This window comes from Rhodococcus tibetensis, assembly GCF_024438035.1.
Classification (GTDB): domain Bacteria; phylum Actinomycetota; class Actinomycetes; order Mycobacteriales; family Mycobacteriaceae; genus Rhodococcus_F; species Rhodococcus_F tibetensis.
Map to the genome: position 1 here is coordinate 1 of NZ_JANFQF010000023.1, position 54,751 is coordinate 54,751.

The following is a 54,751-nucleotide window of genomic DNA, read 5'->3' on the forward strand; positions in this document are numbered from 1 at the left end:
TCGGCGCCGCGTCCACTGAGCCCCTGAGACAGGGCACCGAGCGTGTTCGCCAGGTCCTGCGGCGGAATCGCCTGCAGCAGCGGCAACAGTCCGTCGAGAACCTCGCCGATCTCGACGGCGTTCCCGCTCTTGTCCTGTTCGAGGGTGTCGCCGGCCTGGATCGGCGGAGCCGTGTCTCCTTCGGGCACGATCAACGAGACATATCGTTCACCGAATAGGGTCTTGGGTAACAGTCGCGCCGTGGCGTTGGACGGAATGAGTTCGGCCTTGTCCGGTTGTATGGCCAGATCCAAGGTGACCTCACCCTCCTTGGTGGAAGCCGAGCGCACCTCACCGACGATCAGGCCACGCACCTTGACGTCCGCATTGGGCGGCAGCGCATTTCCGACCGTGTCGGTGACCAACCCGATCTTGACCACCTTGGTGAACGTCTTGTTGAACATGCCGATGGTGACGGCGAGGAACAGGGCTAGGACAAGGAAGAACACCAGCCCCAACACCCGTCGACCCGCAACAGATGATGTGTTGCTCATCCGGCCACCCTCACTGTGGTCGTCGTGCCCCAAATGGCGAGGCTCAGGAAGAAGTCGAGCACGGCGATCGTCACGATCGCGGTGCGAACCGCCCGGCCCACGGCCACACCGACGCCGGCAGGGCCGCCCGAGGCGTGATAGCCGTAGTAGCAGTGAATCAGAATCAGCACGAAAGCGAAGATCAAGACCTTTGCGAACGAGTAGAGAACGTCTTGCGGTGGCAAGAACAAGTTGAAGTAGTGATCGTACGAACCGGTCGATTGGCCATTGAACAGAGTGCTGATGAGCCGGGACGCAAGGTACGCCGCAAGAAGACCCACGATGTAGAGCGGAATGACGGCAACGAAACCGGCGACCATGCGCGTGGTCACGAGGAACGGAACACTCGGTACCGCCATGACTTCCAGTGCGTCGATCTCCTCGGAGATGCGCATTGCACCCAGCTGCGCTGTGAAACCACAACCGACCGTGGCAGACAGTGCGAGCGCGGCGACGATCGGCGCGATCTCACGGGTGTTGACGTAGGCGGACAAGAAACCGGTGAGCACCGAACTGCCCAGCTGCTCCAACGCTGCGAAACCCTGCAAGCCGACAACGACACCGGTGAAGCCGGACATCATCGCGATGACGCCGATGGTTCCACCGATGACTGCGAGCGCCCCACTGCCGAAGGTCACTTCGGCGAGCAACCGCAGAACTTCCTTGCGGTAGTGCACAAGCGTGTGCGGTGACCACGCGATCGCCCTGGCGTAGAACGACATCTGCTCGCCGGCCCGGTCGAGCACGTTGAGTGGCGCGCGCCCGACCCGGCGCGCAGCCAGGAGCGTCCGGTCACCGCGTCCCTTTGCGATTGTCATCGGGTCACGATCCCTTCGCCGGAACGATCTGGAGGTACACCATGGTCAAGATCAGGTTGGCAAAGAACAGCAGTAGGAACGTGATCACCACTGACTGGTTCACGGCGTCACCGACACCCTTGGGTCCGCCCTTCGGATGAAGTCCCTTGTACGCCGCGATGACACCGGCGATGACACCGAAGACCGCCGCTTTGAGCTCGCCCACCCAGATGTCGGGCAGCTGCGCGAAGGCCGAGAACGATGCCAGGTACGCACCGGGATTACCCCCTTGGAGAATCACATTGAAGAAGTAGCCGCCGGCGATACCGACCACGGACACCAATCCGTTGAGCAGGATGGCGACGAGCACCATCGCGAGGACCCTGGGCACGACGAGACGCTGCACAGGGTTGATGCCCAGAACCTCCATGGCATCGATCTCTTCGCGAATGGTTCGCGCACCGAGATCCGCCGTGACAGCCGAGCCCGCAGCCCCGGCCACCAGGAGTGCCGTCACCAGTGGAGATCCCTGCTGGATGACGGCGAGCACACTGGCCGCTCCCGTGAACGACTCGGCACCGAGTTGCTTGATCAGCGATCCCGTCTGCAGTGACACCACTGCACCGAACGGGATCGCCACCATGGCAGTGGGCAGAATCGTCACGCTCGCGATGAACCAGGCCTGTTCGATGAACTCACGGAACTGGAATGGTCGTTTGAACGTGTTTCGTGCGACGTCGACGAAAAGCTCGACGATGTTTCCGGCCTGCGTCAGCGCACCGTTGACCGGCCGCAAGACGGAGCTGCGGGTAACCCCCATCCGTTATGCCTACCCTTGCCCGTGAGTGGTGTTCTCGTATCCTTCACCCCGGTATGCCGGGAGGACCTGCGTATCTTCCTGGCTGTAGGCGTAGTCGTAGTCGCCGCCGTTGCTGGGTGTTTCGTCGAGGCTTTCCTGGATTGCGGCCTGCGCGTTGGGCGGCAGGGTGTGCATGATGTGGCGCACCCGCTCCTGCCGACGGGCCACGGCCTGCCGGAACGGCATACCCGGGGTGGCCTTCATCTGCGGCACGATCCCCTCGACGTCGTCGACACCACCGGCGTGGTGGCCGGCATCGACCATCGCTTGCTCTTGCGCCATCTGCGCCTCGTCCTTCTCCTCCGACATTCCGATCGGACCGATCATCGTGCCGTTGAGGAACTGCTTGACCACCGGCTCCTCGCTGGTGAGGAGCACCTCACGCGGACCGAACATCACCAGATGACGACGGAACAGCATGCCGATGTTGTCCGGCACCGTGCGCGCGAGGTTGATGTTGTGCGAGACGATGAGAATGGTCGCGTCGATCTCGGCGTTGATGTCGATCAACGTCTGGGAGATGTACGTGGTGCGCACCGGGTCCAGGCCCGAGTCGGGCTCGTCCACCAGGATAATCTGCGGGTCGAGCACCAACGCCCGGGCCAGGCCCGCACGCTTGCGCATACCGCCGGAAATCTCGCCCGGCAGCTTCTCCTCGGCCCCGAGGAGACCGACGAGTTCCATCTTCTCCATCACGATCTTGCGGATGTCGGACTCGGACTTCTTCGTGTGCTCGCGCAGCGGGAACGCCACGTTGTCGAAAAGGTTCATCGAGCCGAACAGTGCACCGTCCTGGAACAGCACTCCGAACAGCTTGCGGATCTCGTAGAGCTCCTTGCTCGAGCACTCCAAGATGTTGGTGCCGTCGATCACGATCGTGCCCTGCTCCGGGCGGAGAAGACCGATCAACGACTTGAGGAACACCGACTTACCCGTACCCGATGGGCCCAGCAAAGCGCTGACCTCACCTGCCGGAAGGGTCAACGTGACGTCCTGCCAGATCCTCTGCGAGCCGAAGGACTTGGTCAGTCCCTCGACGGATACCTCGACTCCCACCATTACCTCCGCGACCGTTCGATGCGTACACCCGTGTGGGTTGGGTCACTCTATCGCATCGAAGTGTTACCTGTGACAGAGTATGCTACTCACCGGTAAGAAGGCATGCCAACACCGGGTCCCACAATGCAAAACATACCCGCTGAGCTGCACTGACATGAGGGTTTCGAGCAGGTCGTACGTCCAGTTTCCTACCCGGTTCCCGACACACCGGGGACTCCCACGGACATGAACAAGGGCCACTCCCCACAGGTGGGAGTGGCCCTTGTTCGTCTGCTCACGTAGGAGCAGCGCGAAACCGTCTTACTTGACCGTGATCTTCGCGCCGGCAGCCTCGAGCTTCTCCTTCGCGGCGTCGGCCGCGTCCTTGGCAACCTTCTCCAGGATGGCCTTGGGAGCACCCTCGACGAGGTCCTTGGCTTCCTTCAGGCCGAGGCCGGAAACGACCTCACGAACGACCTTGATGACCTGGATCTTCTTGTCGCCGGCCGACTCGAGGACGACGTCGAACTCGTCCTGCTCCTCAGCAGCGTCGGCGCCGGCAGCAGCCGGGGCACCTGCAGCGGCAACGGCAACCGGAGCAGCCGCGGTGACCTCGAAGGTCTCCTCGAATGCCTTCACGAACTCCGACAGCTCGAGAAGGGTGAGCTCCTTGAACTGGTCCAACAACTCTTCGGTGCTGAGCTTCGCCATGATGGCGGTCCTTCCTGTAAGTCCCATGTCGCTGATCCGCGACCGGGCGGGGTTATAGCTGTGATGCGCGGGTGCGGATCAGCTTTCGGCCGGAGCCTCGGCCGGAGCTTCTGCTCCGCCCTCGGCGGCCTTCTTCTCCTGCAGCGCGGCAGCCAGACGAGCCACCTGCGAGGCAGGAGCATTGAACAGACCTGCGGCCTTTGCCAAGTTGCCCTTCATCGCGCCGGCCAGCTTGGCCAACAGGATCTCGCGGGACTCGAGGTCCGCAATCCGGTTGACCTGGTCCACGGACAGCGCAGCGCCGTCCATGTAGCCGCCCTTGATGACGAGCGCCTTGTTGTCCTTCGCGAAGTTCTTAATAGCCTTCGCTGCATCGACCGGCTCGCCCTTGATGAATGCAATGGCGGTCGGACCGACGAAAAGGTCGTCAAGGCCCTCGACGCCCGCTTCAGCAGCGGCACGCTTGACCAGGGTGTTCTTGGCGACGGAGTAGGTGGCACCTTCTCCGAGAGCGCGGCGCAGTGTCGTGATGTTGCCCACCGTCAAACCACGGTATTCCGTGATTACAGCAGCGGTCGAACCCTTGAACTGCTCGGTGATCTCCGCAACTGCGGAAACCTTCTCAGGCTTTGCCATACTTCGCCTCCTCTCATGACAGTCGTTATCCCACTTCGGAACCGCTGCGCATGTCCGGGAATCCGGACAGTGCACAATCCACGACATGCAAAACGCCCCGGTGCAGGGCACACGGGGCGGAAAAGGAGGCGATCAGCCGGGTACGAGACCGCAACCGAGACGCATCCCCCTACCTCGTCCTCCTGCGTGGGCCGCCGGACATTCCCGGACTTTCAATCGCACCCTCGCGGGGACGATCACCAACGGTCTTGGGTAGAACATGATTTGGGGTGGAGTTCGAATACTGCTTGAACTCCGCAGCACAGACTACGGCATCACGGGCCACGCCACCAAATCGGCGGCCATGCGACCAGCGTCGACACCACACAATGCAGTTCGGCCGGTACGGAGATATCCGTACCGGCCGAACTGTGCGAACGTGTCGAACCTACGCGTCGGCTTCCTCGAGAAGGTTGCGGGTGCGGTTCGGGTCCACCGGGATGCCCGGGCCGGTGGTGGTCGAAACGGTGACCTTCTTGACGTAACGGCCCTTCGCGGAGGACGGCTTCGCACGCAGGATCTCGTCCAGCGCGGCGCCGTAGTTCTCCACCAGCTTGGCGTCGTCGAAGGACGCCTTGCCGATCACGAAGTGCAGGTTGGCCTGCTTGTCGACGCGGAAGTTGATCTTTCCGCCCTTGATGTCCGCGACAGCCTTGGTGACATCTGCGGTCACGGTGCCCGTCTTCGGGTTCGGCATCAGGCCACGCGGTCCGAGGACGCGGGCGATGCGGCCGACCTTGGCCATCTGGTCAGGGGTCGCGATGGCGGCGTCGAAGTCGAGCCAGCCACCCTGGATCCGCTCGATGAGGTCTTCGGCACCGACGGCGTCGGCTCCAGCTGCCTCGGCCTCAGCGGCCTTCTCTCCGACTGCGAACACGATGACGCGGGCGGTTTTACCGGTGCCGTGCGGCAGGTTGACCGTTCCGCGGACCATCTGGTCCGCCTTGCGGGGGTCGACGCCCAGACGCACCGCAACCTCGACGGTCGCGTCCATCTTGCTCGACGACGTTTCCTTCGCCAGCTTCGCAGCCTGCAGCGGGCTGTACAGCTTGTCGAAGTCGATCTTCTCAGCGGCGGCGAGGTACGCCTTGCTGCGCTTTGCCATGTCTTCTGTCCTTACTTCTCACCACAGTGTGTGACCGACTGCAGTGGTGAATGGTTCAGTAGTGGTCGGGGCCTGGCCGGCCCTCCCACGCGTTCTCTCGACGGACGCGGCCGTCATACGGAAACGGCTCAGCCGTCGACCGTGATGCCCATCGACCGGGCGGTGCCGGCGATGATCTTCGCGGCCTGCTCGATGTCGTTGGCGTTGAGGTCTTCCTGCTTGGTCTTCGCGATCTCGCGCACCTGGTCCATGGTCACCGAGGCAACCTTGGTCTTGTGCGGCTCGCCGGAGCCCTTCTGGACGCCTGCAGCCTTGAGTAGCAGCTTGGCAGCCGGAGGGGTCTTCAGCTTGAAATCGAAGCTTCGGTCCTCGTAGACCGAGATTTCGACCGGCACGACATTGCCGCGCTGAGACTCAGTCGCCGCGTTGTAGGCCTTGCAGAACTCCATGATGTTCACGCCGTGCTGACCAAGCGCGGGACCCACGGGCGGTGCAGGGTTAGCCTGACCGGCCTGGATCTGAAGCTTGATGAGCCCTGCGAGCTTCTTCTTCTTGGGGGGCATCTCGATTTCCTATTTGTTGCTGGGTGTGTTTCTTGCTACTGCAGTGCAAGTGTGTGGCGCGCTAGATCTTCGCGACCTGAGTGAAGGACAGCTCGACGGGCGTCTCGCGACCGAAGATCGAGACGAGAACCTTGAGCTTCTGCTGCTCAGCGTTGACCTCGCTGATGCTGGCCGGAAGCGTCGCAAACGGGCCGTCCATCACGGTGACAGACTCGCCGACCTCGAAATCGACCTCGATGAGCGGCTTCGCGAAGCTCTCTCCCCCGGTGTCACCGGCGGACACTGCCGCGGCGGCAGCCTGCTTCTTCTGTTCCTGCTGCGGCAGCAGGAACTTGACGACCTCGTTGAGGGTCAGCGGAGACGGCCGCGAGGTGGCGCCGACGAATCCGGTGACACCGGGCGTATTGCGCACGGCTCCCCAGGACTCGTCGTTGAGCTCCATCCGGACGAGGATGTAACCGGGCAGAACCTTCCGGTTGACCTGCTTGCGCTGGCCGTTCTTGATTTCGGTGACCTCTTCGGTGGGGACCTCCACCTGGAAGATGTAGTCACCCACATCGAGGTTCTGGACACGGGTCTCGAGGTTGGCCTTCACCTTGTTCTCGTAGCCCGCGTAGGAGTGGATGACATACCAGTCACCGGGCGCACGGCGCAGCGCGGCCTTCAGCTCGGCGACCGGATCCTCGGGCTCCTCGGCGGCGACTGTATCGTCAGCGGGCGCCTCGTCGGCGACGACGTCGTCGGTCGAGGGCACGGTTACGTCGTCACCGACAGTGTCCGCAGCATCGGTGCCCTCGTCGGCAGCCTCGACATCCACTTCGGCTGCCGCCTCGGCAGAAACACGCTCTTCGGCCAAAGCCTCATTCGTGTCGTTCTCGGGGGTGCTCACTGGGGCACTCGCTTCCTCTCGTCACTCACATACTTGGGATCCACCGGGGCGGATTCCGTCAACCGAACAACCAGGTGACGCCTTTGATGACCGCCAGATCCAGCACACCGATGAACGCCACCATAAAGACCACGAACACGAGCACGACGCTGGTGTAGGTAATCATCTGCTTGCGATTAGGCCAGATGACCTTGCGGAGTTCCGCGATGACCTCACGCAGGAACCGGCGCAGCCGCTTGAAGATGTTCTCCTTGCGCGGCTTGTCGGCGCGATTCTGCGTGGCGGGCCGGACTTTGGTGACCGTCTCGGCTTTCACCCGTTCCGGCGACTTCACGGAACTGGCGGCGACGCCGGTGCCGGCTTGCGAACGACGGCTCTGACGTTTGCCACTCGGTCTTGCCGACGGAGTCTCGGAACGCGTGGTGGCGTCGGCCGCGGTCTCGTCGACACCGTCCGGGCGCGTCGACCCTGAAGTGTCGCCGTCGCGCTTGGCGCGCTCCTCGCTCACGTCGTTCCTCTCGTCGCTGGCAATCCGGGGGCAGGGGCGACAGGACTTGAACCTGCAACCTGCGGTTTTGGAGACCGCTGCTCTGCCAGTTGAGCTACGCCCCTTTGGTCGGGTGACCTGGCCCCGAGTTACCTCTGGACCAACTCCTGACCGACCTCTCTGTGATCACATGACACGCGCGCCACCCTGTGTCGGCCGAACAGCACCGTAGGGCAGCGCGCAGCGCTGAGTAATCCCAGAAATCTCAGTGTACTTCAAAGCCCCGGAACAAACCCAATCCACCCGGCTGTCAGGCCAGACGGACCGTTGCCGTGGCACGACCGAAGATCTTCTTTCCTTCGGAGCGCGCCACGATAGCGACTACTGCAGTCTTGCTTTCTTCATCCACCGACTTCACCTTGCCGGTGTACTCGACCTCGGCGGCCTCGTCCTCACGGACGTACACCGAGCTCGTGAAGCGAACATTGTACTCGGTGACCGCACCGGGGTCTCCGAGCCATGAAGTGACGAATCCACCACCGAGACCCATGGTGAGCATCCCGTGCGCGATCACATTGTCCAGACCCGCGAGCTTGACGACTTCGTCGCTCCAGTGGATCGGATTAGGATCGCCCGAGACGCCCGCATAGTTGACCAGGTCGCCACGCGTGAGCCGCACGATGCGCTCGGGGAGTTCCTCCCCCACCGAGACGTCCTCGAACTTACGAAGCGCCATGCATGATCACGTCCTTGACTGCGTGAGCGATGTTCTCGTCGACCTCGCCGCCAGTCCGCGCGACAAGCGTGGTCCAAGTGGTCTGCACGAGTTCGTCGTTCTGGTCGGTGACGATGTTCTTGGTGGTGATGATGTCGCTGCCACCCATCTGCCGGAAACTATCGAGATACACGTCGCAGACCAAGCGGTCACCGACCTTGATCGGCTTGTGGAACACGAGACGCTGATCCGTCTGCAGAATCTGGCTCGGATCGTAGCCGGTGACGATCTCCTTGAAGAGGCGGCCCTGAGCGATGATGCCGACGAGAGAGATGAACGTGAGCGGAGCGAGCAGGCCGTCGTAGCCAAGGCCGCGCGCAGCGTCCTCGTCGTGGTGGGCGGGGTGCCAGTCCTGAACAGCCCGCGCGTACTCGCGTACCTTCTCGCGACCGACCTCGTAGAAGTCGTCGACACGGTAGTGGTGCCCCACCATCGCCAGTGCGTGCGCGGCCGGATCCTCGGGAACGTCCGGAGCCGTACTCGTCTCGATCTCTGTCACTGTGTCAGTCACGCGAAAGAACCTCTTCTACCCTGGGCGTGGGAACGCGAGGGCAGCCTCGAAGCTTCCCTCGCGAACTCAAATCCCGGCCGGAACCGTGCTACTTCGACTCGCGATGCGACTGGTGGGTTCCGCAGTTGGGGCAGAACTTCTTGATCTCCAGGCGATCGGGATCGTTACGCCGGTTCTTCTTGGTGATGTAGTTACGGTGCTTGCATACCTCGCAGGCCAAAGTGATCTTGGGCCGAACGTCAGTCGAGGAGGCCACGGGATGCCTTCTTTCGGGTGTATCTGATTACGAACAATCAGGGTGGATCATGCATATTGTGTAGCGGTGACCGGACTTGAACCGGCGACGCAACGATTATGAGTCGTTTGCTCTACCAACTGAGCTACACCGCCTCGGTGTCGAGTGTCGCGCACGGAGCGCTCCACCACAATCCAGCGAGCCCCCTAACGGAATCGAACCGTTGACCTTTTCCTTACCATGGAAACGCTCTGCCGACTGAGCTAAGGGGGCGTGCTTCACACGCACATCTCTGCGCGCTGAAGCCTTGACGAGATTACACAGAGTTCGCGCCGAGAACCAAATTGCCTGGTCACGATCATTCGAAACTCCGCGCACCGGGCGTCGCGTCACCGCGGCAGCGCGCGCAGCAGATCCGGACGGTGGGCACCTGAACGGCAGAACCCCGGTGAGCTGACGCTCACCGGGGTTCTGTGTGTGGCAGATGTAGGATTCGAACCTACGTAGGCATAAGCCGACGGATTTACAGTCCGCTCCCATTGGCCGCTCGGGCAATCTGCCGGGTTGCACGAGGATCGCGGCATCTGTGCGATATCGCTCTCCACTGCGGAAAGAAGAATACAACGAACGGCCCCCCGTATTGCAAACCGGGTGGATACGGGCGGTTGCGAACCGATAGCGTCGAATCTGCTCACTAGCATTCAGGTGAGCGCCCGTCCGGATCGCGGCGGGGAAACAGACGGAAACCGGGAGTGTGAAGTGGCTGATTCGTCCTTCGATGTGGTGAGCAAGGTGGAGCGTCAAGAGGTGGACAACGCCCTGCATCAAGCCGGCAAGGAACTGTCGACCCGTTTCGACTTCCGCAACACGGGCGCGTCGATCGAGTGGTCCGGTGAGGAAACCATCACGCTGACGGCCGACACGGAGGAGCGACTACTCGCCGCCCTGGACGTCTTCAAGGAAAAGTTGATCCGCCGCGACATCTCGCTGAAGGCCTTCGACGCCGGCGAGCCGGCGCAGTCGGGAAAGATCTACAAACTAACCGGCACGCTCGTCCAGGGCATCACCTCGGAGAACGCCAAGAAGATCACCAAGAAGATTCGCGACGAGGGCCCCAAGGGCGTCAAGGCTCAGATCCAGGGCGAAGAACTGCGGGTGAGCAGCAAGAAGCGCGACGACCTGCAGGCCGTCATCTCGCTGCTCAAGGGCGAGGACTTCGGGATCGCGCTGCAGTTCGTGAACTACCGCTAGGCGCTTCGCGCTCGTGCGCGGTTGACGAGTCCCTGCACTCGTTAACCACGCACGGGCGGCGAAGCCGCCTACATCCCTGCCATGCGCTCGAGCCGCTCGATCCGGTCGGCCATCGGCGGGTGGGTGGAGAACATCCGGCTTATCTTCTCGCCGGTGCGGAACGGGTTGGCGATCATCAGGTGCGACTGCGCGGCGAGCTGGGGCTCCGGCGGCAGCGGCGCAGCCTGAGTGCCTCGCTCCAGCTTCCGCAGTGCGGACGCCAGCGCCAGGGGGTCGCCGGTGAGTTCTGCGCCCGACTGGTCGGCCTGGTACTCCCGGGACCGCGACACCGCGAGTTTGACGACCGTCGCGGCGATGGGCCCGAGCAGCGACACCAGGATCAGCGCGATCGGGTTGGCGCCCTGTCCCCCGCCGCGTCCGCCGAACATGTTGGCGAACATGGCGAAGTTCGCGAGTCCCGACACGACGGCGGCCATGGCGCCGGCGACGGAGGAAATCAGGATGTCGCGGTTGTAGACGTGCGACAGCTCGTGTCCGAGTACGGCCCGCAACTCTCGTTCGTTGAGGATCTGCAGAATGCCGCTCGTGACGCACACCGCCGCGTGGCGTGGACTGCGCCCGGTGGCGAACGCGTTGGGCGCGGACGTGGGGCTGATGTAGAGCCGCGGCATCGGCTGGTGCGCGGTGGTGGCCAGTTCCCGGACGATGCGGTAGATGACCGGCGCCTGCACCTCGGTGATCGGCTGGGCGTGCATGGCCTTGAGCGCCATCTTGTCGCTGTTGAAGTACACGTACGCGTTCATTCCCACCGCGAACACGATCGCGAGCAGCAAGATGGTGGGGTTGCGGAACAACGCGCCGATGAACACGATCAGCGCCGACATGCCGACCAGCAGAACCAGGGTCTTGGCCCCGTTTGCGTACCCGCGCACGGCTCGCCTTCCTTGTCGTTGTCACCCGATCACGATCGCCCGAATACCGGATCTTGATCATTCAACGAAGCAGGGCGGTGACACGGTTCCCGACGTATACGGCGAGGAATCGCGGCGTGCAATCCGGTTCTACGTTACGGCTCAGCCGACGCGTTCGATCGTGTAATCGACCAACCTGGCGAGCGCCTCGTTGGCGGGGCCCTGCGGGAGCCCGGCGAGCTGCGCGCGAGCCTCGACGGCGAACTCCTCGAGTTTCGCCTTGGCCTGCGCCATCCCGGGCGACCGCGCGAGCAGCTCGAGCGCCTCTGCCACTACGTCGTCGTCGGTGACGGGACCGTCGAGAAGCACCCGCAACCGGTCGGCCTCGGGCCCCTCGTCGCGCAGCGCGTACAGCACGGGAAGCGTGTGCACACCCTCACGCAGGTCGGTTCCGGGTGTCTTGCCGGACTGCGCCGACACGGAGGAGATGTCGATGATGTCGTCGGAGATCTGGAAGGCGGTGCCGACGGCGTCGCCGAGTCGTTCGAGCCGCTCCACGTCGGCGGCGTCCGCGCCGGAGAAGGTGCCGCCGAAACGTCCGCACGCGGCGATCAGTGACCCCGTCTTCTCCCACACCACCTTGAGATAGTGCTGGACCGGGTCTTGTTCGCCGCGGAGGCCGATCGTCTCGCGCATCTGCCCGGTCACGAGTTCGGCGAACGTCTCGGCGATGATCTGGACGGCGGAGGGGCCCAATGTAGACACGAGGCGAGAGGCGTGCGCGAACAAGTAGTCGCCCGCCAGGATCGCGACACTGTTGCCCCATCGCGAATTGGCACTGGGCGCACCTCGGCGCATCGACGCCTCGTCCATCACGTCGTCGTGGTAGAGCGTGGCCAGATGGACCAATTCGACGACGGTCGCGGCGGTGACCACCGCCGGATCGGACGCTTTGGGTCCCAGCTGGGCGGTGAGCACCGTGAACAACGGGCGGAAACGCTTGCCACCGGCCTTCGCGAGGTGCAGCGCCGCCTCGGTGAGGAAATCCTCGCCATCGGAGAGCTCGCTGACCAGCAGTTCCTCGACCTGCTTCAGCCTGTCGCGGACCGTGGCAGCGAGCTGGGGGTCGCCGAGATCGATCCCGGCGACCGTAGTGCCCTCTACAGCGTCGGCAGCGGTGTGTGCTGCGCCCTCGGTGCTCACGTTCTCAGTACCCATTCCTGTCGTCAGTGACGGCTCGGTTCCCGCGCCGTCGGTGACGGCTGGTACCCACGGTAGAGAACCTAGCGGTTGCAGCGTCCATCGGCCTCGCCGCGGTCCTCGAGCGCGGCCTGACAGGATATAGGTGTGGTCGCAACAGAACAGTCGCCCGCGGGGTCCCCGCTTCCCACCGCCACCGATGTCCTCGTCATCGGTGCTGGTCCCGCCGGTTCCTCTGCTGCCGCCTGGGTGGCGCGTTCCGGCCGCGACGTGGTGCTCGTCGACGCCGCCGTGTTCCCCCGGGACAAGACGTGTGGTGACGGCCTCACCCCGCGTGCCGTCGCCGAGCTCGATCACCTCGGCCTTGGTGACTGGGTGCGGTCGAAGGGCACGAACCGCGGACTCCGGTTGAGTGGATTCGGGCAGGAACTCGAACTCGAATGGCCCGGACGGTCGTTCCCCGCCGTCGGCAGTGCGGTGGCCAGGACTGAATTCGACGACAAGATTCGCGCGACCGCTGTCGAGGCCGGCGCCGTGATGGTGCAGGGCGCCAAGGCGGTCGGCGTCGAACGGACCGGCACCCGGGTGACCGCGGTGGCGGTGAACACCGCCGAGGGGACGCACACCATCGGATGCCGCACCCTGATCGTCGCCGACGGGGTCCGGTCGACGTTGGGCAAAAAGCTGGGCAGGCAATGGCATCGCGACACCGCGTACGGCGTCGCGGCGCGCGCCTACATCGCCACCGCCCGCAGTGACGATCCGTGGATCACCTCCCATCTGGAACTGCGCGACGGCGCGGGCACGTTGCAGTCGGGGTACGGGTGGGTGTTCCCCCTCGGCACCGGTGAGGTGAACATCGGAGTCGGCACGCTGGCCACCGCCAAGCGGCCGGCACCGGGCGCGCTGCGCCCCCTGCTCGACCTGTACACGGCGCAGCGGCGTGAGGAGTGGGCCTGGGACGGCGAGCTGCGTGCGGTGGCGTCAGCGTTGCTTCCGATGGGCGGCGCGGTGTCCCACATCGCCGGCCCGAACTGGGCGATCATCGGCGACGCCGCAGCCTGCGTGAACCCGCTCAACGGCGAGGGTATCGACTACGGGCTCGAGGGTGGACGCCTCGTGGCCGACGTCCTCGATGCGGACGACCTGACGGAGCTGTGGCCCAGCATCCTCCGAGAGCGCTACGGTCGAGCGTTCTCGGTGGCCCGTCGGCTCGCGGGACTGCTGACCGTCCCCCGGGTGCTCCCGGCGTCGGGTCCGGTGGCGATGCGCTCGCGTGCGCTCATGACCGTCGCCGTGCGCGTGATGGGCAACCTGGTCACCGAGGAGGACAACGACCTCACCGCCAGGGCGTGGAGGGCGTCCGGCTTGGTCTCGAAAAAGGTGGACTCACGGCCGCTGTTCGGCTGACGCCGGTCAGCGGGTGGCGCGGTGCAGGGCGACGACCCCACCGGTGAGGTTGCGCCACTGAACGTGTCGCCACCCTGCGGCCTCGATGCGCTGCGCGAGTTCGGACTGCGTCGGCCAGGCGCGAATGGACTCCGCGAGATACACGTAGGCGTCCGGGTTGCTGCTGACGGCGCGCGCGACCCGCGGGAGCGCCTTCATCAGGTACTCCATGTAGATCGTGCGGAACGGACCGAACACCGGTGTGGAGAACTCGCTGACGACGAGGCGACCGCCCGGTTTGGTGACGCGGGCGATCTCTTCGAGACCGGCGTCGAAGTCGGAGACGTTGCGCAGCCCGAAGGAGATGGTTGCGGCGTCGAACACGGCGTCGGCGTACGGCAGATGCATCGCGTCCCCGGCCACCATCGGAACCCGCCGCCCGATACCGGCCTGCAGCATCCCCTTGGAGAAGTCGGTGGCCACACACCAGGCACCCGACCGTCCGAGCTCGACGGTCGACACGCCGGTCCCCGCCGCGAGGTCGAGAACGCGCTCGCCGGGCTTCGGGTCGAGGGCCGAGCGCGTCGCCTTGCGCCAGCTGCGGTCCTGCCCGAACGACAGGATGGTGTTGGTGAGGTCGTAACGCTTCGCGACGCCGTCGAACATCGACGCGACTTCGTGCGGATCTTTTGCGAGCGACGCCCGCGAACCGTGTGTAGTTGCCACGACCGAAACGCTACCAACCTCACCGGGTGCCGGCCTCGGCGCTAGTCGACGACTCCCGCTGATTCCGATCGGCCACGCGTTCGCCACCCAGTGTCCAGCGCGGCGACGGCGAACAGGACCAGCAACACCCGTGTGGCGATCAGGCAGCCCGCGACGCGCGAAACCCGGAAGATCCGGTGACCTCTGCGTAGTGATTCAACAGCTCACTGCAGATGGCCGGCCAGGTGCGGTGCAGGACCGAGCGGCGGGCCGCCTCACCGAAGCGGGCCCGCATCCGCCGATCACTCAGCGCCTCGACGGCGCTGGGCAGCAGCTCGGCGAACCGCTCGACCGGCAGCAGATAGCCGTTGCGGCAGTGCGCGACGAGGTCGCGTGGCCCTCCGGCGTCCGGGCCGATCACCGGCACGCCACTGGCGAGCGCTTCCTGGACGGCCTGGCAGAAGGTCTCGTGCTCGCCCGGATGCACGAAGACATCGAGGCTCGCGTAAGCCTCGGCGAGTTCGGTGCCGCCGAGTTGGCCGGTGAAGACGGCATCGGGCATCAGCTTCTGCAAGCGGCCGCGCTCCGGCCCGTCACCGATCACCACGAGCTGGATCCCGGCGTGCTCGGACAGAGCAGCAAGTCGCTCGACATGCTTCTCCGGAGCTAGCCTGCCCACGAACCCCACGATCAGACGGTCCGGTTCCCCCGACCAGGATTCGCGCAGGTCCGTGCTGCGGCGGGATGGCGCGAATCGGCTGGTCTCGACGCCGCGAGCCCAGCGATGCACGCGGGGAATTCGCTGTTCGGCGAGGGCCTCGACCGCCGACGTCGACGGCGCCAGGGTGCGCGTGCAGCCCTTGTGGATGCGGCGGGTCCAGGCCCACGCCGCGCGGCTGGTGATTCCCAGACCGTAGCTTTCGGCGAAGCCCGCGACATCCGTCTGATAGATCGCCACCGTCGGCACGTCCAGTCGGTGCGCCGCGCCGAGCCCGCCCGCGCCGAGCAGGAACGGCGACGCCAGGTGGATCACGTCGGGCTCGAACGCGCGGAGTTCCGCCGTCAGTCCCGGTTGGGGCAGTCCCACGGGCAGTGAGCTGACCTTCGGAACCATCATCGCGGGCACCCGATAGATGGGCACACCGTCGTGTTCGGTAGGGGCAGGAGGCTGGGATCCGACCGTGTCCGGGGCGACGACCATCGCCTGGTGTCCGGCGCCCTGTAGATGCTCGAGAACCCGGAGCACCGAATTGGTCACACCATTCATGTTGGGCAGGAACGACTCCGCAACGATGGCTACTCTCACGACGCACAGCGTGGCAGTGCTCGTAGTCACAGCGGCGAGAACGATATGACCGACGCGCGAAGTTCCGGCGAACTCAGGATGACATTGCCGAAGAAACCGCCGAATCCTCTCGTCTCCGCAGATACCAGATCAGCGGTCCCGCGATCAGCCACGTGACGACGATGAGTGAACCCGCGGGGATCACGGCGACACTCGCATCGCGCCCGGACACACGGACGAGGTCCGGATCGGCCCGTGCGTACTCGACGTCGATCCGCTGTCCGGCCGTCAACCGGGTCGGGTACAGCACGCCCAGTTCCGGATTGTGCGTCACGCCGTCGGGTGTCACGAAACTGATCGCCGACCGCAGGGAGCCGGCCGATAGCACCTCGGCCGTCGTGACACCCATATCCGACTCGATGGTGCCGTCGTTTCGCCACGCGGCCACCACCAGCAGCACGGCGAGTATCGAGATGCCGGCGGCCGTCACGAGGATGCCTCGGCGCACCCGGCCGGTCACCCGTGGGTTCACAGCTGCGCCCGGACCGCTGCGTGCAGTTCGCGCAGGCCGGAACGCTCGGTGGTCACCTCGAGCACCCGGATTCCGCGTTCACCGGGAGTCCCGGGGTTACGCAGTTCGGCGGACAATTCGTCGAGTCCGACGAGGTGATGCTCCACACGGTAGGCGGCACACAATGCGGCGAGGTCCATGCCGTGCGGTGTGCCGAAGACGCGCTCGAATACGCCCGCGTACTGGGGGTCGCCCTGTTCGAGCAGTTCGAAGATGCCGCCGCCGTCGTCGTTGGCCACGACGATGGTGAGATCGTCCGGCCGCGGTTCCCCTGTGCCGATAAGCAGGCCGGAGGCGTCGTGCAGAAACGTCAGGTCCCCGAGCAGGGCCACGGTGCGGCCCTCCTCATAGGCGAGGGCCGCGCCCACGGCGGCCGACACCGTGCCGTCGATGCCCGCGACTCCCCGGTTGGACAGAACCCGGATCTGCGGCGAGGGGTAGCTGACGAGCGCGGCGTCTCGCACCGGATTGGATGCCCCGAGGAGCAGCTGGTCACCGTCGGACAGGGCGTCCATCACCGTGGCCGCGACGTGCAAGCCGGTTGCCTTCGGATGGGAGGCCAGCTGGGCGCGCACCGCCTTGTCCGTGTGCTCGGTGAGCGTGCGGCAACGAGCGATCCACGCGGGGTCGGGTTCACCCGACACCACGGCCCGGGTGCCAGTTGCGAGGACGTTGCCGGAGACGTCGGGCCACCGCGGGCCGGTGGTGAGCGCGTACACGGCCACCACCGGATCGGCGAGAAGTTTGGACACGGACCGGTGCAGGGTGGGACGTCCGGTGATGATCGCCTGCCGTGGTTTGAGCTGAGGCAGCGCCATCGGATGCATCGGTATGCCGTGGAGCGGCGCCGTCGGCTCCGCGACCGTCGGGAGTCCGGCGAGCTCGGGCCTGGGCGCCGAGCCGTGACCGGAAATCACGATGGTGTCAGGGGTGAGGTCGAGGTCGACCGGCACGTCCAGGGTCGCATGTCGAGTGGTGGTCCATGCCGCGCCGTTCGGCCGCCCCTGCGGCACCGGACCCTGGGCATGTACGTCCGGGACGAGCGGTTCGCGCAAGGGGATGTCGAAGTGGACGGGGCCGGCGTTGCCGGAGCGAGTACCGCGCGCGGCTGCCAGCACCCGGCACACCGCGGATCGCCACTGACTGTTCTGCCCGGCGTCGTCCTCGGCCAGACCCAGGCTGATGGTGGCGCGGACCTGACTGCCGAACAGACCGAGCTGCTCGATGGTCTGGTTGGCGCCGGTGCCGAGCATCTCGTACGGGCGGTTGGCGCTGAGCACCACGAGCGGCACGCGGGCGTAGTTGGCCTCGAGGACGGCCGGACCGAGGTTGGCCACGGCCGTACCCGAGGTCATGACGATAGGTACTGGCCGACGACCTGCGACGGCCAGACCCAGCGCGAGAAATCCGGCGGTGCGCTCGTCGATGCGCATGTGCATTCGCAGTCGGCCCTCGAGGTCGGCCGCCTGCAGCGCGAAGGCCAGCGGAGCGTTCCGCGAACCCGGGCAGAGCACAACTTCGCGCACTCCCCCGCGGACCAGTTCGTCGACGACCGCGGTGGCTTGTGCAGTGGACGGATTCACACCATCCAGAGTGTCAGATCCGCCCACCGGTTCCGTCGGCGACCTCGTACGGTGAGTTCGCGGCCACACCCGTCCGCTGACACGATGAACCCATGCGCACAGTCTTCGACCCTGCCGACCTCCCGCCTCGCCGCATGTACCAGGTGCTGACCGCCTCGGTGGTGCCGCGACCGATCGCTTGGGTGTCCACCCTCTCGGAGGACGGCGTAGCCAATTTGGCCCCCTACAGCTTCTTCTCGGTCTCGAGCACCAACCCGCCGGTGGTGCAGTTCACTTCCGTCACCCGCAAGGACAGCCTCCGCAATATCGAAGCCACCGGGGAGTTCGTGATCAACGTGGCGACCGAACCACTCATGAAGGTCGTGAACGCCAGCTCGGCCACCTACGACCACGACGTCGACGAATTCGCGGCCCTGGGGATCGACACCGAGCCGAGCGAGCATGTGCGTCCCGTGCGGGTAGCCGCATCGCCGGTGGCGATCGAATGCCGTCTCGCCCAGATCGTGCCGGTAGGTGATTCATTCGTGGTGATGGGCAACGTGCTGGCGGTCGCGGTGCGGAACGAGGCGGTCGCGCAGGACGGTCTGCCCGACTTCGCGTCCCTCGCACCGCTCAGTCGCCTGGGCCGTAACGAGTGGGGGTTGCCACCAGAAGTCGTGCTGCTGGACCGACCGCAGCGCCCCGAGTAACGGGGCGATTGGTTAGGCTTACCTGACAGTCGACACTCTCTCCGGGAAGTAACCATCCATGGCCCAACGCAGCAAATTCGTCAAACCCGAGACTCGCCGCATTGCGTCCGCCCGGGTGGTGGCGGGCAAGCAGATCAGCCCCAACTTCATCCGCGTCACCGTGGCGGGCCCCGAACTCGACTCCGTGACGCCGATGGGCTACGACCAGTGGTTCCGGATGTTCATCCCCCAGCCCGGCCAGGCCACTCTCCGGCTACCGACCAGCGCAAGCAACCTCTGGTACGCGCAGTACAAGCTGATGTCCAAGGACACACGGCCGATCGTGCGCAACTACACGATCCGCGATTACCGCGCCGCCGGAACCGGGCTGTTCGGCGATTGTGCGGAGATCGACATCGATTTCGCCTCCCACGGCGACCTGGGGCCGGCTTCGGCTTGGGCAGGTTCGGCCTCGACAGGCGACGAGATTGCCATCCTCGACGAGGGCCGGATCTACAACCCGGCTCCCGACGCCGAGTGGCAACTCCTGGTCGGTGACGAGAGCGCCTTACCGGCGATAGTCGGGATTCTGCGTTCGGCGCCGCGGGATCTGCAGGCCGAGGTGTTTATCGAGATCGCGGAAGCCGCAGACGCACAGGACATTTCGGTGGGCGACGGGGTGAAACTGCACTGGCTGGTCCGCACAGACCCTGATGCCCGCCCGGGGCTTCTGGCGCTGGAGACGGTACGGCAGGCGAATCTTCCGACCGGGCCGTCGTACACGTTCGTCGCCGGGGAAAGTGAACTGCCGACAGCTCTTCGACGCCACCTCGTGAACGATCGGCACGTTCCCAAGACGCACATTTCGTTCACCGGCTACTGGCGCCACGGCCACCCTGCCTACTGACCACAGGTGGGTGGCCAGGTGCGTATCGCGCGCACCTGGCCACCCACCGAGGCTTTGTCAGTGAGCGTGCTTCTGGACGAGCGCGCCCAGACGCGGAAGTGCTTCGATCACATTCTTCTTCGCGGACGGACGCAGCGAGTTGTACACCTTCTTGACCGCGCCGCGGTCACTGTTCTCGATGCGCTCGTCCGTGACACCGAGGAGCGAATCCGATACGTCGTCGCCGCGGGCGACGAGGTAGTCGGCGAACGAACCCTGGCCGCTGACGGTGAAATCCTGCCAGTACGGCTCGAGCTTGGTGACGAATTCGGGCAGCAAGCCCTCGATAGCATCCGGCACGATGGACGGTCCCACCTTCTTGACCGCGGCGTAACCACCCTTCAGTGCCAGTCCCGAGGCCCCCGACTTGTCCGAAACCTCTGCGTCGATCAGAGCCTGCACGTCGGCGATGACCGCCGGTACGCGTGCCTCGTCGAGCAGGGTTTCGTTCAGAGCTGCAACCACTTTCAATGCCTCCGTATTGACTGAGCGATCAGGTCCGGCCAGACACTATACGAAAATCTGCGGGTCGCGTTGTTCGAGCAGGCCATGACACCGGCGCACACGCTCCACCCACCAGCGGGATCGCTCGGCAGAGGCCGTGAGTTCGGCGACGCGGGCGGGGTCGGGCGTAACGGATGCGACGGCGAGCGCACCGTTCACGGGCTCTCTGGGCTGGGCCACATCCGCCTCGAAGAGGCCACCGGTTCCCAGCCCGCACGCGAAGTGCAGGTCGGGCAGCGCTGCCGCAGCCGCGACACCGGCGGCAATTCCCACGGCGGTGTCCAAGGCACTCGACACCACCACCGAAACGCCGTACGAGGACAACTCGTCCGCGAGCGAGAGGAGGCGGCGCATACCCCCGAGTGGGGCGACCTTCACGACGGCGACGTCGGCTCCGCCGGCGCGGACCACCCTCAGCGGATCCTCGGCGCGTCGAATGCTCTCGTCGGCGGCCACACGCACATCGGGCACACGTCGACGCACCTCCACCAGCTCGGCCACACTCGCGCACGGCTGTTCGGCGTACTCGAGGGGTCCTCCTGCCGTCAGTGCGTGCAGCGCCGTCACCGCCTCCTCGACCGACCATCCACCGTTCGCGTCGACGCGCACGCAGGGAATGTGTGCGCGGACGGCGTTCACCCGGGCGACGTCGTCGGCCAGGCTTTGACCGCGCTCGGCCACCTTCACTTTCGCGGTACGCGCTCCCGGGTACCGCGAAAGGAGGTCTGGCACCTGTGCGGCGTCGACCGCGGGAACGGTCGCGTTGACAGCTACCCGATCACGGAGCGCCGGGGGCGGACCGAGCCAGGCCGCCTCGATCGCCGACTGCAACCAGTAAGCGGCTTCGTCGTCCGCGTACTCCGGGAAGGGCGCGAACTCACCCCACCCCGCGGGGCCGCGCAGGAGCAAGGCTTCTCGCGTCGTGATGCCGCGGAACCGCACCCGCATGGGCAGACTCACCACGACCGCGTCGGCCAGGACCTCATCGAGGGTCGGCAGCGAGGTCACGAGCTCAGGGCTGTCCGGGCAGGAGCTCGAGCATGAGGGCCTCGCAGTCGGCGAGCAACGTGTCGCCGTGCTTCAGCTGCGCTGTGATGAACGTCTTGCGCCCCTCGACCCGGTCGACGCTGCCCTCGACGGTGAGCGGCGTGTCGAGCGGCGTGATCGCCCGATAGTTCACGTGCAAGTACGCCGTACGGCTGATGGGCCGCCCGTACGCGTGGACGATCATTCCCATCAGGTCGTCGAACAGCAACGGCAGCGTGCCGCCGTGCGCGGCACCGTTGCCACCGAGGTGGTAGCGACGGAACTGGCCCGCGCTACGCACCCCGTCAGGTCCGAACCTCTCAATGTGCCACGGCGGCATCAGCAGACTCCCCCGGCCCGGCAGCTCGATCGTTCGCCCGGCCGGCGACCGTCCCTCGGGAACCACGTGCGGTCCGAGCAGTGCGGCGAGCTTTTCCACCTGGTCGGCGGCCTGCGCGAGAACGTCGTCGGGGGCGTCCACCGACACCGCCAGGTCCTGCAACGCGCGCATTCCGTCCACGAATCGTGCCCAGTCCGGACCGGGGATGACCGCCTCATACTTGGGGAACCCGCCGTGGTGCTCGTAGTCGTCGTCGCGCTTCCCGTCGAGACGGGTGACGTCAGCAGCCTGTTCGCTCATACCTGCACGGTAAACCCGGCCCATCACCGCGCCGACGGCCGACCACCCCAAGGCGGCGCCTCCACCTGAACCAACACCCTCCGTGCGCCGCCGACGCGTACGCATATCCTCGACATCGTGACCTTCAACCCGCAGCACTGGCGCCCCGTACCCGGCTTCGAGAACCTCACGGACATCACCTATCACCGGCATGTCAGCGAGGGCATCGTCCGGGTGGCGTTCGACCGTCCCGAAGTGCGCAACGCCTTCCGTCCGCACACCGTCGACGAGCTGTACCAGGCGCTCGACCACGCCCGGATGACCTCCGACGTGGGGGCAGTCCTCCTCACCGGCAACGGGCCGAGCCCGAAGGATCAGGGCTGGGCGTTCTGCTCGGGCGGAGATCAGCGCATCCGCGGCCGCAGCGGATACCAGTACACCGAGCAGGATGCGACCACCGGCCGTGCCGGGGAAACCGCGGACACCGTCGACCGGGCCCGCGCCGGTCGCCTGCACATCCTCGAAGTTCAGCGTCTGATCCGGTTCATGCCGAAGGTGGTCATCTGTCTCGTCAACGGCTGGGCGGCGGGCGGCGGGCACAGCCTGCACGTGGTGTGCGATATGACGCTCGCGAGCCGCGAACACGCCCGCTTCAAGCAGACCGACGCCGACGTCGGCAGCTTCGACGGCGGCTACGGCAGCGCCTACCTCGCCAAGATGGTCGGACAGAAGTTCGCCCGCGAGATCTTCTTCCTCGGTGAGACGTACACCGCCGAGGAGATGCACCGAATGGGTGCCGTCAACAAGGTCGTCGACCACGCCGACCTCGAGGACGTCGCGATCGAATGGGGCACCAAGATCAACGGAAAGTCCCCGCAAGCGCAGCGCATGCTGAAGTACGCGTTCAACCTGCAGGACGACGGTCTCGTCGGTCAGCAGTTGTTCGCCGGCGAGGCCACCCGCATGGCCTACATGACGGATGAGGCCGTCGAGGGTCGCGACTCGTTCCTCGAGAAGCGCGAACCCGACTGGAATCCGTATCCCTGGTACTTCTGAGCTGCTCGGTCCTGGGCTTTGTGGAATCAGCAACGGCCGAGCGCGGATTCGCCGATTCCGGCACACTGACCACATGAGCACCGACCGTGAGCTCCCGGCCCCGGAACACTGCCGTCCGCCCGGAACCAGCGACGACACCGTCGCCGCGCTCGGGAAGCTGTCCGAGTCCTTCGAAACGGTCGAGCGGGCCCGCGGACTGCTGTACTCGTTCCACCAGCTGATCGGGCACGCCGACCTTCAGCTCGGCGAGGCCGTCGACGCCTTGCGGTCGGCGGGTCACGGCCTGATCGCGGACCGCGTGCAGACCGAGTTGATCGGCCTCAACGTCCTCGATGGACGATGGACCTTTCAGGTGGTGGAGGAGTTCGACGACGGCTACTGGGCCACCTTCCGCGACCTGGAGCGCGCCGCCCGCGAGGAACTCGTGGACGGTCGCCGCCACCTGTTCGAGGCGGAGATGAAGGAAGAGCGACGCACACACGGCCGGGCAGGTCACGAGGCCCGCCCGAGCAAAGGAGAGTGACGGGTGGAGATCCTCAGCAGCAGGACGATCCTGCGGCCACAGGACTACGCGAAGACGCTGAGTTTCTATCGCGACATCCTGGGACTCGCCACCGCCCGCGAATACCCCGGGGGCACCGTGTTCTTCGCAGGCCAGGGACTCATCGAGGTGGCAGCCCACGGCGGCACGGGCCCTGCGTCGACTTTCGACGGCGCGCTCTGGCTGCAGGTCCGCGACCTCACCGCCGCACAGACCGAACTGGTGCTCGCGGGGGTGAAGATCGACCGCGAAGCCCGGCAGGAACCATGGGGACTGCACGAGATGTGGATCGCGGACCCCGACGGAATCCCGATCGTGTTGGTGCAAATTCCGCAGGACCACCCCCTCCGGCGCGACACCCGGCCGGTCACCGACACGTGAGCTGGCGGCATACGCCGGGTTGATCGAGACGTCTGACCTCAGCTGTACTTTTCGGCCTCCGATCCGCACAATCTGGGTGTGACCGCAGAGCGACTTCACCAACGGCTTCCACGACTGATCGCGGGCGACACCGACCGCGAGGAGGGTTCCAGCGACCCGAAAGAAACACCCGACGCGGGCTAGCCATGAGCCTTCCACCGTTTCTCACCTCCATCATCGGGTGGCTGCGAGCCGGTTATCCCAACGGTGTGCCCGAGCAGGACTACATCCCGTTGTTCGCGCTGCTCACTCGCCGCTTGTCCGAAGACGAGGTGGACGCCGTCCAGTGAACGAACTGACGGTTCTGCCCGTCCCTCCCGGTGCCGCAGCCCTGAACGTCCTGCCGCAACTCGCGTCGATCCTGGACGGTGCCGCGCCGGCCGCGCTACCCGTGCCCGCCTTCGATCAGCGCGAGACCCGGCGGCTGACGGATGCCTTGCGCCCCGGCGATCCGATCGACGACGGCATCGCACTCGTCGTCGCGACTTCGGGTACGACGGGGGTACCCAAGGGGGCCATGCTCACGGCGGCCGCACTGCGCGCGAGCGGTGAGGCGACGCACGCGAGACTCGGCGGGCCCGGCTCCTGGCTCTTGGCCCTTCCCGCCCATCACATCGCCGGAATGCAGGTGCTTCTGCGCAGTGTTCTGGCGGGAACCGAACCGGTCGTGATCGATGTGACGGAAGGTTTCGATCCCGCGGCCCTGCCCTCCGCGGTCGAGGCCATGACCTCCCGTCGCCGATACACCTCGTTGGTTCCCACGCAGCTCGTCAAGGCCCTCGACCACCCCGGCGCGGTGGCGGCACTGGCCTGCCTCGACGGTGTCCTACTCGGCGGCGCCGCAACACCGGCCTCCGTGCTGCAGCGCGCCCAGGACTCCGGAATCACCGTCGTCCGCACATATGGAATGAGCGAAACCTGCGGCGGATGCGTGTACGACGGCGTGCCCCTCGACGGCGCCCGGGTGCGAATCGAGCGCGACGGCCGTGTCCTGCTCGGCGGCCCCATGCTGGCCTCCGGTTACCGCGGCATCCCCGACCACCTCGCGTTCGCCGAACCCGGCTGGTTCCGCACCGACGACGCGGGGTCGCTGACCGACGGGATCCTCAGCATCACCGGCCGGCTGGACGAGGCCATCTCCACCGGCGGCCTCACCGTCGTACCGCAAGTAGTCGAGGCCGCACTCAACGAGCACCCGGCCGTACGTGAGTGCGCCGTCTTCGGCCTCCCCGACGAGCGACTCGGCCGGCGCGTCACCGCCGCCGTCGTCGCAGAACCCGGAACCCTCCCGACACTCGACGAACTGCGGCAGTTCGTCGAACGCACTCTCGACGCCACCGCCGCACCTCGCGAACTGCACCTCGTCGACGCCCTCCCCCTCCGCGGTCCCGGCAAGGTCGACCACCGCGCGCTGGAGTCGAGGTTCGGGTAGGGCTCGCCTGTGTGCGCTGATATTGACCAGCCGCGGTCGCAATGGTCGCGCGTCTGACCAAAGTCTCCGCGGATCCAGTTGTCCACAGGCTGCCTTTTATCCACAGGGTCACTCTGAGTCTTGGTAAGAACGCCAGTCCTGTATGCGGGGTGCTGCACGATGTCGGCCATGACCGACGACCTGATCTTCCGACGCCGAGCATTGGCTGACGGCATCACCGACTCCGAGATCCGACGCGCGCGACGGTCCGGACATCTTGTGCGGATCGCCGCGGGCGCGTACGTCTCCGACGCGCACTTCGCCGGACTCGACGCGTGTGCACTGCACCGAATACGCATCGCTGCGGCCCTGCAGTCGCGGCCACCCGGTGTCGTGGTGAGCCACGTCTCCGCGGCGCTGCTGCACGATATAGACGTCGGTGACATCCCCCTCGAACGGGTACACCTGACACGAAGTCACACTTCCGGCGGCGGCCGAACCGCTGGAGTGCATGTCCACGCCGCACCACTCGACACGACCGATGTCGTCATCGTGGACGGGCTGCCGGTCACCTCCGCCGCGCGGACGGTGGTGGACACGGCGCGCATCTCGACGTTCGACCAGGCCGTCGTGGTCGGTGACTCGGCGCTGCACCGGCGGCTTGTCACTGTCGACCACATCGGGGAGGTGATCGATCGGACCGGGCCACGGAAAGGTATCGCGACGGCGCGACGAGCAGCGGCATTCCTCGACGGTCGCAGCGAAAGCCCGGGAGAATCGCTGAGCCGCATCCGGATACGTCGGCACGGACTACCCTCGCCTCAACTGCAAAGGCTTCTCCACGACGGCAGTGGTGGCTTCCTCGGCCGCGTCGACTTCTTCTGGGAAGCCCACGGCATAGTCGGAGAGTTCGATGGCATGGGGAAATACGGCGTCGACGGTGGGCAGCCGGCTACGGCCGTGCATCGGGAGAAACTGCGCGAGGACGCAATTCGTGACGCCGGGTTCGAAGTGATCCGGTGGACGTGGAAGGACCTTTTCGACTTCGCCGTCGTCAAGGCGCGGTACGACAGGGCCTGCGAACGTGCGCGACACCGAAGGTGAAGGACGCTTGCAGAGACATTGGCTACCTTCCGACGCAATTGCCTGCGCATCCGACCAATGTCTCTGCAACTGCAGGTGCCACCTCCCGCTCGGGAACCTACTTCTCCAGTTCGGGGGCGTCCGCCTGTAACTCCCCCACCTCGGTTTTGAGGATTCGCATGGAGCGGCCCAGGCCACGGGCGGCGTCCGGAAGCTTCTTCGACCCGAACAGCACCACGAGCACGACCGCGATGATCGCCCAGTGACTCGGGCTCAGCGCCCCCACTACTGGGGTCCCTCACTGTCGGGGTACACGGCATCCACCTCGACCTCGACGAGCCAGCCCGCGGCGGGCAGGCTCGCGACCTCGAGCGCGAACCGGCTGGGACGCGCGGAGTTTCGTTCCATCGGCGCGGCCGGTTCCGCGGTGCCGAGCGGGACCAGTTCGGTGTCGCCGGTGTCGAGGTTGGTGTTGGCGAAGAACTGCCGGTAGGCGCGGTTCCAGCCGGCGTAGTCGGCGCGGTCTGTGCCGGGGGCGTTGTCGAGGAACACCCGCATGGTCACGACGTCCTCGAGCGTCAGTCCCTGTGCCTCGAGATTGTCGCGAATCCGCTTCAGCGCGTTGATGCCCTGCGCTTCGGTGATCGTGACTCCGGCCGGGAGTGCGCCGCCCGCGAACACATCGGTGTCGATGTACGACTCGGGGGTGCCCTCGGGTGCTGTCTTGTTGAACGCGCCCGGGCCGATGCCGCTCGACTTGTAGACGGCGGTGCCGCCGCCGATCGCCACACCCTGCGCGATCATCGGATTCGCGTCGCCGGCTTCGAGAACGGACTTCGAGACAAAGGTGCTGCCGGGCGCCTCCGCCGCCGCCTCCTCGGAGGAGCACGACGTCGCCCCGGCGATCAGAGCGGATGCTGCGAGCGCGGCGGTCACGGCCTTGGTACGAAAAGACTTCACAGTTCAGAACTCCTTGTTCGAGGGGAAGGTCAGGCTTCCTGGGCCACGCGCTCGTGGATGCGGGTGACGATGTCGCGGGCGGACGTCAGGGCGCCGTGCTGCCACGCGATCGCGTTGGACAGGTGATCGCCGGCGAAGTAGATCTTGTCGACGGGTTCGAGCAGTTTCTCGTACTCGGGAGTGGCTGCCCCGCCGTGCGAGCCGCCGCTGCCCGCCCAGTTGACCCAGGCGCTCTCGGAGTACTTGGTGCGACGCCAGCTGCCCGAGAACGACGAGGAGATGTCGCGGGTGTATTTCTCGCCGTGGATCTCCGAGCCCTCCGCGATCGCCTTGGCGAGCCGCTGCCGGTGGGTGAGGGACTCGAACGCTTCCTGTCGCTTGCCGCTGCTGTAGTAGGCGACGACCACACCCCGGTCGGAGTTGTAGTGGTCGTACGGAAACATGATCTGCGAGATGTCCTTGTCGGTGTTCGACGCTCCGCCGTAGATGCGGTCCTCCGTCTCCCACCACCGGCGCGAGTACTCGATGCCGAGCTTTCCGGACGACGACGGCTTGGCCGCCTTCAGCGCGGTGAGCACGTCGGCGGGCAGATTGTTCTGCAGTCGTCCGACGAGGTGCGGCGGGATCGTGCAGATCGCATAATCGGCGGTGAGCGACTTCTTGGAGCCACCGGCGGTGTATTCGACGGTGACGCCCTCGGACACGTTCCTCATCGACGTGACCTCGGCCCCGAAGACGATGTTGTCGGTGCCGATCCTGTCCTGGAACGCGTAGTAGATCCGGTCCATGCCGCCGACCGGGGTGAACATCATCATCGCCTGGTCGTAGCCGAAGTCGAAGCTGAAGTTGCGGCCGATGCCGCTGCGGATCACCTCCTGCATCGCGAACGGCTTCTTCTCGGTGCCGAAGTTCAGGCCCGCTCCGGGCTCGGAATCGTAACCGCGACGGGAGGATCCGAGGTAGCGGCCGTCGTCGGACAGGTCACCGAAGTCGCTGAGGAACTCCGACAGCGCGTCCTTGTCCTCCCGGGTCAGCACCTGGTCCAGGGCGCCCTGATCGGTGGCCTTCTTCAGCAGCTCCGACATGTAGCCGAACGTGTCGGCCTTCGCGGCCCGGTAGGTGACGGATTGGCCCGACAGCGACGTGTCGCTCTCGTAGTTCACGAACGTGTTGGCGTTCTGGTTTCCGAACCCCTGGATCTCGACGCCGAGTTCGCGGCAGTAGTCGAGCGTGATGTGGCTCTGCGGGATGCGGGTGGCGCCGACGTTGTAGAAGTGGCCCTCCGAGAACGTGCACTTCTGCGTCTCGCCATTGAGGTCGGTCTCCTCGGTGCCGCCCCGGGCTGTCCAAACGCGGCCGCCGGGCCGGGTGCGGGCCTCGAGGACCGTCACCGTGTACCCGGCCTTCTGCAGTTCGAACGCCGAACACAGACCGGCGGGGCCGCCGCCGAGCACGACCACGGAGTGACTGCCCTTCACCTTCCCGATCAGATCGCCGGCCGCGAGCGGCTGGAAGGCGCGGGCGGGAGCGGCGGTCGACGGTGCGAGCCCGAGCGTCGACATCGCACCGTACGCGAGTCCCGCGCCCCCGGTGGCCCCGAGGCCCTTCATGAAAGATCTACGTGTGAATGCCAATTCGCGCTCCCATTCTTGCGCCCGGCGACCCGGGTAACTTGTCCGGATTCATCCTGGGAGGGACGCGAGTCGGGAAGTTGTCGGCGGCGAAACAATCTGAGGCCGGCGAGCGAGAACGGGCGCGTGCCGTTCTCACTCCCGAGTCGGAGTTCGACCCGAAACCGAAACTTTTCGGCAACACGGGCGGATTAGTTTTCGGCGAATGTCAGCCCTTTCCGACGCTATCGCGCGCTCGTTCGCCACGAGGGAGCCCGAGCATCAGGCGCTCTCGCCGTTGCGTGCGCTGGGTCGACGGCAGCTGTCGGGGCTGGAGGTTCTCGCGCAGTCGGTGGCCACCACCGCCCCCGCGGTCTCGATGGTCATCCTGCCCGTCACCATGTTCACCCATCAGATGCTGCTGAGCGGCGTGGTCACCATCGTCATCGCGACGATCGCGATTTCGCTGATCGCTGTGTGTGTCTCCCAGTTCACGCGGCGCATGGCGGCGGCCGGCGGCATCTACAGCTTCGTGTTCCAGGGGCTCGGTACCAGGGCGGCCCTCACCGCTGGTGTGGCCATGCTCATCAAGTACGTGGGCAGCGCGGTGATGACGTTGTACCACGGTGGTCAGGCAGTGGTCGCGACACTCGGCTATCTGGGAGTCGAGGTGCGTGGTCCTGCCGACCGGGTGCTGATCTATGCCGGGATCGCACTCGTGATCCTCGGATGTCTGGTGCGGGGCGTGCGGTTCGCCGCCCTCGCCATCCTTGCTATCGAATCGTGTTCGCTGCTCTTCATCATCGGTCTGATGGTCGTGACGGGCGCGGGCGGCCAGCACGCCGTGGTGCCGCCCGAAGACTCGTCGCACAGTCTCCTGACCATGGCGCTCGTTGCGGTGTTCGCTCTCGCCGGTTTCGAGAGCGCCACCTTCTTCGGTCCCGAGGCCAAGCGGCCGCTCGCAACGGTCACCCGGACCGTGGTGCTCACCCCGATGATCTGCGGCGGCCTGTTCATCTTCGCCGGCTGGGCCGCCTGGTCCGGTCGCGCCGACACCCTCGTCAACGCCTACCTCCACGGCACGTCGACCGGTGTCGACCCCGCAGTCGTCCTCGCCCTGAATCTCGGGCTCGGGACTTCGTGGCTGGCCTCGGCAATGGCGTCGTCAAACGCCGCCTCACGCCTGGTGTACTCGATGGGCGTCGAATCGGTGGTCCCGCGGGTCTTCGCCCGCGTGCATCGCGGCTACCGGACTCCGTATGCCGCTCTGGCCTTGATCGTGTGCGCCGTGTGCGTGGGCGCAGCGACGTTCGGCATCATCGGCAAGTCGACCGCATTCGGTCACGTCCAACTGGTGGCGCGTACTGCGGTGATCGCCGCCTACGTTCTGGTCGCCGTGGCGTCGTTGCGGTTCCTCCGCCGAATTCAGGAACACACACCACTGACGTTGTGCGCCGGGGTAGCGGGCAGCGCAGCCGGTGGAACGGTCCTTGGCTATCTGTTGTTCGCCAATGTCTCGCACGGACTCGTGATGGTGCCCGCGGTGATACTCACGCTGCTGCTGTCCGGTACTGCCTGGCAACTGTTCCTGCATTGGCGCCATCCCGCCAGTCTGGTGTCGATAGGCGTGTTCGACAGCCCGGAAACGGAAGACGTACTGCCGGGTGCCGGTGTGTTCGCCACTGACTCGACAGGCAATCTGGCCCTGACCGCGAGTGCGCGGACCCGCGAGTCGTACTGATGGGCGGACGGACCGGGGAGATCGCGGGACACGAACCACGTGCCGTGCAGAAGGCGCTCGCGCTGCTCGAGGCCGTCGCCCAACTGGGTTCGGGTGCCACCGCCAAGGACATCGCGGCACACGCAGGTATCCCGCAGGCAACGGCCTACCGCCTCTTGAATCTGCTCACCGCCGATGGGTATCTGGTGCGGATATCCGACCTCTCCGGGTTCGCGCTCGGTCGCCGCACCAGGCAACTCGCGGGTGCCGACACGCCAAATCCGATCGATCAGCACGCGATTCTCGAGGAACTGCGGTCTCAGGTGCGGTTCGGTGTCTACCTCGCGTCGTTCACCGGCGGCGGAGTCCGGCTCGTGGACAAGGATCCCGATCACGAACTCAGCGGCGAAGGCACGATCACGGCGCATCTGCATGCGTCCGCCATCGGAAAGGTTCTTCTCGCCGCACACCCCGAACTCGTACAGCAGCAACTGCGCCGGGTCACGTCCCGCACGATCACCGAAATCTCGACGCTCCACTCCGAACTCGAGACCGTCCGGCACACCGGTTCGGCCCGAGAAGTGGACGAGATTCGCATCGGCCGCAGTTCCGTCGCCGTTCCCGTGTACCACGCTCGACGCGGCGTGGTGGGCTGCATTGCGGCGATCGGGAAGACCGGACGGCTGGCCGTCGACGATCCGGAATTGACCGGCCTCCTGCGAACCTGCGCCGACCGAGTCGGCGCAGGTGTGTCGGCCTGATCAGATCGGTCCGGCAAGGCGACCTGTATCGGGGTACTCGCCGGTGTCGCCCGCTCGCCGACGCTCATGTGCTGGTCCACCGCGTCCGACGGTATTGCAGGGTGCAAAGATCGACACATGGCAACGGCTGCTCAATGGATCGAAGGCGCTCGTCCGCGCACCCTCCCGAACGCGATCGCCCCGGTGCTGGTGGGCACCGGCGCCGCGGCGTCCCTCGACGGCGCGGTGTGGTGGAAGGCGCTACTGGCACTCGTCGTCTCCCTCGCGCTGATCGTCGGGGTCAACTTCGCCAACGACTACTCCGACGGCATTCGCGGCACCGACGACGATCGGGTCGGGCCCCTGCGGCTCGTCGGTTCCAAATTGGTGAAACCGTCCGCGGTGAAAGCTGCTGCCATCGCCTGCTTCTCCGTCGCCGCTGCCGCTGGACTCGCACTCGCCGTCACCACGGCCTGGTGGCTGGTTCTGATCGGCGCCCTGTGCATCGTGGGCGCCTGGTTCTACACCGGCGGCACGAAACCATACGGATACAGCGGTTTCGGTGAGGTTGCCGTCTTCGTGTTCTTCGGTCTCGTGGCCGTGCTCGGCACCCAGTACGTGCAGGCGGAGACGGTGGACTGGACGGGACTCGTGGCGGCCGTTGCCGTCGGATCGTTCTCGAGCGCGGTTCTCGTGGCGAACAACCTCCGTGACATCCCCACGGACACCGAATCAGGCAAGCGCACCCTGGCTGTCCGTCTCGGCGATTCACGCACCCGCATACTGCACCTCGTCACCTTGACCGTCCCGTTCGTCGCGACTCTCGTCTTGTTCGCGCGCACCCCGTGGGCGCTTCTCGGACTACTGGCCGTGCCCCTCGCGATCCGGGCGAACGCGCCGGTTCGCTCGGGCGGCAGAGGCCTGGCCTTGATTCCGGCATTACGCGATTCGGGCCTGGCCATGCTCGTCTGGGGCGCAGCCACGGCCGTGGCCCTGTCGCTGGCCTGACCGAGTTCAGTCGCCGTCCGGAAGGACGATGTTGACCAGGAAATTGACGACCGAGATGATGAGACCGCCCCACAGAGCTGTCCAGAAGCCGTCGATCGTCATGCCGTAGTCGGTCTGCGAACTCAGCCAGGCGGTGAGCATCAACATCAGCGCGTTGATCACCAAGGTGAAAAGTCCGAGCGTGAGAATCAGCAGCGGCAACGACAACAGCTTCACCAGCGGTTTGACGAAGATGTTGACCACTGTGAACACCAGCGCGATACCGAGCAGCACCACGATGTCCCACGCAGTTCCGTTGCCTGAACTCGAGATGTCTATGCCCGATACCCAGGCGGCCGCGAGCCAGATCGCGAACGCGTTGACGGCGAGGCGTACCAAGAAGGTCATCTGTGCATGCTGGCACACCGCTCCGGCAAACGGGAACCGCACCCGCCCGCGACGAGCTCGGTTCAGGCAGCCCGGTCGAGCGCGGCGTGCACCCGGCGCCGTAGTTCGTCCACACCCACCTGAACCTCGAGTATCTCGCGGGCCGTGCCGTCTGCGACCCGGAGCACGCCCAGCAGTACGTGTTCCGCTCCGATGTGATCGTCCTTGCGGGCCAATGCTTCCCGTAGGGACAGTTCGATCGCTTTCTTGGCGTCCTTAGTGAAGGGGATGTGGCCTGACTTCCGCCCGAACCAGCCGCGGGGCCCGCTGGGTGGTTCCGGGTCGAGTATGCCCTTGCCGAAGGTCTGCTCGAGACTGTGCCGGACAGCATCCAGATCGATGCCGATGGAGCCGAGCGCGTCCGCATCCGCGTCGCTGAGCGCCGTGCCCTGTTCTGCGACAGTGACTCTCGCCTTCGCGAGGGCAATTCCGGAGTCGGCGAGGATGCCCCGGACGGGTTCGGCCGGCACGGACAACAGCCCGAGGACGAGGTGTTCGGGACCGATCTGCGGCGATTTCAGCGCGCGCGCTTCCTTCTGTGCATCGATCACCACATTGCGGGCATCCGTCGAGAATCGTTCGAACATGGGCAGCTACCTCCCTTTCCGATTGTGCTTTTGGTGGACGGCTTGCCTGCTCACCTCGAGAGAGTCGGCGATCGCCTGCCAGGACCAGCCCTGAGCGCGCGCATTGTCGACCTGGATGGCTTCGAGCCGCTCCAGCAGACGTCGCAGGGCACGCACGGCCCGCAACCCCTCGGCGGGGTCCGGGCTTCCTGCTGCAGCTGCGAGTGTGGTTGCCTCCGTCATGCATGTCAATCTAGGTTGACACCGGTCGAGTGTCAACCCTTCTTGACATCGCCACGGATTCAGTACGCGGCGACCGCGCCGTCGACCGCCTTCTGCAGCTCGTGGTGCACGGTGTGGGCGATATCCATCGGTTTGACAGGAAGAGTGGGGAGCGGTTGAGCGACATACACGCTCGCACCCTTCACCAGCTCCGTGTCGGCGCCGTGCGCGTCCGGGCCGTAGCTGATCCCGATCGCGAGCAGAGCTGGGGTGACACCCCGATCGGCGGCGCGCTTCGCGATGTGACCGATGCCGCTGTTGATGTGCTGCAGTCGAGTCGGGTCGCCCTCGTTGCAGGTCCCTTCCGGGAAGATTGCGAGGCTGTCGCCGCGGCACAACCTTTCGGCCGATACGTCCATCATCAGGCGACCGGCATCCGCCACGGCGCGCAAGCCATAGTTCTTGCTGCGAAACACCGGAATGCCGCCCATCATGTCGACCTTCTCGCGGCGATCGGGCTCGGTGAACAATTCGTCCTTGGCCAGGACACGGGTTCGGCCGATCATCCGGCGCAGCGGCGTCCTCCACGCGGTCGCAGCGAGGGTGTACTGATCGCTGTGCGTCACATGATTGGCAGCCACGAGGACCACCGCCCCGGACTTCGCGAGCGCGGTCAGCTGCTCCTCGGCACCGTCGGCGTACCGAATCCGCGGCCGGTACTTCATGCTCAACATCGCGTACGCCAGCTTGGCCAGCAACCGGTTCTGCTGATGGTCGCGGTAGTAGTCGTATACCGCGCGGTAGTTCTCGAGAATTACTTCGGGCTTGTCCATACCTAGTCCCCGATCGCGTCGTCCTGACGTCAGGCTATCAACCTACGGTTCCGTAGCCTACGGAGGCGTAGGTTAGGCCCTCATCCCGCGAAGGTGTGTGAACCGAATAGTTTCGGGTAAAACAGACCTGTGATCCGCTCGGCCATTGTCACCGACCTGCCCGCTCTCCAACAGATCGAAGTTGCCGCGGGAGCACCGTTCCGTGACATCGGAATGGATGCGATTGCGGAGGATCCGCCGCCCCCGCTCGACGAGCTGAGAGAGTTTCTCGAGACCGGCAGGATCTGGGTCGCCGCGGACGGAAACGACGAGCCGGTCGCGTATGCCCTGGTTGCGCTCGTCGACGGCGCCGCACACATCGAACAGGTTTCCGTCCATCCCAGAGCGGCCCGACAGGGACTCGGCGCACTCCTGCTCGACGAGATCTCGTCGTGGGCGGCGGAACGAGGATTCGCCGCCCTGACACTGACAACCTTCGTCGACGTTCCGTGGAATGCGCCGTACTACGAGCGACTCGGCTTCCGGCCTCTCGACGACTGCGAACTCACCCCCGGGCTGTCGCAGATCCGCGAGGACGAGGCTCGCAACGGTCTCGCCGCGTGGCCGCGCGTCACCATGACACGGCCGGTGACCACACCCGCACGCCGGGCGCGGCCGACGACTCACGCAGTGTGACCGGGCCAGACTCGCGCAGCGGGACCCGGCCAGACTCCGGTGTGTGAGAACTCGTCCAGCAACGCCGCCGGGCCCGAGAGGTCGATGCCCTCGGCCCGGACCCACCGGTCGTCGTAATAGGTGTCCGCGTAGCGCTCACCGCCGTCGCAGAGGATGGTCACGACGCTGCCGCGGCGGCCGACCGCGACCATCTCCGCTACCACCGAGAACGCGCCCCACAGGTTGGTGCCGGTTGAACCGCCCACTCGCCGGCCCAGCGCCGAACTGGCGTGGCGCATCGTGGCGATGGACGCGGCGTCGGGTACACGCATCATCCGGTCGATGACTTGTCCGACGAACGACGGCTCCACGCGAGGCCTGCCGATCCCCTCGATACGGGACGGCATTCCGGTCGCATAGTCGCAGGAATTGGTGTCGTACCCACCGAAGAACGCCGAGTTCTCGGGGTCGACCACGAGGAGCCGGGTGGCGTGCCTGCGGTAGCGGATATAGCGCCCCAGTGTCGCGCTTGTGCCGCCGGTACCGGCACTCATGACGATCCACTCCGGCACCGGGTGCTCTTCGCGCGCCATCTGCTGATAGATCGACTCTGCGATGTTGTTGTTGCCACGCCAGTCGGTGGCCCGCTCGGCATGCGTGAACTGATCCATGAAATGGCCGTTCGTCTCCGCCGCGAGCCGGCGAGCCTCGCTGTAGATCTCGGGCGGGCGGTCGATGAAGTGGCAGCGACCACCCTGCGCCTCGATCAGCGCGACCTTGGCGCCGCTCGTGCTGCGCGGCATGACGGCAACGAAGTCGAGTCCCAGCATTTTGGCGAAGTAGGCCTCACTGACCGCTGTCGACCCCGACGACGCCTCGATGACCGTGGTTCCCTCGGTGATCCACCCGTTGCAGATCGCGTACAGGAAGAGGGAACGGGCCAACCGGTGCTTCAGGCTTCCCGTAATGTGCGTCGACTCGTCCTTCAGGTACAGCTGCACGCCCCATGCGGGGGGAAGCGGGTAGCTGAGGAGGTGCGTGTCGGCACTGCGTTGCGCGTCGGCTTCGATCAACCGAACAGCATTGTCGACCCAGCTTCGTGACCGGCTCCGATCGATGACGACGCAGTCGGCGTCCGTCACCGGTCCTCACCGCGGAGTTTGGCGCGGAGGTCAGCCTGATCGGCGCGACGCTGGGCGTCGAACGCCGCGATCCCCTCGTTCACCCTGCGCCGGAGTTTCGCGAACAGCAGCAACGACAGCGGAAGCGCGATCAGGACCGCGAAGATGGCGGCCACGAGCAGCGGGACCGTGACCCCGACAAGCGCGGCAACCCCGAGAATGATCGCGCCGATCACGACGACCAGAAGCAGTCGGGCAAACGAGTAGAGCGCGACGTCGCGAGCCAACCGACCCTTGGTGACCCGTTCGGCAGGCTGCGGACCTCCAGACCCGGCGGCACCACGGGGCTCGGCCTGATCGTCAGACTTCGGGTTCTTCGGCTTCTCACTGGGCTCGCTCACGGTCCCAGATTACCCACCCACCCGAGCGTGCTCGAACGTCCGACTTATCCGATTTGTCTATTACCTCCCCTTTACCAACATTAGATCGTTCGAGTACCCGGGGGTTGTGATGCCACGATGACCGTATTCAGTCGCGACTGCGACCAGCTCGAGCACAGACCAGCAGAAAGCAGTGGAGGACCGTCGATGAGCGCACCCACCTACAACGGATCCGGTTTCAGTGGACCGAACGAAGCCCTCATGACCCCGGGCCAGGTGGCTGCCCTGTTCCACGTCGACCCGAAAACCGTCACCCGATGGGCGCACGCGGGCAGGCTCGGCTCGCTCCGGACGCCCGGTGGCCACCGCCGCTTCCGTGAGGCCGAAGTGATGCAGCTGCTCCGCTCCCTGACCACGGAGGCTTCCCGACGCTGAATTCGTAGACCCATACCACCGAGGCGGCTCGCCCCTGAGGGGGTGGATGCCGTCGGCTTCTTACACGGCTAGGCTCGAGGGATACCGGCTACCCGAGCGGTGTAAGGAGGTGCGCGGTGCTGTATTTGTTGGCACTCATCGGGCTCGTGGTCGTGGCGTTTCTACTCTGGAAAGCGTTCGGCCCTGATACGAAGCCAGTTCTCGGTGACAGGGTTTTGGGACCCGACGACGATCCAGATTTTCTGTGGCGCATGGGCCGGGAGAACCGACGCAAGAAGTCGGACGAGCCCGACACCGGTTCGCCGGATAAGGCAGGATGATTCCGCCCACTACGGTGCCGGCGAGCGTCAGCGGTGGTCCTGAAGCGCGAAGGTCGAGGCCGGGAAGTCGGACGCCACCGCGGCAGCCAGCTCGAGTAGGGCATTGCGCGTCTTGGGCCGCAGTCGATCGAGTTCGATCTCGGCGCCTTCTTCCAGGTGCGGATCGAACGGGATGAGGCGGACCAGCCGGCACCGCTGTTCGAAGTGTTCGACCACCTTCGGAAGATCCACTTTGCCGGAGCGTGGGCGGACGGCGTTGACAACGGCCACGGACTTCGCGACGAGTTCTCGGTAGCCGTGCGCGTCGAGCCAGTCGAGGGTGGCCGAGGCGCTGCGGGCGCCGTCGACCGACCCCGAGCTGACCACCACGAGTGCGTCGGCCTCTTCGAGAATTGTCTGCATCGCGGAGTGCATCAGCCCGGTGCCGCAGTCGGTGAGAACGATGCTGTAGAACTTCTCGAGCATTGCGACGGTGCGCGCATAGTCGTCCGCGCTGAACGCCTCCGATACTGCCGGGTCGCTGTCCGAGGCGAGAACTTCGAGCCGATGCCGGCTTTGGGACGTGTAACTGCGGACGTCGCTGTACTTTTCGATGCTGTGCTCGTCGCGGAGCAGGTTCCGCACGGTCGCGGGCGTCTCCAGAGGAATCTTCTGGCTGAGCGTGCCGCGGTCCGGGTTGGCGTCGACCGCGATCACTCGATCACCGCGCAACGACGCGAACGTCGATCCCAGTGTGGCCGTCGTGGTGGTCTTGCCGACTCCACCCTTGAGGCTCAGCAGAGCGATCTTGTAGCAGCCCTGCAGTGGCTGGTTGACCTGCTTGGTGAGTTCGATGCGGCGCTGTTCCTTGGCGCTGTTTCCGAGGTTGATGTAGCGCCCGGACACCTGGTACAGCATCCGGCGCCAACCGGTGGTCGGTGCAGGCTTGACCTGCTTGAGCAGGAGTGACGTGGACAAGTCGCGCGCGGACACCGCGTACTGCTGCTGCTCGGGACGCGTGTTCTGCGGACGGCTCGCCGGCTGCTGCTGAGGCGAAGACGTGAACGCGGCGGGAGCAGGTTGCTGCGCTTGCGGCGGCGTCTGCTGTCCCGGGGCCGTGAACGTCGGCGCCTGGGCGGGCTGCGGAGACGCAGGTGCCTGCTGGGGAGCCTGCGCGGGAACCGGTGCCTGAGCGGGAGCCGCCGCCGGGGCCTGGGTCTGGGGACGCGCGGGGGCCGCGGCAGGGGCGTGATGTCCTGGCTGCGCGAAGGGGTTGGGGCCCTGCGGCTGAACGTACGGCGCCTGCCGCGCGGCGTTGTGCGGGGTAGACCCCGCGGTGGTATCGGCGGGCAGATTCGATGCAGGCCGCACCGGCTCCCACACGCCAGCGTTGTTTTCGGACATGGCCGAACATCCCCCCTATATGAAGTCTCCATAGTCCCCACCGCTTCACACCGCCGGGAGACGTCGCGGCGGAAGGATATCAGTCGTTGGCTACGGTCAGGTCAGGCCCGCGTACGAATGCAGGCCGGACACCACCATGTTGATGATGAACAGATTGAACAGCATCGCCACAAACCCTGCGATATTGATCCACGCGGCTTTGGTGTCGCGCCACCCGGACGTCGCTCGGGCGTGGAGGTACGCCGCATAGATCACCCAGGCGATGAACGACATCGTCTCCTTGGGGTCCCAGCCCCAGAACCGTCCCCAGGCGGCTTCGGCCCAGATCGCCCCCAGAATGACACCGGCGCCGAACAGCGGGAATCCGATGATCGTGGTCTTGTACGCCAATCGGTCCAGCGTCTGTGCGTCGGGAAGGCGCTCCGCCACGCGCGCGAAGACGCCGGTTCCTTCCTCACCGCGCGGGTAGCGCATGCGCAGGAGGAACAGCAGGCTGGCGATGCCCGACACCAGGAATACGCCCGAACCGACGCTGACGATGGTGACGTGGATGGGGAGCCAGTACGAGCGCAGCGCCGGCACCACCGGTGCCGCGTCCGCGTAGAGCACGGTCGCAGCCAGGAACATCAGGATGAGGATGGGAACCAGTAGGAAAACCCACATCGGCCGGTACGCCGGCTTCGACAGGAGCGCGAGCCCCACGACGAGAGCCGCCGCGCAGGCCATCGTGACGAACTCGTACATGTTGCCGAGCGGAAACCGGTCGGTAGCGAATCCGCGGAGCACGATCGAGGCGAAGATCAGCAAGGTGCCCACGACGAGCACTGCCGACCCCATGCCGCCGAAGCGCTCGGACATCGGCTTCTTCGGCTGCTCGACCACGCGTCCTGGGACCGCCGCGGAGCTTGCCGGCCGGGCACCGGCAGACACAAGCTCTTTCTCCTGCACCGCACGCGCCCGTGTCGACGCGTATTGCACGATGAGCAGCACCAGCGCGAGGGCAAGCACCGTGAAAGCTGATCGGAAGGCCCAGTCGCTGTACTGCGCCAGTGTCTCGTTGGTCGTCATCGTCGCTTCTCCTGGGCGTCAGGCTTCGTGTCGTCCATGAGCAGACGGGTGCAGAGCCGGTCGAACTCGTCACCCCAGCCGGCCTGATCGGTCCGGGCGAGTCCGCCAAGCTCTACTACAGTACGTCGTGGGTCAGGGTCGGCCGAGTCCGCGGGGTAGATGCGGGCCCAGATGCGGCGGCGCTTGATCAGCAGCGACACCAGCAGTCCCGCCATCATCGTCAGCGCCGACACCAGCACCCACTGCTGCGCCGGGTCGTGCGACACCTGGACGTTGACGAAGTCCACGGCGCCGTCGAACCGCACCTGGGTACCGTCGGCCAGCGTCGCGCTCTCCCCGGGCATGAGGTTGACGCGGTCCTGCTTCACCAGACGGCCCTGATTGATCAGTTCGGTATTGAGGGAGAACAGCGACTGCGGGTTGCCTGTGTCGAGACCGGTGTCCCCCTTGTAGATGTCGATGGCCACCGCAGGGTCCTTCATCGCCGGATGACTCGACGCCAACAGGTTGCCGTGGAACAGCGCGGTGGGGGCGAACAGACCCTCGATCGCGATCTGGTTCTTGCGGCGCTCGTCCGTGTCGGGGTACATGCCGCCGGGCGGATCGAACCGCATGGCGCCGCTGCTGAGGAACGTCGTCGCATCGTCCGGCCGCCACTGCAACGTTTCGGTGCGCGTCTCACCGCCCGGGAACGTGACGGTGAACGTCGGCGCGTACCCGTGTCCCTGCAGATAGACGCGGTCGCCCTCGACACGCAGAGGATGATTCACCTGCAACTGTTCGTCGCGCCAGGTCCCGGTCTCGAGATCGTCACCCGCCTGATACGAGATGTTCGACGTGAACATTTCGGCCTGACCGTTGTCGAGGTAGTCGGCAGTGAAGTCCTTGACCTTGAGGCACAGCGGGGTCATCCCCGTGCCGTCCTGAGTGTTGCCTGCCTTGAACGAATCGAACACCGCCGGGGACGTGGTGCAGAAGCCGGGACCGTTGTCGGCGACCACGATCACGTTGCCCTCGTACCCGAACAACTTGCCGACGGCGATCGCCACCAGCAGACCGACGAGCGAGAGGTGGAAGACGAGGTTGCCGAGCTCGCGCAGATAACCCTTCTCGGCGGAGAGTGTGATCTCACCGTCGCGTACCGATCGGGCTCCGCCGGTGCGGGTCTCCACCCGCCACCCTTTCAGCGAGGTGCGGATGCGGGCGGCGAGTTCCTCGGGTGTCTCGTCTACCGTGCGCTCGACGTGGTGGGGCAGACGCGCGAGGTTGCGGGGCGCCGCCACCGGACGCGTACGCAGCGCCTTCGCGTGTTCGACGCAGCGCGGAAGGATGCAGCCGACCAGCGAGATGAAGAGCAGAACATAGACCGCGGTGAACCAGAAGCTCCCGAACACGTCGAAGAGTTCAAGTCTGTCCATCCACGGGCCGAGGGTCGGCCTATCGGCGATGTACTCGTCGACCTTGCCCGCGTTGAGGCTGCGCTGCGGCAGCAAGGCCCCGGGGATCGCCGCGAGCGCCAGCAGGAACAGCAGCACCAGCGCAGTCCGCATCGACGTGAGCCCACGCCACGTGTTGCGGACGAGCGCCAACGCCCGGCCGGCGAGAGATTGGCGGGGTACCGGTGCTGCTTCCGGGGCCTCGGGGGTCTGGGTGTCGCTCATATGGGCAAAGTCACTTCCGAGATGAAGGCGTCGCGGACCCAGCCGACGAACTGGTCCCACGCACCGGTGACGAGGGCGACACCCACGGCCACCAGCATGATTCCGCCGAATATTTGAATGGTCCGCGCGTTGCGGCGCAGCCAGCCCACACCACGCAGCGCACGGGAGGAGCCGAGGGCCAGGACCACGAACGGCAGGCCCAGGCCGAGGCAGTAGGCCACGATCAGGGCGACGCCGCGGGCGGCGGTGGCGCCGTCGGTACCTGCGGCCAGGGAGATGACGCCGGCCAGTGTCGGGCCGAGGCACGGCGTCCAGCCCAGTGCGAACACCGCGCCGAGTAGAGGCGCCCCCGCCAGGCTGGAGATGCGCCGCGGCTCGAGCCGGGTGTCGCGCTGCAGCGCCGGGATCAAGCCGATGAACACCAACCCCATTGCGATGGTCACGACACCCCCGACCCGCATCAGGATTTCCCGGTTGACGGAAAGGGCCGAGATGGCACCGAAGACCGACGCCGTGGCCAGCACGAACACAACGGTGAAGCCGGCAACGAACAGGGACGCAGCGCCTGCGACGCGAAGGCGTCCGTCTGTCACCGTCCTCGTGCGCGTCGCGGCTTCGTCGGCGGTGACGGCCGGAGCATCGGCACCCACGACACCCGCCAGGTACGACAGATAGCCGGGGACGAGTGGAACGACGCACGGCGAGGCGAACGACACCAGGCCGGCGAGGAGGCAAGCGCCGAGCGCGAGAAGCAACGGTCCCGACGACGCGGTGGACTGGAAGGCGTCGCCGACACCGCCGGCGAGGAGAGCTGTGCCGGTACTCACGATTCTTGCGCCACCCGTTCTACCACCGGCTGCAGGTCGTCAGCCAGTAGTTCCTTCAGGAACACCGCGGCGACGCGGTGTTCCCGGTCGAGCACGATCGTGGTGGGGATGACGCTCGTCGGGTAGTTCGCTCCCAACGCGATCATCGTCCGCATGGCCGGGTCGTAGATCGACGGATACGACACCTTGTTGTTGATCACGAAGTCCTGCGCCTTGTCTTGCTGATTGTCCCGGACATTGATCCCGAGGAATGCGACACCCTGATCCTTCGTCGCCTCGTAGACCTGCTCGAGGTCGTTCGCCTCGCCCCGGCACGGCCCGCACCACTGCCCCCAGACGTTGACGACCACCACCTGGCCCTCGAAGTCGTCGAGGGACGTGGTCTTGCCTTCCGTCATCAGGTCGGGTCCGGACACGGTGCCGATGGTGCCGCGATCGGCCGGTGGATCGTAGAAAATTTCCGTCTGACCACCCGGGGACACGAAGTCGAACGTGCCTCCCTGGGCCACGGCGTCGTCGCCGGACGCACACGCCGACAGCAACACCGCGGCCGTACAGATCACCGCGAGAAGCCCGGCGACACGCCCCCGAATCATGCCCCGCTCACCCTCGGATCCGACGCGCCCGCAGGCTCCGAGTACACGATGTCGATGAGAGTGTCGCCCTCGTACACAAGCGACGTCAGCGAGGCCAACGAGCACTGGCGGTGACGCGGGTCGTGCCACAGCCGCTCCCCCTGCAGGAATCGGCGCAGGGTCCAGACGGGCAGCTGATGGCTGACGACCACGGCTTCGTGACCGACGGCGGCCACACGAGCGCTGTTGACCGCGGCGAGCATTCGGTGCGCGATCTGCAGGTACGGCTCACCCCATGACGGAGTGAACGGGTCCCGCAGCTTCCACCAGTGGCGTGGGCGTGCGAGCGCACCGTCGCCCACCGACACCTTGAGTCCCTCGAATTCGTTACCCGCCTCGATGAGGTTTTCGTCGGTCGCGATCTCGAGCCCGTGCTTCTCGGCGATCGGCGCCGCCGTTTCCTGCGCCCGCTGCAGCGGCGATGCGACCACGTGGGTGATGTCGTGGACCGCCAGGACCGACGCGACGGCGCGCGCCTGTGCCTCACCCGTCACCGACAGCCGGAAACCGGGAAGCCTGCCGTAGAGAATTCCTCGCGGGTTGTGCACTTCGCCGTGCCGAAGCACGTGCACGATCGTGCGGGTCTGGGTGTGGTCGGGGTGAGCGGCATCGGTCACAGTGCAGTTCCTCGGGTCGGGGCGGAGAGTCGGGTGGGTGGAGGGACGCGGCACGTCAGGGCTGAATGGACGCGGCGCGTCAGGGCTGGGAAGCCGCGGCGGCGGCCTTCGCTGCATGCGGCAGGGCGTCGGCGATGATGGAGAAGGCCTCGTCGTCCATAGCTGCCGAGACGAACCAGGCCTCGAACGCGCTAGGCGGTGGGTACACCCCGCGCGAGAGCAGTCCGTGGAAGAAGGCCGGGAAGCGCCAGGTCTGGGCCGCTTTCGCTTCGGCGTAGTTGGTGACCGGGTCCTCACTGAAGAAGACGCTGAGCATCGTTCCGGCGGTCTGCACCCGGTGGGGCACACCTGCCGCGGTCAGCGATTCCGACAGCAGGTTCTGCAGGGTGTTGCTGTTGCGTTCGAGGGCGTCGTAGACACTCGCGTCGGCTGCACGCAGGCTCGCGAGACCGGCGGCGACGGCGACGGGGTTCCCGGACAACGTGCCAGCCTGGTAGACGGGGCCGGCGGGCGCGAGGTGAGCCATGACCTCGGCGCGGCCACCGAACGCGGCAGCGGGCAGACCGCCGCTCATCACCTTGCCGAACGTGTAGAGGTCGCCTGCGACACCCTCGAGTCCGTACCAGCCGGCGGAGCTGACGCGGAACCCCGTCATCACCTCGTCCATGATCAGCAGCGCGCCGTGCTCGCGGGTGAGCGTGCGCAGCCCCTCGTTGAATCCGGGCAGTGGTGCGATCGCACCCATGTTGCCCGCGGCGGCCTCGGTGATGACGCACGCGATCTCGCCTTCGTTGGCGGCGAACGCCTGCGCGACGGCCTCCAGATCGTTGTAGGGCACGACGATGGTGTCCTCCGCCTGCGCGCCGGTCACGCCAGGTGACGTCGGCAAACCGAACGTGGCCAGGCCGGAACCGGCATCGGCCAGTAGAGCGTCGACGTGGCCGTGGTAGCAGCCGGAGAACTTCACGATCTTGGTCCGGCCGGTGAATCCCCTGGCGAGTCGAACCGCGCTCATGGTGGCCTCGGTGCCGGAATTGACCAGACGCACCTTGTCCACCGGCGCGACGCGGGCGACGATCTCCTCGGCCAGTTCGATCTCACCCTCGGTGGGCGCACCGAAGGACAGGCCCGTGGCGGCCGCCTTCTGCACAGCCTCGACCACAGCGGGATGGGCGTGGCCGAGAATCATCGGACCCCAGGAACAGATGAGGTCGACGTAGTCGTTGCCGTCGACGTCGGTGAGCGTGTAGCCGGCGGCCTTCTCGATGAAACGCGGGGTTCCGCCCACCGAGCCGAAGGCCCGCACCGGTGAGTTGACGCCGCCGGGAATGACCACATCGGCCCTCTCGAAGAGCTGAGCGGAGCGGGAAGCGTGCACGTCGGGGCCACCGGAGGAAACAGTCACGGCCTCCAGTGTCCCAGTTCTGTCGAATTTGCCAACGACAGGGTGTAGTGGGTGGCCATTATCACTTCCGGGCGGTCATTCGGGGACGAGTGAGTCGAACATTGCCCGCATCTCCTCGGAAAGCTTCATCAGCTCGACATAGCCGCCGAGGGGGCCGCCGTCGAGGTAGGCGAATTCCATCCCGACTCCCTCGAACCTGCCCTGCTGGACGACGGGCAGGCCGCGGCGCGCGGCCTCGGCCAGCGCGGCCTCGAAGTCTTCGGGTATCCACGCGACGTGGTGGACTCCGGGACCGCTCCTCTCCAACTGCTCGACATAGAGGTTGCGGCCCGACACCGGCTCGATGAGTTCGAGCTGCTGTCCTCCGGCGTACCCGAGCGAGACGTGCACCACGTAGTCGGCGGGCTCACCGCGGTACGTGCAGTGATCGGGACCGAAGTGCACATTCGGCAGTCGCAACCATCTCGCGACTCCGAAGTGTTCGGTGAAGTGGCGCTCCGCCGCGTCGAGGTTGTCGACCACCCAGCAGACCTGAAATATCGGTCCGGTAACGAGACTCATGCCATTTTCCCGTTGTCGACCGAGTACACGGCGCCGTGTACGGCCGAGGCATCGCCTGAGGCGAGGAACACCACCATCTTGGCGACGTCGTCGGGTTCCATCAGGCCCCGCGGGGATGCGGTCTTCATGACCAGCTCGACATCGACCCCGTCCGGCAACGCGAAATTCGTGACCTGCGGCGTCATCATTCCGCCCGGGCAGACGGCGTTGACCCGCAGCGCTGTGCCGGTGAATTCCAGCGCCATTGCCCGAGTCAGGCCCACCAGGCCGTGTTTGGCGGCGCAGTACCCCGCCGAATAGGCCTGACCCTCGAGGCCGGCGATCGACGCGACGTTCACGATGTTGCCGCCCCGTTCGAGGAGATGCGGAAGGGCGGCCCGCGACAGGAAGAACGGACCGTTCAGGTTGACGGCGAGGTCTCGCGCCCATTCATCGTCGGTGACCTCGGCTGTGTGCCGCAGGACGTGCGCACCCGCGACGTTCACCAGGACGTCGAGTCCGCCCAGCGCGGACACACACGAGCGCACCGCGGCGCTGCATCCTTCCGGCGAGGCGATGTCCGTCGAGGAGCAGTGCCCGGCCGCATCCGGCCCGGCGATCTCGATCATGGCGCGACGTAGGGCATCGCCGTCACGGGCGACCCCGAACACAGTGGCCCCGCGGTCCGTCAGCAGCCCCGCCACGGCGCGGCCCAGACCCGAGGAAGCACCGGTGACGAGAGCGACCTTGCCGGCGAACGAGCCCTGTCCTGTGTCATCCATCACTCGATGATGCACTGCGTGCCGCTCGCGGACTCACAGATTGCCGCGCGCCGCCTGTTCCCGCTCGATGGACTCGAACAACGCCCGGAAGTTGCCTGCGCCGAAGCCGAGGGAGCCGTGCCGCTCGATCAGCTCGAAGAACACGGTGGGTCGGTCGCCCAGCGGTCTGGTGAAGATCTGGAGCAGGTAGCCGTCCTCGTCCCGGTCGACGAGGATCCCACGCTTCTGTAGCTCTTCCACCGGCACCCGGACCTCGCCGATCCGGGCACGAAGCTGCGGATCCCGGTAGTACGCGTCGGGGGTGCTCAGGAATTCGACCCCTTCCGCCCGCAGAGCGTCGACGGTCGCGAGGATGTCGCCGGTCGCGAGGGCGAGATGCTGACATCCCGGGCCACCGTAGAACTCGAGATACTCGTCGATCTGCGACTTCTTCTTGCCGACGGCCGGCTCGTTGAGGGGGAACTTCACGCGATGATTGCCATTCGCGACCACCTTCGACATCAGCGCCGAGTACTCCGTGGCGATGTCGTCACCGACGAATTCGGCCATGTTCGTGAACCCCATGACCTGGTTGTAGAACCGGACCCAATGATCCATCCTGCCCATCTCGACGTTGCCGACCGCATGGTCGAGCGCCTCGAACAATCTCCTCGGCCTACCCCGCCTCGGGACGAATGTCGAAGTGCGCGAGACGAATCCCGGCAGGTACGGACCGTCGTACCGGCTGCGGTCCACAATGGTGTGCCGAGTGTCGCCATAGGTGGCGATCGCCGCCAGCCGGACGGTACCGAACTCGTCGGTGACGTCGCGTGGCTCCTCCAGGATGGTGGCGCCCTGCGACCGCGCGTGGTCGATACACCGGTCGACGTCCAGTACCTCCATCGCGAGGTCCGTGACGCCGTCGCCGTGTGCCCGATGGTGGTCGGCGAGGGGGCTCTTCGGGTCCACCGCGCCGTGGAGCACGAACCGCGCCGACCCAGACTCGAGCACGAAGGACTTGTGGGTGCGCTGGCCCGTCTCGGGACCGGCGTACGCGACGAGAGTCATCCCCCAGGTCGAGACGAAGTACTGCATGCTCTGCGTCGCGTTGCCGCATACGAACACCACGGCGTCCAGGGCGACCACGGGAAAGGGATCCGAGGCGTCGTCGTGTTCGACGAGGCCGACCAATTGCCGGAGTCCGGCGGTGTCCAACCGGGCAGCTACTTCGCGCGGGGTCAGCCGGATATCGGCGGTGGTCATATCGGTAACTGTGATTCAGATCACTTCGATGCGCAACGATGCAGGTTGACGGTAGTCAATGTGTACACAATGCTGGAGAATAGTCGCGATTCACCGTACACATTGCTCGAGGAAATCCAATGCCTCTCGACCATCTCGACGCCGCACTCCTCGAGCTTCTCCATGACGAACCGAAGGTCGGGGTCCTCGAGGCCTCCCGCCGGCTCGGGGTGGCGCGGGGAACAGTGCAGGCGCGGCTCGACCGCCTCGAGCGCTCCGGGGTGATTACCGGCTCGGCGCCGACCCTCGACCCCGAGGCGCTGGGGTTTCCTGTCGTCGCATTCGCCACACTCGAGATTGCTCAGGGCAATGGACACGCCGCGGTGGTCGAGCATCTGACCGCCATTCCCGAAGTGCTGGAGGCGCACACGATCACGGGCGCCGGCGACGTCCTGGTGCGCGTGGTGGCGCGCACGCACGCCGACCTGCAGCGTGTCATCAACTCGATCGTCGACGGCCGCAACGTCCTGCGCTCGTCCACCGTCATCGCCACGCAGACGCAGATCGCACTACGCCATCAGCAGCTCGTCCGGGCAGCGACCCGCGGTTCCGCCGTCCGGTAGAACTCGACCGCATTTCCGTAGAGCACCGCCTCGACGTGCCCACTCCCCACGGCGTCGGCGACGATCTCGAGGTCGGAGTCGGCGAACGGTCGCGGCGCCCGGGTGGACGGGAGATCGGTACCGAACATCACGGCGCGCGGATCCACAGCCACCAGAGCCTTCAACGCGGCCGCGACGTCGAGGTTTCCGCGCCCGAAACCCGTCGCTTTGACCCGGACACCCTTCTCGACGAGAGGCAGGAGGTGCGTCAGCCCCTCGGCGGACAGTCCGAGGTGATCGATGCTCACCGCCGGGAGGGTGGCCACGAGAGCACCCAGTTCCGCGAGATCACGCGAGTCGATGTACAGCTCGGCGTGCCATCCCGCGAGCTCGTGGACACGCCGCGCGAGAGTGTCGAGGTGCGACAACGACTCGGACCCGCCCCGGCGGACGTTGAACCGCAGCGCCCGGACCCCGAAGGCGTCCAAACGCAGAATCTCCTCGTCCGCCACCGAGGCCGACAGCTGCGTCACGCCGACGAAGCCGTCACCGAGCGACCCCAGCGCGTCGAGCAGGTACATCTGGTCGAATGCCTGGAACGATCCGGACACCACGGCGCCGCCGACGACACCGAGTCCTGCCACCCGTTTCGTGTAGTCGCGCGCGGTGAACTCAGGCGGCAGGTAGCCGTTGTTCGGGACGAGCGGAAAGCGGGGATCGACGATGTGCAGATGCGCGTCGAAAACTCGCTGTCCGCCGGTGCCGTCGTTGCCGGTACTCACGCCCGCAACTGTAGGGCTCCCGCTAGGGTCGACTCATGGCCACCACAGCTGACCACCTGAGAAGCACACTCGACGGGCGCTGGCGGGAAGTGCGCGAGCGCGTTCGGGCGGAACTGTCCGCTACGCCCGATTTCGCCCCGCACTACACGCCCGATCTGGAGGAAGCGCGGGCCAAGACGCTCGAGCAGATGCGACTCCTCGCAGGCAACGGCTACGCAGCCGACGGGTTCAAGAAAGACCACGGCGGAACCGGGGACGCGGGGGCGGCGGTGACGAGCATCGAGATGCTTGCGATGTCCGACCTGTCCCTGATGGTCAAGGCCGGGGTCCAGTGGGGACTCTTCGGCGGTGCCATCGAAAATCTGGGCACCGAACGCCACCACGAGGCATACGTGAAACCCCTCATCGACCTCGACCTGCTGGGTTGCTTCGCGATGACCGAGACCGGTCACGGCAGCGACGTCCAGGCACTCGAGACTACCGCCACCTATGACGCGGCCACCGGCGAGTTCGTCGTCCACTCCCCCACGCCGTCGTCCCGGAAGGATTACATCGGTGGGGCCGCTCGACACGCGACGATGGCGGCTGTCTTCGCGCAACTCGTGACGCAGGGTGAGGACCACGGCGTGCACTGCTTCCTCGTCCCGATCCGCGACGAGGACGGCAACGACCTTCCGGGCGTTCACACGTCCGACTGCGGATACAAGGGTGGGCTCCCCGGAGTCGACAACGGCCGCATCACTTTCGACCAGGTGCGGATTCCGCGGGTGAACCTGCTCAACAAATACGCCGACGTCGCCGAGGACGGCACCTATTCCTCCCCCATCGACAACGCCAACCGCCGCTTCTTCACGATGGTGGGAACCCTCGTCCGGGGGCGCGTCACCGTCGGCGGATCTGCCGGCGCCGCTGCCCGCGTCGCGCTGTCCATTGCCACGCGATACGCGTTACAGCGCCGCCAGTTCAGTGCGCCGCAAAGCGAAGACGAAGTGTTGCTGATGGACTACCTCGTGCACCAGCGACGCCTTTTCCCGTTGATCGCGCGGTCCTACGCCCTGCAGTTCGCGCAGAACGAGCTGGTGTCCAAGATGCACGACATCCAGAGTGTCGAGGACGCCGATCCACAGGAACAGCGCGAACTCGAGGGACGAGCGGCCGGCCTCAAGGCAGCGAACACCTGGCACGCCACCCGCGCCATCCAGGAAGCCCGGGAAGCCTGCGGCGGCGCCGGGTACATGGCCGAGAACCGGCTGACGGCCCTCAAGGCGGACACCGACGTGTTCACCACCTTCGAGGGCGACAACCACGTGCTCACCCAGCTGGTCGCCAAGGAACTGCTCACGTCCTACGCCGACGAAGTCCGCGGGATGAGTCCGGTCGAGTGGATGCGCTTCGCCGCCACGACGGTGTCGGACGTCGTCAAGACCCGCACCGCGGCGCAGCAGATCATCCAGACCATCCTCGACACACGTCAGGACAACGAAGAGGACGGCAGCCTCTTCAACCGCGGAACACAGCTCACCATGTTCGAGGACCGCGAGCAGTACCTGCTCTCGACCGCGGCTCGCCGGCTCCAGGGTGCGCAGAAGCGCGAGGAGAACCCGTTCGACGCGTTCAACTTCGTCCAGGACCACGTGATGCACGCCGCGCAGGCGCACATCGACCGCGTCGTGCTCGAAGCGTTCATCGCCGGTATCGACAAGTGTCAGGACAAGGAGGCCCGCAACCTTTTGAGCGACGTCTGCGACCTCTACGCGCTCAGCATCATCGAGGAAGACAAGGCGTGGTTCATGGAGCACCGCCACCTGTCGGTCGAGCGGTCCAAAGCTGTGCAACGGGGAATCAACGACCGCTGCCGCAAGCTGCGCCCCCACGCGGCGTCCCTTGTCGAGGGACTGGGAGTGCCGGAGGCGCTACTCGGTTCCGCGATGATCGACGGGCCCGGAACCGACACGATCCGCAAGACCCAGATCTTCCGGTGACGTCGCCGACTCGGCGGGGTGACCCGCCGGGCCGGCAACCCACCGCCGGGCCACGTCGATCACCAGTAGCCCGGCGGCGGTGACGAGGGCAGCGGCGCCGGCGATCCAGGACCCCGAATACTCGGTTCCCTCATACGACGGGGCGCCGGGTGCCACGGGGCCGAACTCGGAGGTGATCCGTGCCGAGGTCCAGCACCACACGGCCAGAACGAGTGCAGCAAGGGCCAGAGCACTTTCCGCAGCCAACGTCATAGCGCTTCGCTTCACTGTTCCGCCCCTCCGTCGGCCTTCGCGAGCAGCGACTCGAGTTGCGTCCGCAATCCCTCGTCATCCTTGGCCCACGCCTGCACCAGTGCCCCGCCCCGCAGTCGCAGTCCGATACCCGAGCGTCGCCGGGGCACTGCGGACAGCTCACCGAGCGTCCTCGCCGTCTCCCACGGCTGCGGAACGTACGACTCGGTGTCCGGCGGAGGCAGGATCTTCACGATCTCGCTGATCGGTAGTTCTTCGGTGCCCTGCCGCAATTGGGTGGGTGTGAGTTCCACGCTTGCGTGCCTGCGTGCGGCGACCACTTGAACGTAGAGGAATCCGCTGAGTAGAGCGGCGAACAACGGGAGCGCGAACCAGTGCACCACGGGGCCCGTCAGAAGCTCGATGATCAACGCGACAGTGCAGAACACTGGGCCGAAGGCCACCAACCGCCAGCGCGCGCCGGGCTCACTGAACAGAATTTCCTCAGCCACGGACGGCCCGGACTTTCGCGCTCCCGCGGTCGTACACGCACGGGGTGGTCACCTCAGGAAACGGCACCGGGAATGACGACGAGCAACAGAGTCAGTAGTACAAAGGCCACGATAATGGCGAACATCAGTGCTTCCCTGCGTGACCCGTGTGCCCGATCATCAGCGCGCATAGAGAAAAGCCCTCCGGTCGAAAAGAAGTCTGCCGTCTGCTCTTGTGACGTACTTCACGGTACATCTTTATGATTCACGATCAAACTCGAGCTACGACGGGGGCAGCTTCGAAAAGTAACTGTTCGAGTCTTTCCGGTGCATCAACACGACGGCACCGACTGCCACGACCGCCTGCAGGATCTGCACTCCTCCGATGGCGAGCGCGATACTACTGCCGTCCGACCCGATCCCGAACAGCACCGGCACCGTCCACACCACCATCGTGACGCTCACGACCGTCAACAGGGTCCTCGCCCAGTTCCTGCCCTTCCGCATGAAATGCACGAAAAGGACGAACAGGCCCGTCAGAAGCAGGATGAGCACACCCGTGACCGCGATGCCCACATAGAAGAGCATCTCCACGTTCTCCCGAGTCATTGCGACCTCGCCGGACTTCACCTTCGGGTTGGTCATCAGTTCGTCGACGAACGTCGATTTCTCACCGACCACCAGAGCCATGGCCGCCACCGCCTGGATCACACCGAGCACGGCCACGACCCACAGCAACTGCGCCGCCGTGCCCACATCGACCGGTGCGGGGCGGTCGGGCTTCGGCTGCGGAACGGGTGGTGGATACGGCAACCCGTGCGGATTCGGGCCCTGCGGCGGTGTCTGTTGTGGCGGTGTCTGTTGTGGCGGTGTCTGAGGCCACTGCGAAGTCATGGCACCACCGTATCCGTCACCGGGCGCCGCACCGCATCCATCACAACCAGCCGGCCGCTTCGGTGGCCCAATAGGTCAGGACAATATCGGCGCCTGCTCGCCGAATACTCGTCAGCGATTCGAGGATGGCGGCGTCGCGATCGATCCAGCCGTTCTGCGCAGCAGCCGTAATCATCGAGTACTCCCCCGAGATCTGGTATGCCGCAACGGGAACCGGGGATCGATCCGCCACGTCCCGCACAATGTCCAGGTAGGACATCGCCGGCTTTACCATGACGAGGTCAGCACCTTCCTCGATATCGAGGTCCACTTCGCGCAGCGACTCCCGCCGATTGGCCGAGTCCTGCTGATAAGCCCTGCGATCACCCTGCAGGGACGAGCCCACGGCCTCGCGGAACGGTCCGTAGAAGGCGGATGCGTACTTCGCGGAGTACGCCAGCTGACCGACGTCGGTGTATCCCGCGGCGTCCAGCGCCGTCCGAATGGCGGCAACCTGACCGTCCATCATTCCGCTCGGACCGAGCAGATGCGCACCGGCGTCGGCCTGGGAGACGGCCATGTCCACGTACCGGAGGAGTGTCCGGTCGTTGTCGACCGCGCCACTGTCGTCGAGCACGCCACAGTGGCCGTGCGCGGTGAACTCGTCCAGGCACGTGTCCGCCATGATGACGGTGGCATCACCGAGTTCCTCTGCGAGGGAACGCAACCCACGGTTCAAGATGCCGTCCGGATCGCTCGCACCGGAGCCCTCGGCGTCCTTGTCGTCCGGACGCGGCACACCGAACAGCATGAGCCCGCCGACACCGGCCTCCACCGCCTCGATCGCAGCCGACCGCAGCGATGCGAGCGTGTGCTGGAAGACACCGGGCATCGACGTGATCTCCCGCGGCTCGTCGATACCGTCCGCCACGAACATCGGCAGCACCAGATGTCGTGGCTCGAGTGAAGTTTCGGCGACAAGCCTGCGCAGCGCCGGAGTGCGTCGCAGTCGCCGCGGCCGGTGGGTCGGAAACACGGAAGGGCCCTCCTTCGTCGGGCCCGTGAGTGGTTGAGGAGTGCCTGGACTCCTCAACCACTCACGGGCGCGTAGCGCCTAGCGCCGAGCGCGGGACTTCTTGCGCGGCGGGGGCAGTGCGCCCTCGGCGCGTAGGCGCGCGGCGTGCTCGGCCAGAGCCTCCACCAGAGGGCCGACCTGAGCGGTCTCGGGCTGCACGTCCACGCGCAGTCCGAACTCGACTGCGGTTTCGGCGGTCTTGGGACCGATGCAGGCCACGAGGGTTCGTGCGTGCGGCTTACCGGCGATACCGACGAGGTTGCGGACCGTCGACGACGAGGTGAAGCAGACGGCGTCGAACCCACCGGTCTTGATCATCTCGCGGGTCTCGGCCGGCGGCGGCGCAGCCCGGACGGTGCGGTAGGCGGTGACGTCGTCGATCTCCCAGCCGCGTTCGCGAAGGCCCTCGGCGAGTGTTTCGGTGGCAATGTCGGCCCGCGGCAACAGAACCCGATTGACGGGATCGAACACGTCGTCGTACGGAGCGAACTCGGCCAGCAGGCCCTCGCTCGACTGCTCACCGGACGGCACCAGTTCGGGATTGATCCCGAAGGACCGGACCTTGGCGGCCGTGGCCTCGCCGATGCAGGCGATCTTGACGCCGGAGAACGCGCGGGCGTCGAGCCCGAACTCCTCGAACTTCTCCCACACCGCACGCACCGCGTTGGTGGAGGTGAATACCACCCACTGGTAGCGGCCGTCGACCAGACCCTTGACGGAACGTTCCATCTGGGCGGGGCTGCGCGGCGGCTCCACGGCGATGGTCGGCACCTCGATCGGGATGGCACCGTGGGTGACCAGGCGGTCGCTCATCTCCCCTGCCTGATCCTTCGTGCGGGGCACGAGGACCTTCCAGCCGTAGAGGGCTCGCGACTCCCACCACGACATCTTGCTGCGCTGGGCCACCACCTTGCCGACGGTCACGACGAGCGAGCCGACCAGTTCGGAACCGGCCTCGTTGAGAGTGGCGAGGGTGGCCTCGACGGTGCGCTGCTGCCTGGTGGTGCCACGAACCGTGATCGCGGCCGGGGTCTGCGGCGCGAGACCGTGTTCGACAAGCGCGCTCGCCGTCTCGGCGAGGTGCCCCGACGTGGCGTGCAACACCAGCGGTCCGGGCGCGGCGGCCAGGGCCGCCCAGTCGACCTCACCGCGGACGTCGGCCTCGGTGTGCCCCGACCCCAGCGCCATACCTGCG

Annotated in this window: 64 protein-coding genes, 4 tRNA genes and 1 pseudogene (1 of these 69 cut by a window edge); 18 read left to right on the forward strand and 51 right to left on the reverse strand. The window is 66.0% G+C overall.

What is annotated here, in order from left to right:
• From NOF53_RS22435 to NOF53_RS22515, 17 genes are all read right to left on the reverse strand, one after another.
• Nucleotides 1-533 (reverse strand): MlaD family protein (locus tag NOF53_RS22435; RefSeq protein WP_255972871.1); only part of this gene is annotated, 533 nt, incomplete at its 3' end.
• A complete protein-coding gene (locus tag NOF53_RS22440) occupies nucleotides 530-1,390 on the reverse strand; it encodes an MlaE family ABC transporter permease (RefSeq protein ID WP_255972873.1) in 861 nt (286 codons plus the stop codon). The genes NOF53_RS22435 and NOF53_RS22440, both read right to left, overlap by 4 nt.
• A 4-nt stretch (nucleotides 1,391-1,394) precedes the next feature.
• Nucleotides 1,395-2,189, reverse strand: coding sequence for an MlaE family ABC transporter permease (locus tag NOF53_RS22445; RefSeq protein ID WP_109327969.1), 795 nt, complete (start codon nucleotides 2,187-2,189; stop codon nucleotides 1,395-1,397).
• A gap of 9 nt (nucleotides 2,190-2,198) precedes the next feature.
• Nucleotides 2,199-3,287, reverse strand: a complete 1,089-nt coding sequence (locus NOF53_RS22450) for an ABC transporter ATP-binding protein (RefSeq protein WP_305087199.1) — start codon at nucleotides 3,285-3,287, stop codon at nucleotides 2,199-2,201.
• A gap of 300 nt (nucleotides 3,288-3,587) precedes the next feature.
• Nucleotides 3,588-3,977: a 50S ribosomal protein L7/L12 gene (gene rplL / locus NOF53_RS22455; RefSeq protein WP_012688867.1), complete on the reverse strand. Its 390-nt coding sequence runs from the start codon at nucleotides 3,975-3,977 to the stop codon at nucleotides 3,588-3,590.
• Nucleotides 3,978-4,055: 78 nt separating this feature from the next.
• Nucleotides 4,056-4,613, reverse strand: a complete 558-nt coding sequence (gene rplJ, locus NOF53_RS22460) for a 50S ribosomal protein L10 (RefSeq protein ID WP_255972878.1) — start codon at nucleotides 4,611-4,613, stop codon at nucleotides 4,056-4,058.
• A gap of 427 nt (nucleotides 4,614-5,040) precedes the next feature.
• Nucleotides 5,041-5,757, reverse strand: a complete 717-nt coding sequence (gene rplA, locus NOF53_RS22465; protein WP_087561603.1) for a 50S ribosomal protein L1 — start codon at nucleotides 5,755-5,757, stop codon at nucleotides 5,041-5,043.
• Between the two features lie 128 nt (nucleotides 5,758-5,885).
• Nucleotides 5,886-6,320 (reverse strand): 50S ribosomal protein L11, encoded by a 435-nt coding sequence (gene rplK, locus NOF53_RS22470; protein WP_109327963.1) that lies wholly within the window; start codon nucleotides 6,318-6,320, stop codon nucleotides 5,886-5,888.
• A gap of 61 nt (nucleotides 6,321-6,381) precedes the next feature.
• Nucleotides 6,382-7,209 (reverse strand): transcription termination/antitermination protein NusG, encoded by an 828-nt coding sequence (gene nusG / locus NOF53_RS22475; RefSeq protein WP_255972882.1) that lies wholly within the window; start codon nucleotides 7,207-7,209, stop codon nucleotides 6,382-6,384.
• A gap of 58 nt (nucleotides 7,210-7,267) precedes the next feature.
• Complete coding sequence (gene secE, locus NOF53_RS27790) at nucleotides 7,268-7,717, reverse strand: preprotein translocase subunit SecE (RefSeq protein ID WP_255972884.1); 450 nt, start codon at nucleotides 7,715-7,717, stop codon at nucleotides 7,268-7,270.
• Nucleotides 7,718-7,748: 31 nt separating this feature from the next.
• Nucleotides 7,749-7,821 (reverse strand) — tRNA-Trp (locus tag NOF53_RS22485).
• Between the two features lie 185 nt (nucleotides 7,822-8,006).
• Nucleotides 8,007-8,432, reverse strand: coding sequence for a (3R)-hydroxyacyl-ACP dehydratase subunit HadB (hadB, locus tag NOF53_RS22490; RefSeq protein WP_255972886.1), 426 nt, complete (start codon nucleotides 8,430-8,432; stop codon nucleotides 8,007-8,009).
• Complete coding sequence (gene hadA / locus NOF53_RS22495) at nucleotides 8,419-8,982, reverse strand: (3R)-hydroxyacyl-ACP dehydratase subunit HadA (protein ID WP_374212654.1); 564 nt, start codon at nucleotides 8,980-8,982, stop codon at nucleotides 8,419-8,421. The genes hadB and hadA overlap by 14 nt, the downstream gene beginning before the upstream one ends.
• A gap of 88 nt (nucleotides 8,983-9,070) precedes the next feature.
• Entirely contained in the window at nucleotides 9,071-9,238 is a 168-nt protein-coding gene (gene rpmG, locus NOF53_RS22500; protein ID WP_005252089.1) for a 50S ribosomal protein L33, read from the reverse strand.
• Between the two features lie 61 nt (nucleotides 9,239-9,299).
• Nucleotides 9,300-9,372, reverse strand: a tRNA-Met gene (locus NOF53_RS22505).
• Between the two features lie 45 nt (nucleotides 9,373-9,417).
• Nucleotides 9,418-9,490 (reverse strand) — tRNA-Thr (locus tag NOF53_RS22510).
• Nucleotides 9,491-9,695: 205 nt separating this feature from the next.
• Nucleotides 9,696-9,778, reverse strand: a tRNA-Tyr gene (locus NOF53_RS22515).
• Nucleotides 9,779-9,976: 198 nt separating this feature from the next.
• Here NOF53_RS22515 and NOF53_RS22520 point away from each other — a divergent pair.
• Nucleotides 9,977-10,468, forward strand: a complete 492-nt coding sequence (locus NOF53_RS22520) for a YajQ family cyclic di-GMP-binding protein (RefSeq protein WP_255972890.1) — start codon at nucleotides 9,977-9,979, stop codon at nucleotides 10,466-10,468.
• Nucleotides 10,469-10,536: 68 nt separating this feature from the next.
• On the opposite strand, the gene htpX is transcribed toward NOF53_RS22520, so the two are convergent.
• Together htpX and NOF53_RS22530 are read right to left on the reverse strand one after the other, a co-directional pair.
• Complete coding sequence (htpX, locus tag NOF53_RS22525) at nucleotides 10,537-11,400, reverse strand: zinc metalloprotease HtpX (RefSeq protein WP_255972892.1); 864 nt, start codon at nucleotides 11,398-11,400, stop codon at nucleotides 10,537-10,539.
• Between the two features lie 141 nt (nucleotides 11,401-11,541).
• Complete coding sequence (locus tag NOF53_RS22530) at nucleotides 11,542-12,597, reverse strand: polyprenyl synthetase family protein (protein WP_255972894.1); 1,056 nt, start codon at nucleotides 12,595-12,597, stop codon at nucleotides 11,542-11,544.
• 129 nt (nucleotides 12,598-12,726) lie between these two features.
• Here NOF53_RS22530 and NOF53_RS22535 point away from each other — a divergent pair, with 129 nt between their 5' ends.
• Nucleotides 12,727-13,989, forward strand: a complete 1,263-nt coding sequence (locus tag NOF53_RS22535; protein ID WP_255972896.1) for a geranylgeranyl reductase family protein — start codon at nucleotides 12,727-12,729, stop codon at nucleotides 13,987-13,989.
• A gap of 6 nt (nucleotides 13,990-13,995) precedes the next feature.
• Here the strand turns inward: NOF53_RS22535 and NOF53_RS22540 are convergent, their stop codons facing one another.
• The 4 genes from NOF53_RS22540 to menD form a co-directional block, all read right to left on the reverse strand.
• Nucleotides 13,996-14,694 (reverse strand): demethylmenaquinone methyltransferase, encoded by a 699-nt coding sequence (locus tag NOF53_RS22540; RefSeq protein ID WP_255972898.1) that lies wholly within the window; start codon nucleotides 14,692-14,694, stop codon nucleotides 13,996-13,998.
• 139 nt (nucleotides 14,695-14,833) lie between these two features.
• The gene (locus NOF53_RS22545; RefSeq protein WP_255972900.1) at nucleotides 14,834-15,979 is read right to left on the reverse strand and encodes a glycosyltransferase family 4 protein; all 1,146 of its coding nucleotides are present in this window, start codon (nucleotides 15,977-15,979) and stop codon (nucleotides 14,834-14,836) included.
• 73 nt (nucleotides 15,980-16,052) lie between these two features.
• Nucleotides 16,053-16,490 (reverse strand): DUF3592 domain-containing protein, encoded by a 438-nt coding sequence (locus NOF53_RS22550; RefSeq protein WP_255972902.1) that lies wholly within the window; start codon nucleotides 16,488-16,490, stop codon nucleotides 16,053-16,055.
• Nucleotides 16,487-18,112 carry a 2-succinyl-5-enolpyruvyl-6-hydroxy-3-cyclohexene-1-carboxylic-acid synthase gene (menD, locus tag NOF53_RS22555; protein WP_255972904.1) on the reverse strand — a complete coding sequence of 542 codons (1,626 nt, stop codon included), beginning with the start codon at nucleotides 18,110-18,112 and terminating at the stop codon, nucleotides 16,487-16,489. The genes NOF53_RS22550 and menD overlap by 4 nt, the downstream gene beginning before the upstream one ends.
• Nucleotides 18,113-18,204: 92 nt before the next feature.
• On the opposite strand from menD, the gene NOF53_RS22560 reads away from it, so the two are divergent.
• Together NOF53_RS22560 and NOF53_RS22565 are read left to right on the forward strand one after the other, a co-directional pair.
• Nucleotides 18,205-18,801, forward strand: a complete 597-nt coding sequence (locus tag NOF53_RS22560) for a flavin reductase family protein (protein WP_255972906.1) — start codon at nucleotides 18,205-18,207, stop codon at nucleotides 18,799-18,801.
• 58 nt (nucleotides 18,802-18,859) lie between these two features.
• Entirely contained in the window at nucleotides 18,860-19,687 is an 828-nt protein-coding gene (locus tag NOF53_RS22565; RefSeq protein WP_255972908.1) for a siderophore-interacting protein, read from the forward strand.
• A 57-nt stretch (nucleotides 19,688-19,744) separates the two neighbouring features.
• On the opposite strand, the gene NOF53_RS22570 is transcribed toward NOF53_RS22565, so the two are convergent.
• The 3 genes from NOF53_RS22570 to NOF53_RS22580 are packed head-to-tail and all read right to left on the reverse strand — an operon-like array spanning nucleotide 19,745 to nucleotide 21,896.
• Nucleotides 19,745-20,191 carry a DUF6918 family protein gene (locus NOF53_RS22570; RefSeq protein ID WP_255972910.1) on the reverse strand — a complete coding sequence of 149 codons (447 nt, stop codon included), beginning with the start codon at nucleotides 20,189-20,191 and terminating at the stop codon, nucleotides 19,745-19,747.
• 45 nt (nucleotides 20,192-20,236) lie between these two features.
• Complete coding sequence (locus tag NOF53_RS22575) at nucleotides 20,237-21,238, reverse strand: o-succinylbenzoate synthase (protein ID WP_255972912.1); 1,002 nt, start codon at nucleotides 21,236-21,238, stop codon at nucleotides 20,237-20,239.
• Nucleotides 21,239-21,242: 4 nt separating this feature from the next.
• On the reverse strand, nucleotides 21,243-21,896 hold the full coding sequence (locus NOF53_RS22580) for a PaaI family thioesterase (RefSeq protein ID WP_255972914.1): 654 nt from the start codon (nucleotides 21,894-21,896) through the stop codon (nucleotides 21,243-21,245).
• Between the two features lie 117 nt (nucleotides 21,897-22,013).
• Here NOF53_RS22580 and NOF53_RS22585 point away from each other — a divergent pair, with 117 nt between their 5' ends.
• The 6 genes and pseudogenes from NOF53_RS22585 to NOF53_RS22610 all read left to right on the forward strand — a co-directional run bounded on the left by NOF53_RS22585 (nucleotide 22,014) and on the right by NOF53_RS22610 (nucleotide 26,407).
• Nucleotides 22,014-22,931, forward strand: coding sequence for a 1,4-dihydroxy-2-naphthoyl-CoA synthase (locus NOF53_RS22585; RefSeq protein ID WP_255972916.1), 918 nt, complete (start codon nucleotides 22,014-22,016; stop codon nucleotides 22,929-22,931).
• A gap of 73 nt (nucleotides 22,932-23,004) precedes the next feature.
• On the forward strand, nucleotides 23,005-23,454 hold the full coding sequence (locus NOF53_RS22590; protein ID WP_255972918.1) for a hypothetical protein: 450 nt from the start codon (nucleotides 23,005-23,007) through the stop codon (nucleotides 23,452-23,454).
• A 3-nt stretch (nucleotides 23,455-23,457) separates the two neighbouring features.
• Nucleotides 23,458-23,853 (forward strand): VOC family protein, encoded by a 396-nt coding sequence (locus NOF53_RS22595; protein ID WP_255972920.1) that lies wholly within the window; start codon nucleotides 23,458-23,460, stop codon nucleotides 23,851-23,853.
• A 185-nt stretch (nucleotides 23,854-24,038) separates the two neighbouring features.
• Nucleotides 24,039-24,176, forward strand: a pseudogene (locus NOF53_RS22600) (DUF3349 domain-containing protein); the annotation flags it as partial.
• 2 nt (nucleotides 24,177-24,178) lie between these two features.
• On the forward strand, nucleotides 24,179-25,324 hold the full coding sequence (menE, locus tag NOF53_RS22605; RefSeq protein ID WP_255972923.1) for an o-succinylbenzoate--CoA ligase: 1,146 nt from the start codon (nucleotides 24,179-24,181) through the stop codon (nucleotides 25,322-25,324).
• 168 nt (nucleotides 25,325-25,492) lie between these two features.
• A complete protein-coding gene (locus NOF53_RS22610; protein ID WP_255972925.1) occupies nucleotides 25,493-26,407 on the forward strand; it encodes a hypothetical protein in 915 nt (304 codons plus the stop codon).
• 97 nt (nucleotides 26,408-26,504) lie between these two features.
• Here NOF53_RS22610 and tatA read toward each other — a convergent pair whose 3' ends face one another.
• The 3 genes from tatA to NOF53_RS22625 are packed head-to-tail and all read right to left on the reverse strand — an operon-like array spanning nucleotide 26,505 to nucleotide 28,956.
• Nucleotides 26,505-26,672 carry a Sec-independent protein translocase subunit TatA gene (gene tatA / locus NOF53_RS22615; RefSeq protein ID WP_005252050.1) on the reverse strand — a complete coding sequence of 56 codons (168 nt, stop codon included), beginning with the start codon at nucleotides 26,670-26,672 and terminating at the stop codon, nucleotides 26,505-26,507.
• A complete protein-coding gene (locus tag NOF53_RS22620) occupies nucleotides 26,672-27,346 on the reverse strand; it encodes a Rid family hydrolase (RefSeq protein ID WP_255972928.1) in 675 nt (224 codons plus the stop codon). The genes tatA and NOF53_RS22620 overlap by 1 nt, the downstream gene beginning before the upstream one ends.
• A 29-nt stretch (nucleotides 27,347-27,375) precedes the next feature.
• Nucleotides 27,376-28,956, reverse strand: coding sequence for a flavin monoamine oxidase family protein (locus NOF53_RS22625; RefSeq protein ID WP_255973075.1), 1,581 nt, complete (start codon nucleotides 28,954-28,956; stop codon nucleotides 27,376-27,378).
• A gap of 226 nt (nucleotides 28,957-29,182) precedes the next feature.
• Here NOF53_RS22625 and NOF53_RS22630 point away from each other — a divergent pair, with 226 nt between their 5' ends.
• From NOF53_RS22630 to NOF53_RS22640, 3 genes are all read left to right on the forward strand, one after another.
• Nucleotides 29,183-30,697 (forward strand): APC family permease, encoded by a 1,515-nt coding sequence (locus NOF53_RS22630; protein ID WP_255972930.1) that lies wholly within the window; start codon nucleotides 29,183-29,185, stop codon nucleotides 30,695-30,697.
• The gene (locus tag NOF53_RS22635) at nucleotides 30,697-31,437 is read left to right on the forward strand and encodes an IclR family transcriptional regulator (protein ID WP_255972932.1); all 741 of its coding nucleotides are present in this window, start codon (nucleotides 30,697-30,699) and stop codon (nucleotides 31,435-31,437) included. Before NOF53_RS22630 ends, NOF53_RS22635 begins: the two co-directional genes overlap by 1 nt.
• A 117-nt stretch (nucleotides 31,438-31,554) precedes the next feature.
• Complete coding sequence (locus tag NOF53_RS22640; protein ID WP_255972934.1) at nucleotides 31,555-32,424, forward strand: 1,4-dihydroxy-2-naphthoate polyprenyltransferase; 870 nt, start codon at nucleotides 31,555-31,557, stop codon at nucleotides 32,422-32,424.
• Between the two features lie 6 nt (nucleotides 32,425-32,430).
• On the opposite strand, the gene NOF53_RS22645 is transcribed toward NOF53_RS22640, so the two are convergent.
• From NOF53_RS22645 to NOF53_RS22660, 4 genes are all read right to left on the reverse strand, one after another.
• A complete protein-coding gene (locus NOF53_RS22645) occupies nucleotides 32,431-32,811 on the reverse strand; it encodes a phage holin family protein (RefSeq protein ID WP_255972937.1) in 381 nt (126 codons plus the stop codon).
• 62 nt (nucleotides 32,812-32,873) lie between these two features.
• Nucleotides 32,874-33,437, reverse strand: a complete 564-nt coding sequence (locus tag NOF53_RS22650; RefSeq protein WP_255972939.1) for a Clp protease N-terminal domain-containing protein — start codon at nucleotides 33,435-33,437, stop codon at nucleotides 32,874-32,876.
• Nucleotides 33,438-33,443: 6 nt separating this feature from the next.
• Nucleotides 33,444-33,659: a helix-turn-helix domain-containing protein gene (locus tag NOF53_RS22655; RefSeq protein WP_109327895.1), complete on the reverse strand. Its 216-nt coding sequence runs from the start codon at nucleotides 33,657-33,659 to the stop codon at nucleotides 33,444-33,446.
• Between the two features lie 59 nt (nucleotides 33,660-33,718).
• The gene (locus NOF53_RS22660) at nucleotides 33,719-34,471 is read right to left on the reverse strand and encodes a lysophospholipid acyltransferase family protein (protein WP_255972942.1); all 753 of its coding nucleotides are present in this window, start codon (nucleotides 34,469-34,471) and stop codon (nucleotides 33,719-33,721) included.
• Nucleotides 34,472-34,600: 129 nt separating this feature from the next.
• Here NOF53_RS22660 and NOF53_RS22665 point away from each other — a divergent pair, with 129 nt between their 5' ends.
• A complete protein-coding gene (locus NOF53_RS22665) occupies nucleotides 34,601-35,146 on the forward strand; it encodes a GNAT family N-acetyltransferase (protein WP_255972944.1) in 546 nt (181 codons plus the stop codon).
• Here the strand turns inward: NOF53_RS22665 and cds1 are convergent.
• Nucleotides 35,134-36,267 (reverse strand): L-cysteine desulfhydrase Cds1, encoded by a 1,134-nt coding sequence (gene cds1, locus NOF53_RS22670; RefSeq protein ID WP_255972946.1) that lies wholly within the window; start codon nucleotides 36,265-36,267, stop codon nucleotides 35,134-35,136. The genes NOF53_RS22665 and cds1 overlap by 13 nt on opposite strands.
• Entirely contained in the window at nucleotides 36,264-36,647 is a 384-nt protein-coding gene (locus NOF53_RS22675) for a DUF4229 domain-containing protein (RefSeq protein WP_374212655.1), read from the reverse strand. The genes cds1 and NOF53_RS22675 overlap by 4 nt, the downstream gene beginning before the upstream one ends.
• 186 nt (nucleotides 36,648-36,833) lie before the next feature.
• On the opposite strand from NOF53_RS22675, the gene NOF53_RS22680 reads away from it, so the two are divergent.
• Entirely contained in the window at nucleotides 36,834-37,061 is a 228-nt protein-coding gene (locus NOF53_RS22680) for a BldC family transcriptional regulator (RefSeq protein ID WP_255972948.1), read from the forward strand.
• Nucleotides 37,062-37,177: 116 nt separating this feature from the next.
• Nucleotides 37,178-37,381: a hypothetical protein gene (locus tag NOF53_RS22685; protein WP_255972950.1), complete on the forward strand. Its 204-nt coding sequence runs from the start codon at nucleotides 37,178-37,180 to the stop codon at nucleotides 37,379-37,381.
• Nucleotides 37,382-37,408: 27 nt separating this feature from the next.
• Here NOF53_RS22685 and NOF53_RS22690 read toward each other — a convergent pair whose 3' ends face one another.
• From NOF53_RS22690 to hppD, 10 genes are all read right to left on the reverse strand, one after another.
• A complete protein-coding gene (locus tag NOF53_RS22690; RefSeq protein WP_255972952.1) occupies nucleotides 37,409-38,764 on the reverse strand; it encodes a MinD/ParA family ATP-binding protein in 1,356 nt (451 codons plus the stop codon).
• Nucleotides 38,765-38,860: 96 nt separating this feature from the next.
• Complete coding sequence (ccsB, locus tag NOF53_RS22695; protein ID WP_255972954.1) at nucleotides 38,861-39,832, reverse strand: c-type cytochrome biogenesis protein CcsB; 972 nt, start codon at nucleotides 39,830-39,832, stop codon at nucleotides 38,861-38,863.
• Complete coding sequence (gene resB / locus NOF53_RS22700) at nucleotides 39,829-41,493, reverse strand: cytochrome c biogenesis protein ResB (protein WP_255972956.1); 1,665 nt, start codon at nucleotides 41,491-41,493, stop codon at nucleotides 39,829-39,831. The genes ccsB and resB overlap by 4 nt, the downstream gene beginning before the upstream one ends.
• Entirely contained in the window at nucleotides 41,490-42,320 is an 831-nt protein-coding gene (locus tag NOF53_RS22705; protein ID WP_255972958.1) for a cytochrome c biogenesis CcdA family protein, read from the reverse strand. The genes resB and NOF53_RS22705 overlap by 4 nt, the downstream gene beginning before the upstream one ends.
• Nucleotides 42,317-42,916: a TlpA disulfide reductase family protein gene (locus tag NOF53_RS22710; RefSeq protein WP_255972960.1), complete on the reverse strand. Its 600-nt coding sequence runs from the start codon at nucleotides 42,914-42,916 to the stop codon at nucleotides 42,317-42,319. The genes NOF53_RS22705 and NOF53_RS22710 overlap by 4 nt, the downstream gene beginning before the upstream one ends.
• Complete coding sequence (locus NOF53_RS22715; RefSeq protein WP_255972962.1) at nucleotides 42,913-43,572, reverse strand: histidine phosphatase family protein; 660 nt, start codon at nucleotides 43,570-43,572, stop codon at nucleotides 42,913-42,915. The genes NOF53_RS22710 and NOF53_RS22715 overlap by 4 nt, the downstream gene beginning before the upstream one ends.
• A 79-nt stretch (nucleotides 43,573-43,651) precedes the next feature.
• Complete coding sequence (hemL, locus tag NOF53_RS22720; protein ID WP_255972964.1) at nucleotides 43,652-44,977, reverse strand: glutamate-1-semialdehyde 2,1-aminomutase; 1,326 nt, start codon at nucleotides 44,975-44,977, stop codon at nucleotides 43,652-43,654.
• A gap of 75 nt (nucleotides 44,978-45,052) precedes the next feature.
• Complete coding sequence (locus tag NOF53_RS22725) at nucleotides 45,053-45,538, reverse strand: VOC family protein (RefSeq protein WP_255972966.1); 486 nt, start codon at nucleotides 45,536-45,538, stop codon at nucleotides 45,053-45,055.
• Nucleotides 45,535-46,299 (reverse strand): SDR family NAD(P)-dependent oxidoreductase, encoded by a 765-nt coding sequence (locus NOF53_RS22730; protein ID WP_255972968.1) that lies wholly within the window; start codon nucleotides 46,297-46,299, stop codon nucleotides 45,535-45,537. The genes NOF53_RS22725 and NOF53_RS22730 overlap by 4 nt, the downstream gene beginning before the upstream one ends.
• A 33-nt stretch (nucleotides 46,300-46,332) precedes the next feature.
• Nucleotides 46,333-47,541, reverse strand: coding sequence for a 4-hydroxyphenylpyruvate dioxygenase (gene hppD / locus NOF53_RS22735; protein WP_255972970.1), 1,209 nt, complete (start codon nucleotides 47,539-47,541; stop codon nucleotides 46,333-46,335).
• Nucleotides 47,542-47,660: 119 nt separating this feature from the next.
• Between hppD and NOF53_RS22740 the strand changes: the two genes are divergently transcribed.
• Nucleotides 47,661-48,143 carry an Lrp/AsnC family transcriptional regulator gene (locus NOF53_RS22740; protein WP_255972972.1) on the forward strand — a complete coding sequence of 161 codons (483 nt, stop codon included), beginning with the start codon at nucleotides 47,661-47,663 and terminating at the stop codon, nucleotides 48,141-48,143.
• On the opposite strand, the gene NOF53_RS22745 is transcribed toward NOF53_RS22740, so the two are convergent.
• Entirely contained in the window at nucleotides 48,098-48,904 is an 807-nt protein-coding gene (locus NOF53_RS22745) for an amidohydrolase family protein (RefSeq protein WP_255972974.1), read from the reverse strand. The two genes, NOF53_RS22740 and NOF53_RS22745, sit on opposite strands and share 46 nt — an antisense overlap.
• Before the next feature lie 35 nt (nucleotides 48,905-48,939).
• On the opposite strand from NOF53_RS22745, the gene NOF53_RS22750 reads away from it, so the two are divergent.
• Nucleotides 48,940-50,886, forward strand: a complete 1,947-nt coding sequence (locus NOF53_RS22750) for an acyl-CoA dehydrogenase family protein (RefSeq protein ID WP_255972976.1) — start codon at nucleotides 48,940-48,942, stop codon at nucleotides 50,884-50,886.
• Here the strand turns inward: NOF53_RS22750 and NOF53_RS22755 are convergent.
• The 5 genes from NOF53_RS22755 to NOF53_RS22775 form a co-directional block, all read right to left on the reverse strand.
• Nucleotides 50,818-51,153, reverse strand: a complete 336-nt coding sequence (locus tag NOF53_RS22755) for a hypothetical protein (protein ID WP_255972978.1) — start codon at nucleotides 51,151-51,153, stop codon at nucleotides 50,818-50,820. The two genes, NOF53_RS22750 and NOF53_RS22755, sit on opposite strands and share 69 nt — an antisense overlap.
• Nucleotides 51,150-51,629, reverse strand: a complete 480-nt coding sequence (mce1N, locus tag NOF53_RS22760) for a transport-regulating membrane protein Mce1N (RefSeq protein WP_255972980.1) — start codon at nucleotides 51,627-51,629, stop codon at nucleotides 51,150-51,152. Before mce1N ends, NOF53_RS22755 begins: the two co-directional genes overlap by 4 nt.
• Before the next feature lie 261 nt (nucleotides 51,630-51,890).
• A complete protein-coding gene (locus NOF53_RS22765; RefSeq protein WP_255972982.1) occupies nucleotides 51,891-52,502 on the reverse strand; it encodes a hypothetical protein in 612 nt (203 codons plus the stop codon).
• Between the two features lie 40 nt (nucleotides 52,503-52,542).
• The gene (gene hemB, locus NOF53_RS22770) at nucleotides 52,543-53,517 is read right to left on the reverse strand and encodes a porphobilinogen synthase (RefSeq protein WP_255972984.1); all 975 of its coding nucleotides are present in this window, start codon (nucleotides 53,515-53,517) and stop codon (nucleotides 52,543-52,545) included.
• 78 nt (nucleotides 53,518-53,595) lie between these two features.
• On the reverse strand, nucleotides 53,596-54,751 hold the 3' portion of the coding sequence (locus NOF53_RS22775) for a bifunctional uroporphyrinogen-III C-methyltransferase/uroporphyrinogen-III synthase (RefSeq protein WP_255972986.1). 410 nt of this gene lie beyond the right edge of the window; only the last 1,156 of its 1,566 coding nucleotides appear in the window; its start codon lies off the right edge, out of view — the gene reads right to left on this strand; the stop codon is at nucleotides 53,596-53,598.

Bases quoted from the DNA above. Each gene is read 5' to 3' on its own strand.
- NOF53_RS22440 (WP_255972873.1), bottom strand. From the start codon at position 1,390: ATGACAATCGCAAAGGGACGCGGTGACCGGACGCTCCTGGCTGCGCGC.
- NOF53_RS22445 (WP_109327969.1), bottom strand. From the start codon at position 2,189: ATGGGGGTTACCCGCAGCTCCGTCTTGCGGCCGGTCAACGGTGCGCTG.
- NOF53_RS22450 (WP_305087199.1), bottom strand. From the start codon at position 3,287: ATGGTGGGAGTCGAGGTATCCGTCGAGGGACTGACCAAGTCCTTCGGC.
- rplL (WP_012688867.1), bottom strand. From the start codon at position 3,977: ATGGCGAAGCTCAGCACCGAAGAGTTGTTGGACCAGTTCAAGGAGCTC.
- rplJ (WP_255972878.1), bottom strand. From the start codon at position 4,613: ATGGCAAAGCCTGAGAAGGTTTCCGCAGTTGCGGAGATCACCGAGCAG.
- rplA (WP_087561603.1), bottom strand. From the start codon at position 5,757: ATGGCAAAGCGCAGCAAGGCGTACCTCGCCGCCGCTGAGAAGATCGAC.
- rplK (WP_109327963.1), bottom strand. From the start codon at position 6,320: ATGCCCCCCAAGAAGAAGAAGCTCGCAGGGCTCATCAAGCTTCAGATC.
- hadB (WP_255972886.1), bottom strand. From the start codon at position 8,432: ATGGCGCTTCGTAAGTTCGAGGACGTCTCGGTGGGGGAGGAACTCCCC.
- NOF53_RS22530 (WP_255972894.1), bottom strand. From the start codon at position 12,597: ATGGGTACTGAGAACGTGAGCACCGAGGGCGCAGCACACACCGCTGCC.
- NOF53_RS22560 (WP_255972906.1), top strand. From the start codon at position 18,205: ATGCGCACAGTCTTCGACCCTGCCGACCTCCCGCCTCGCCGCATGTAC.
- NOF53_RS22565 (WP_255972908.1), top strand. From the start codon at position 18,860: ATGGCCCAACGCAGCAAATTCGTCAAACCCGAGACTCGCCGCATTGCG.
- NOF53_RS22580 (WP_255972914.1), bottom strand. From the start codon at position 21,896: ATGAGCGAACAGGCTGCTGACGTCACCCGTCTCGACGGGAAGCGCGAC.
- NOF53_RS22590 (WP_255972918.1), top strand. From the start codon at position 23,005: ATGAGCACCGACCGTGAGCTCCCGGCCCCGGAACACTGCCGTCCGCCC.
- NOF53_RS22610 (WP_255972925.1), top strand. From the start codon at position 25,493: ATGACCGACGACCTGATCTTCCGACGCCGAGCATTGGCTGACGGCATC.
- NOF53_RS22625 (WP_255973075.1), bottom strand. From the start codon at position 28,956: ATGAAGGGCCTCGGGGCCACCGGGGGCGCGGGACTCGCGTACGGTGCG.
- NOF53_RS22630 (WP_255972930.1), top strand. From the start codon at position 29,183: ATGTCAGCCCTTTCCGACGCTATCGCGCGCTCGTTCGCCACGAGGGAG.
- NOF53_RS22635 (WP_255972932.1), top strand. From the start codon at position 30,697: ATGGGCGGACGGACCGGGGAGATCGCGGGACACGAACCACGTGCCGTG.
- NOF53_RS22640 (WP_255972934.1), top strand. From the start codon at position 31,555: ATGGCAACGGCTGCTCAATGGATCGAAGGCGCTCGTCCGCGCACCCTC.
- NOF53_RS22645 (WP_255972937.1), bottom strand. From the start codon at position 32,811: ATGACCTTCTTGGTACGCCTCGCCGTCAACGCGTTCGCGATCTGGCTC.
- NOF53_RS22650 (WP_255972939.1), bottom strand. From the start codon at position 33,437: ATGTTCGAACGATTCTCGACGGATGCCCGCAATGTGGTGATCGATGCA.
- NOF53_RS22655 (WP_109327895.1), bottom strand. From the start codon at position 33,659: ATGACGGAGGCAACCACACTCGCAGCTGCAGCAGGAAGCCCGGACCCC.
- NOF53_RS22660 (WP_255972942.1), bottom strand. From the start codon at position 34,471: ATGGACAAGCCCGAAGTAATTCTCGAGAACTACCGCGCGGTATACGAC.
- NOF53_RS22680 (WP_255972948.1), top strand. From the start codon at position 36,834: ATGAGCGCACCCACCTACAACGGATCCGGTTTCAGTGGACCGAACGAA.
- NOF53_RS22690 (WP_255972952.1), bottom strand. From the start codon at position 38,764: ATGTCCGAAAACAACGCTGGCGTGTGGGAGCCGGTGCGGCCTGCATCG.
- ccsB (WP_255972954.1), bottom strand. From the start codon at position 39,832: ATGACGACCAACGAGACACTGGCGCAGTACAGCGACTGGGCCTTCCGA.
- resB (WP_255972956.1), bottom strand. From the start codon at position 41,493: ATGAGCGACACCCAGACCCCCGAGGCCCCGGAAGCAGCACCGGTACCC.
- NOF53_RS22710 (WP_255972960.1), bottom strand. From the start codon at position 42,916: ATGATTCGGGGGCGTGTCGCCGGGCTTCTCGCGGTGATCTGTACGGCC.
- NOF53_RS22725 (WP_255972966.1), bottom strand. From the start codon at position 45,538: ATGAGTCTCGTTACCGGACCGATATTTCAGGTCTGCTGGGTGGTCGAC.
- NOF53_RS22730 (WP_255972968.1), bottom strand. From the start codon at position 46,299: ATGGATGACACAGGACAGGGCTCGTTCGCCGGCAAGGTCGCTCTCGTC.
- hppD (WP_255972970.1), bottom strand. From the start codon at position 47,541: ATGACCACCGCCGATATCCGGCTGACCCCGCGCGAAGTAGCTGCCCGG.
- NOF53_RS22740 (WP_255972972.1), top strand. From the start codon at position 47,661: ATGCCTCTCGACCATCTCGACGCCGCACTCCTCGAGCTTCTCCATGAC.
- NOF53_RS22750 (WP_255972976.1), top strand. From the start codon at position 48,940: ATGGCCACCACAGCTGACCACCTGAGAAGCACACTCGACGGGCGCTGG.
- NOF53_RS22765 (WP_255972982.1), bottom strand. From the start codon at position 52,502: ATGACTTCGCAGTGGCCTCAGACACCGCCACAACAGACACCGCCACAA.